Origin of the sequence: Exiguobacterium sp. SL-9 (assembly GCF_004336985.1) — a bacterium.
GTDB lineage: Bacteria > Bacillota > Bacilli > Exiguobacteriales > Exiguobacteriaceae > Exiguobacterium.
This window is the reverse complement of the sequence record NZ_SJUO01000002.1, coordinates 57672-113544: the sequence shown is the minus strand read 5'-3', so window position 1 is coordinate 113544 and position 55873 is coordinate 57672. Positions and strand designations below refer to the sequence as shown.

Here is a 55873-nt window from a genome sequence, read left to right as displayed (position 1 = left end):
TTCGTGATTTGGGCGTTCGCACCGACTGCATCGCCTTTATGTTTCAAATCATCCGAGATGAGTGACGAGAAGATGACGATTGGTAGATCGGCGAATTGATCCATCTCACGGAGCCGTCTCGTCAAATGCAAGCCGTCCATTTGCGGCATCTCGATGTCGGTGATGAGCAGGTCGCAATGGACGTCGCTCTGTTCGAAAGCATCGAGCGCTTCTTTCCCGTTGTTGAAGATGGTCGTGTTGAAGTAGCCTGCTTCGTCGAGCGTGTCGATGATGAGTGTCCGCAACATCTCTGAGTCTTCCGCAATCCATACGTGTTTGTTCGACCGTTCCCGGGCACCGAGCCGTTTGACCGATTCACGGGCCATGATGTCTTTACGGGAAAGCTCGAGAGCGATTCGCTCGTAGTCGAGAAGGATAATCATCTGGTCTCCTGTTTTGACGACCCCGTTCGTAATGCCTTGCATGCCACGCGCGAGATCGGACGGCGTGTCGATCTGTTCCCATGAGATTCGTTTGATTTCTGTCACTTGGTCGACGCGGAGTACTGATTTCTCTCCGTTGAATTCACAGACGATCAAGCGGTCATTGTCTCCAACTTCACGCGGATGATTGATGACCATCGGTAAATCGATGACGGTCATGACTTCACCGCGAAGTTCAATGAGCCCCATAATGGCTTCCGGGGTGCCCGGTAGCGGGGTGAGCGGAAGCATCGTGATAATCTCCCGTACTTTCATGACGTTGATCCCGAAAATGAATGGGCCTGATTGGAAAATGACGATTTCTAACTCGTTCGTACCTGCCTCAAGTAAAATATTATGATCCATGCTCACTGGTGGTCCCTCCTAGTTCACGTACTCTCTTCCTTACTATCGGTCGAATGGAAGAATATCTTCAGCTGAAAGTGGCAAAGTTGAGGCGGAATTGACAAAAAATTGACGAGTAACCGTTTACATTACACAAACTGAATCTTTATAGTTGTTCAACCGATTTGATTTTGCATACAATGGGGGTGGCAACGAGATATCAAAGCTTACTCAGGAGGCAGATAGAGATTATGAGTATGAACACGTATCCATATTTAATCAATGGACAATGGCAGGAATCGACATCGAACGAAACAATCGAACTCGTTTCACCTTATACAGATGAAATCGTCGGGCACGTCCAGGCGATGTCTCGCGACGAAGTCGATGAGGCAATTCACGGCGCGAAAAGCGCACAACAGGAATGGGCTGCGCTTCCGGTCAACAAGCGTGCCGAACTGTTGTACGCTTGGGCAGACAAACTCGAAGAGCGCGTTGATGAGATCGGTCAAATCATCATGCGTGAAGTCGGGAAAAACTTGAGCGACGCGAAAAAAGAAGTCGTCCGGACAGCGGAAATCATTCGCTATACGGCAGAAGAAGGACTTCGCTTCACGGGCGGTTTCATGCAAGGCGACTCATTCCCTGGCGGCTCGAAGAACAAGATGGCGATCATCAAGAAAGAAGCGCTCGGTGTCGTCCTCGCGATTTCACCGTTCAACTACCCGGTCAACTTGGCGGCAGCCAAAATCGCTCCGGCGCTCATTACCGGGAACGCGGTCGTGTTTAAACCGGCGACCCAAGGCGCCATCAGTGGTGTGAAAATGGTGGAGGCGCTTCAAGACGCTGGTCTTCCGAGCGGTCTCTTGAACCTCGTCACTGGTCGCGGATCGGTCATCGGCGACTATTTGACATCACACCCTGGCATCGACATGATTACATTCACCGGCGGTACTGGTACGGGACAACACTTGTCACAACAGGCATCGATGGTTCCAGTCGTGCTCGAACTTGGCGGGAAAGACCCGGCGCTCGTACTCGAAGACGCGGACCTTACACTCGCGGCCGATCAAATCATCAGCGGGGCGTTCTCGTATTCGGGACAACGCTGTACGGCCATCAAGCGTGTGTTCGTGCTCGAGCATCAAGCAGACGAACTCGTTGGTATGTTGAAAGAACGTGTCGAGAAGCTTACGGTCGGTTCACCGGTCGATAATAGCTTCATCGTCCCACTCATCGACAAAAAATCAGCGGACTATGTCCAAGGCTTGATCGATGACGCCGTCAACAAACAAGCGACGGTCGTCCATGGAAACAAACGCGACGGCAACCTCCTTCATCCGACGCTCCTCGACCATGTCACGCGTGAGATGCGCGTCGCTTGGGAAGAGCCGTTCGGACCGGTCTTGCCAGTCATCCGCGTCAAGTCACTCGACGAAATGATTGAACTTACGAACGAATCGGAGTTCGGTCTGCAAGCGAGCGTATTCACGCAAAACGTAAACAGCGCCTTCACGGTCGCCGACAAGCTCGAAGTCGGTACGGTTCAAGTGAACGGTCGTACGGAACGTGGCCCTGATCACTTCCCGTTCATCGGTGTGAAGCAGTCAGGCCTCGGTGTTCAAGGGATTGGACGCAGCCTCGAGACGATGACACGTGACAAAGTCACCGTCATCAACTTATAAGTGCTTGGAGAGGAGAAATCCTCTCCTTTTTTTGTGTGATTGAAATCCTTTCGAATCGACAGGTATAATGAGTGAAGATAGGTGGAAGGGGTTGTGGGGACGTGGCGAACTGGATTTCAAGCCAACTGGCAAGACTCGATATACCGACGCCGTTCGAGGTCGGCAACGTGAATGTCTATGTCGTTGAGCATATGAACCGTTTTTTCATGGTCGATTGCGGACCGGATACGGAAGAAGCGTGGGTTTCTTTGACGACGCAATTGGCCGAGCTCGAACTGACGCTCGCGGACATTGACTTTTTATTTCTGACACATCACCATGCCGACCACGCGGGGCAGGCGTGGCGTTTGCGTGACGCTGCGATTCCCGTATACGGACATGAGAAGCTCGTTCGCTATTTGGAACAGACGCCGAACTTCATCAAACGGGGCAACCAGTTCTTACATGACTTGGCGCACTGGTTCGGCACGCCGGAAACGATTGTGAACAAATTACCCGATTATCGGGAGGCACTGCGTTGGATCGGCCCAACGACTGTCACGATGACGTTCGCTGACGGGCAGGACGTTACGAGTGACGGGGCGTGGAAGACGATTCATTTGCCTGGCCATGCGAGTGACCAGCTCGGACTGCTCGGCCCTGGCGGTGTGTTGATTGCAGGCGACCATTTGATCGATACGGTCGAACCGAACCCGCTCATTGAACAACCGTACGAGGAGGAAGGCTTCGCCTCGCCAGTCGTCCTGTATCTCGACTCGCTCCGGAAACTGAGAGATGTCGACTTGAAACTCGTCGTAAGTGGGCACGGAGAACCTATTCAAAAACCGCGACCGTTGATTGAGACGCGCATTGCCCAGCGTTATGAACGGAGTGAGTTGCTTCTCGTCGATTGGGTCGACGGGTTGAGTGTGTTCGATTGGTCGATGCGTCTGTATGGACGGAAGATGCGTCGAGCGATGCCGCTCGTCTTCAGTGAAGTGTTCGCACGCTTGACGTTGCTCGAGGAGCGTGGCCGTGTCGTCAAACGATTGACGGACGGGAAATGGATTTATATGAGAGCGGAGGAATTTGTGGAATGAGACATGTTGTGATTACGGGTGCGTCGAGCGGCTTAGGGGCTGCGCTGGCGCATTCTTTTTATGAATCGGGTGCCCGCTTGACGTTGATTGCACGGAACGAGGAGCGGTTACGTGAACTAGGGTTAAAGTTATCGGCCGATTGGCTCGTCGCCGACGTCTGTACCGAATATGACACGCTCGTGGCGCAAGTCGAACGTACATATGGAGCAATCGACATCTGGGTGAACAATGCCGGAATCGGCGAGTTCGACCGGGTCGTCGACCAAACGACCGACGTCATCGAGGAGACGATGCGTTTGAACGCGACCGCCCCGATGCTGATGGCCCGTGATTGTGCACGAACGATGCGACGTGGCAGTACGATTATCAACGTCTGTTCACAAGCAGCAAAAGTACCGACCCCGAAGTCGGCCGTTTATGCCGGATCGAAGGCGGCGTTACTCCAGTTCTCGAACGCTTTACGATTAGAACTGAAACCGGATGGGGTACACGTGTTGACCGTCAATCCGGGACCAATCGCGACCCCGTTCTTTCTTCGGGCTGATAAGAGTGGACGTTACGAGGCGAGCGTAAAGGCGATTATGCTTGACCCCGATCGCCTCGCGAAACGTGTCGTTGCGGCGTGTGAGTCGTCGAAACGCGAAGTGAACGCCCCGTGGTGGATGGAAATCGGAGCGAAACTGTACGCAATGTGCCCGGTTATGTTCGAACGGGTCGCAAAACGGGGATTTGACAAAAAGTAAAAGAGAGAAGAGGGGGAAAGACGATGCACCGTTTAAAACAATTGGGCCTGCTCGTTTCGCTCGTGTTTCTCGCTGCCTGCGGAACGACGCGAGCTGAGATCGCACCGACATTTGAAGAGGCAGCCGAAGAAGCGAAGCAATCGACGGTCAACTTTTATATGTGGGGAGGCGATGACGGCATCAATCGCTACATCGATGAGTATGTCGCGCCTCGTCTGAAAGAAACGTATGACCTTGACTTGAACCGCGTCCCGATGGACACGGCCGAGTTTGTGCGTCAATTGTCACTCGATAAACGTGCGAACCGTGAGGAAGGGACAATCGATCTGATGTGGATCAATGGGGACAATTTCCGTAACGCCGCCGAGGCAGAGTTGCTCCAAGGCGACCTGCTCGACAAAATCCCAAACGCCGCGCTGTTGAACGAGGAAGCCCAGGCCACTGATGCGGGCACCCCGACGAACGGGCTCGAGGTCGCCTGGGGGAATGTGCAGTTCGTCTTGCACTATGATGCGGACAAAGTGAATAATCCGCCGACGACGTTTGACGAATTACATCGATGGACCGAAGAAAATCCGGGTCGTTTCACGTATCCTGAAGTAACAGACTTCACGGGCAACGCGTTCGTGCGCCATCTGCTCTATGCCGAATATGCGGACACGGTCCGTGACGGTGAGATCCCAGACGCGTTTTGGGAAGAACTTTCGACCTGGTCACCCAACCTTTGGAAACAAGGGACGACGTATCCGAAGTCCCTCGCCCAACTCGACCAGCTGTACGCTTCGGGTGAGGTCTGGATGACGATGGGCTTCAATGAACGCCGAGCCGAGGCCGAGCGCAACGCCGGAGTATTTCCGGACGGGACGCGTGCGCTTACGCTCGAACACTCGATCGCATCGACGCATTTTCTCGCCGTGCCGTTCAATGCGAAAAATCCGAACGGGGCGATTGTCGTCATCAATGAGCTACTGTCACCGGAAGCCCAGCTCGCCAAACAAGACGCGACGTATTGGGGGGACGGGACGTCGCTCGATTTGACGAAACTCGATGCGACCGACCGTGACGCATTCTTGAAACTCGATGAAGGGGTGACCTATCCTGATCCGCAGCGTCTCGCTGAACGTTCGATCCCCGACTATGGGCCGGCCGTGATCGATCTGATTCGTGAGGAGTGGGACCGTGTCGCGAAGTAGTCTATGGCTGAGTCTGGTCGTTTTGGCACTACCGTTCACAGGTGTCACCTTTCTGATTTACGAGACCGTCGGCTTCAACTGGTCTGAGTTGAATGACGAGGCGTGGCGTGCGAGCCTGGCGGTGACGTTGTACGTGACACTCACGTCGACGCTCCTCTCACTCATGATCGGGACATGGCTCGCCCGGACCATCTATATGAAGCGTTCGTCGTGGCTCGCTTCGCTTCTCAAATGGCCGATGTTTGTCCCGCACGTCGCTGCGGCCTATTTGTTTTATTTGTTGTTCTCGGGTGGCTTTCCGGTATATGGCCTATTTGAGGCGAACGAACGGAATCATCTCGTCGTCATCTTGACATACGTCTGGAAAGAAGTTCCATTCGTCTTTTTGATGGTGGTCGGCACATACGGTCAACTGAATCACGGGTACTTAGATATGGCCAAGACACTCCAGCTCAAGCCGCTCGAACAATTCAGAGTGGCCGAATGGCCATTCCTCGTCAAACCGCTCCTCGACTCGTTCTGGGTGCTCGTGGCGTTCATCTCGTTCGCCTATGAAGTGCCGGCCCTGTTAGGGGTCACCTTCCCGGAGCTGCTCGGGGTACTCGCTTATGAACGATTGACGACCGGTCTGTTTCTCAATGCGTTCGAGTCGTATGCGGTCGCACTCATTTGGACGTTGTTCATCTTTACCGGCGTCGTCGCATCCTACGCCTTGACGGCTAAACAGCGACGGCGAATTGAGCGGGGGATGCGACGATGAGTCGTATTCTCGTCGCTTTTTTGATTGTATTTCCATTTATTGGATTGTTTTTGACATTCCCCACGTCGTTTTCTTGGGACGAAGCGATTTTGAATACGATCGCGTATGTAATCAGTATTGCGCTTGTCAACGTCTGGCTCGGGGTGGGAACGGCCTGGTGGCTCCTGTTTACTGAGTCGAGGTGGAAGTCATGGGTCGAGTGGTTGACATTCCTCCCATTGTTCATCCCGGTTTTGGCGAGCATGTTCGGTATGTATATCGCCCTTGCCCAAGTCGGGCTCATCGGAACGTATACAGGGGTCGGGCTCGTCCTGCTCGTCACGACGTTACCGTATTCGATTCGACTGGCATATAACGCGATGTACGTGATTGGGAGGCCGCTCCTCGAACAGGCATTGACGTTTGCGCCGCTCGCTCGAATCGGGTTCGTGCTGTTGCCGCTCTTGAAAGAGTCGGTCCGGACGATTGTCTTATTCTCCACGGTCATCGTCTTGAGCCAGTTCGTGCTCGTCCAATTGATTGGAGCCGGACTCATTCCGACGGTCACGACACGGCTCTATCAGGCCTACGCAGGCAATGACGTCTCACAGGCGTTACAGAATACGTGGGTGCTCGTCTCGTTGCCGGTCCTATTTTATATCGGACTCGGCGGGATATTTAGCATCTGGATTAGATTGGTGAAGGGGCGTTTGCAATGAGCTTAGTATTGTCAGGAATACGAAAACGTTTTAAAGACCGCGATGTATTAAGCGGGATCGATCTTACCATTCCGAATGGGGAAATCCATGCTCTTGTCGGAGTGAGTGGCTCCGGGAAGTCGACTCTGCTCCGCATCATCGCCGGGCTCGAGACGCTAGATGCCGGGACAGTGACGTGGGAGGAGCTGCCCCTTCATGGGGTTCCGCCTCACTTGCGCCGGATTACGATGTTGTCTCAATCTCCGCTCTTGTTCCCTCATCTAACAGTTGGGGAGAACGTGACGCTTGCAACTCCGAACCGGTCACGAGAAGAAGCGGAAGTGTGGCTCACAAGAGTCAAGCTTCCCGGCCGATACGACGCTGAGGTTCACGAACTGTCCGGAGGAGAACAACAACGCGTGAGCTTTGCCCGAGCGCTCGCGGCTGCGCCGCGGCTCATTCTGCTCGATGAGCCGTTCACCAACCTCGACCCGGGCCTCAAGTCCGAGTTGCAGCGACTGATTCGTGACCTCGTCCGTGAACTCGAGTTGACGGCGCTTCTCGTCACCCACGATCGAGAAGAAGCGATGCTCGTCGCCGACCGCGTGACGTTGCTCGAGACGGGTCACGTTCGCGTGACCGGTACCCCGGTATTATTGTCCGAGACGGAATCGACGTTCGGTGACTTCGTCGAATTGGGTGGTGCATTCTACCCGTCGACCGAGATTGACGTGTCGACAGAGCCGACGTCTGATTCGCTTGTGCTCGTCCGCCCGTTTATTCGCTTCGGACACCATTTTGGCGAGTATCGTCGCTCTACCGGAGAATACGTCATCTTGCCGCGGAACGAATCGTTTGAAGTGGGTAAGACGTATTATTTGCGACAGAAACAAGGAGGAATTTGATGTTAGACACTTACGGTAGCCGCATCGTCCGCCCCGTCATCGAGCGTTTGGCCGATCGGCTTTTGAAATGGAAATTCACCCCGAATGAGGTGACGGTGCTTGGGGGCATCATCGGTGTCTCGGTCGGTCTGTTCATTTATAATGATATGTTATGGACGGCCGTGTTGCTGTTATGGATTTCGGGTCTCTTCGACGTCCTAGATGGGACGATGGCCCGCCGTTCTCAAAAGACCGGGTTCGGCACGGTGCTCGACCTCGTCTTCGACCGCATCGTCGAGATTGCTGTCGTCATCGCGCTCGCTTTACGACATCCGGAACATATGCCGATTTTTCTTCTTTTGCTTGGCTCGTTCGTCGTGGCGATGACGTTGTTCCTCGCGGTCGGGGCGAGTAGCTCACGTCGTTCAGAGAAATCATTTTATTATCAGCCTGGCATCTTGGAACGGACCGAATGCTTCATCTTGTTCACACTCATGATTCTTTTCCCGACGTGGATCGGCGTCATCGCGACGAGTTTCCTCATCCTTGAAGTGTTCACGATCCTCCAACGATTGATGGAAGCAAGGCGGATATTACGATGAAACCGCGTCTCGTCCTAGTCGGGCTGGGTCATGGTCAGTTCGAAATTCTCGAGCATCTCGATCGGCTTCGTGAATGCTATGAAGTGTCTTATATCGGCGGTCGTGAGGCGATTTATACGGGTGCGTTCCCCCAAGTGATCGCCGGCGAGATGGCGTCGGCGACGACGCGGTTGCGTCGTGACATCGCTCCCGTCGCCGAACGGCTCATCGCACTGGACCCAGACGCACGACTCGTCGAGACCGATCACGGCAACATCGCATATGACATCCTCGTGCTCGCGACCGGGGCGAAAAGTCGTGGGATTGGGACAGGGCTCAAACCGATGACGAGAAATATGTTGGACGAGATTGTCCAGAGTGATGCAATCACGATCGTCGGCGGGGGCAAAGCCGGTGTCGAGCTTGCCTTCGCATGCATCAGACGGAAGCGACACGTGACGCTTTATGCCCGTGATATCTTACCTGATCTGCCTCATCACGTCGGTCGACAGACGGCGCGGCGTCTCGTACAAAGTGGTGTGACGCTCATGCTGTCGTCGTTCCAACCAGGGACGAAGGCAGAAGGACTCGTCTTGGATGCTACCGGTGTCGGACCCGATGACTGGTGGGCGGCGGCTGGACTTGCGGACCATGATGCGTTCATCGAGACGACAGCTGATTTACGACACCGCGTCTATCGCGAGATTTACATCACCGGGGACATGGCGGCCCGATTGAACGGCGGTGTCGATGCCGTCCGTTCGGGGCGGCACGTCGCCCGTCAACTGCTCGGTACATCACGCCCGTTCAAGTCACGGACGTCGCTCAACATCTTGTTGACGACCCCAGGACGAGCGCTCTTGACATTCGGGAAGCTGACATGGCACGGGCGTCTGCCGTATTGGCTAAAGCGTAAAATCGACCGCCGTCACGTCGAACGATTCAACTAAAAAAAGACGACCACGACGGTCGTCTTTTTGTTTAAGCGTTCAATGTATCGAGGAACGAGCGGATTTGCATCTCCGTCTTGGCATTTGCCGAGTGGAGGTGTTCTTGTTTCACGCCTTCTTGATAGAACAGAAGTGAGGGGATGCCTCGTACTTCTTGCGTGTCCGACAGTTCAGGCAACTCGTCGCGGTCGACAACGTACCAGTTGAACTGTGGGTAATCTTTGACAAGTTCGTCGACGTACATATCGAGACGACGGCAGTCCGGACACCATGATGTCGTGAAGACGACCATGCCTTTATCTTGGATGGCGTCTTGGAATTGTTGATCAGATTGAATCGGTTTCATAAAATCTCTCCCTTCATATGTATTGTCTGTGTATTCGCGATGAGCGTCAACCGATTGGCATTCTCGGTCGCACGTCAATATGTGATACACTTATAAAAATAGAACCGCAAGGGATAGGTGATGGTTATGGCGTTACGTCATGCACTACTCGGGTTATTGACCCATCAACCCGCTACCGGCTATGCCTTGAACGCGACGTTCAAAGCACAAATGATTCATTTTTGGCACGCCCATCATACACAGATTTATCGCGAACTGTTAAAGATGGAAGACGAGTCACTCGTCTCCTCTGAACACGTCGCTCAACATGACTTACCCGATAAAAAGATTTATTCGATTACCGAGGCGGGGCGTCAAGAGCTGATTGACTGGCTCCGGCAACCGACCTCGTACCAACCGAAGATGAAAGATGAGAACTTGCTACGGGTCAGCCTCCTGCAATTACTCCCGCTCGACGAGGCGATCCGTTACGTCGAGGAGACGAAAGCGCATCATGAACAAGTCGCTCATCAGATTCGGGCGTTTCAAGCAGTGCACCAGTCTGAGGCGGACACGCTCGGTTATTTATTGACGAGCGAGTACGCCATCCGAATGATGGAAAATTACGCCGGATGGGCCGATTGGGCCATCGAGCAGATGAAACAGCGAGACAAACATGCGACCTGACGTTCAGGTCGCATGTTTTGTGTACGGATGGATCGGTAGCCGCGCTAGCAGGTCGTCGAGTTTGTGCGAATCGACCCCGTAATCGTTTGCGGCGATCAAGTCGTTCAATTGATCGACTGAAGACGCGCCCGGTAGGACGACGGCACACGTCCGCTTCGAGGCAGCGAGAGCGTACGCTTGAATCGGGTCTGGAATGGTCGGTAACAAGGCGCGCAACTCCGCTTCAGTCCAAGATTCAAAGCCTTTCTCCGCCAAACGGTCAGACCATTCGTCTGTAAGTAAGCCTTTGGCGAGCGGACCGCGCCCGACGATCGGGATGTCGAGCTCGAGCGTTTCGATGCGACGGTCGAGCAACGAGTATGGCGTCATCAAAACGTCAAGTTCACCGTGCTCGAGCCAATAGCGGATCACATTCGGTCGAATCGAGGATAACCCGATTTGGCGGATGATGCCAGCTTGTTTTTGCCGACGCATGAAATCGATTGTCGCGTCCAGATCGTCGTCCATCGTGCCACCATGAACGTAATATAAGTCCAAGTGATCCGTCTGTAAGCGTTCGAGAGAATCGTGTAGTGCTTGTTCTAAATAGGATGGGGCTGGATTCCAACGCATTCCGTCTCCTGTCCATTCATTCCCGCCTTTACTCGTCAAAAATAAGTCGTCCCGGCGTCCGGCGAACGTCGAACCGACAAGACGTTCCACTTCAAAGTGATCGTATACGTCGGCCGTATCGAAATGCCGAATTCCAGCGTCGTAGGCGGCCTCTAGAATCCGACGACCTACTGCCTCGCCATGTTTCAAAATTGACATTGTTCCTAGTCCTAACTCTGTCATTGATAATTCCTCCTTGTTCCGTCTGACGATATGAATCATAATTACAGTATATAGGAAAAGGTGAGGGGTACATACAATGGAAGAGAAAACGATTGAACGGGAAGTCATTTACGAAGGAAAGATTTTTAACGTGGAGAAACACGTCGTGTCACTACCGAATGGAGGGACGTCGGTCCGCGAACTCGTCTATCACAACGGGGCCGTGGCCGTACTCGTAGTGGATGAAAACGACCGGATCGTTCTCGTCGAACAGTATCGGAAAGCGTTCGAATCGATGTCGCTTGAAATCCCGGCCGGAAAACTCGAAGTTGGGGAGGAGCCGCTCGCGAGCGCAAAGCGAGAACTTGAAGAAGAGACCGGCTATACGGCCGAGACACTCGAAAAAATCTTCTCATTTTATGGGGCACCTGGTTTTTGTAGCGAACGGGTCGACGTCTTCGTCGCGCATGGCTTGACGGCCGGGGCGATGAACCTGGACGAAGACGAGTTTCTACAAGTCCAACGTTTCACGTTTGAGGAAGCGGTGGCGTTACTTGCGAACGGGCGGATCACCGACGCGAAGACGATTATGGCGATTCAATGGTGGCAATTATCTAAATTGAAATGATTCTAAACTGGAGTGACATATGTTACACTTACATAGGAATCATTTTAATTTGAAAAACCGAACAAACTTCGGTATGCTTTGAATAGTGAATTATGCAAAGAGGGGGCGCCTTATGGAAACGCGAATTGAACGGATCAAACAGCAATTGAGCGCCAAAGGATATAAATTGACACCGCAACGAGAATCAACCGTCCGGATTCTACTTGAGAATGAGACGGATCATTTGAGTGCGGAGAACGTGTTCATGCTCGTCAAAGGCATCGCTCCGGAAATCGGGCTCGCGACGGTTTATCGGACACTCGAACTATTGACCGAGCTCGGTGTCGTCGACAAAGTCAACTTCGGTGACGGCGTCGCCCGCTTCGACCTCAGACCAGAAGGCGCGAACCATTCGCACCACCATCTCGTTTGTGTCGAGTGCGGTTCGGTCGAAGAAATCATGGAAGACTTGCTCGTCGACGTCGAGAAAAAAGTCGAAAGCAAATACGAATTTTTAATCAAAGACCATCGCTTGACGTTTCACGGCATCTGTAAAGTGTGCCAAGCCAAAGGCGTCACGCTCGAGGGTCATAAAGCAGTCATCAACGGATAAAGCAAGACAGGCAGCCTCTTAATAGGGGCTGCCTGTTTGTGTATCGTCAAGTAACAAGACAAGACGGCGGCGATGCCATTCTCATTGTTCGAAGTCGAGTATTCGTCGTGTTGAATGGATCAAATATGGATATGAACGGTAAGCTTGGCATGAGAAAATGAGCGTAAAAACCTCACCAAAATCTATCACAAAAAAGCTTAAAAAAAATGAGGTCAGACGTCTTCACAACGGTTTACATAAGTGATATGATGAAAGCGTATTCAGGTGTAACGAGGAAGGAGGGGGATGTCATGCGTTCGCAAGTCGAGTCATTTTTGCAGTACATGACGGTTGAAAAACGAATGTCCACGAACACGAGACAAGCCTATGCGAGCGATTTGACCCAGTACTTATCGACACTGACCCAACTCGGGGTGACAGAATGGAATGAAGTCACGCGGGCACACATCGTCAAACATATGGAAGAGTTATCGCAAGCCGGTCGGGCTGCTTCATCACTCCGACGGGCCGTCAGTTCAATTCGAACGTTTCATCATCATTTGAAGATGACAGGCGGGGCAACGACTGACCCGGCGCTCTATTTGGAGACGCCGAAAGCGGAACGGCATTTGCCGGACACGTGGTCACAAGACGAAGTCGAGCGGTTGCTCGACAGCGTGCCGACGTCAGACCCGCTTGCGCTCCGCGATCGGGCCATGCTCGAACTGCTTTACGGTACAGGCATGCGCGTCAGTGAACTTCTTGGGCTCGATTTGGATGATTTACAGTTCGAATTGGGGTATCTACAGTGTGAAGGCAAAGGCGAGAGTGCCCGGATCATCCCGGTGTCATCGGTCGCCCAAAGTTTTGTCGAACGCTATATCCAGCAGGCGCGTAACGGGCTCGGTGGTCGGGAGACCGAGGCGTTGTTCTTGAACGGGCGTGGTGGTCGGCTCAGTCGTCAAGGATTCTGGAAGATGATCAAACGACGGGCCAAAGAGGCCGGCATCCAAAAAGAGATCACGCCACACGTGCTCCGTCATTCGTTTGCGACACACTTGCTCGAGAACGGTGCCGACCTTCGGGCCATTCAACAGATGCTCGGACATGCAGACCTCTCCACGACTCAAATCTACACACATGTCAATAAGGCACGACTCCACGATGTCTATCGAAAACATCACCCGCGTGCGTAACGACACTAAAGGAGGAACTTTTTGTGAAGAAATTTAAACGTATTTTCTTGGTCGTCATGGACTCGGTCGGAATTGGGGAATCCCCAGATGCCGACCAGTTCGGTGACGTTGGTTCAGACACGCTCGGGCACATCGCCCGTGAACACGGTGGCTTGAACATGCCGCACATGGGCCGCCTCGGTCTGGCGAACATCAAGCCGATTGAAGGCATCGAAGCGTCGACGACACCGAGCGCCTACGGACGCATGGAAGAAATCTCAGCTGGGAAAGACACGATGACCGGTCATTGGGAGATCATGGGTCTTCATATCGATACGCCGTTCCGCGTGTTTGAGGAGTTCCCGGATGACTTGATCAATCGTCTCAAAGAGTTCAGCGGACGAGACATCATCGGTAACAAGCCGGCTTCGGGCACAGAAATTTTGGACGAGCTCGGTGAAGAGCACGTCAAGACAGGTGCCTTGATCGTCTACACATCGGCTGACTCGGTGCTTCAAATCGCGGCGCACGAAGAAATCGTCCCGCTCGACGAGTTGTATCGCATCTGCGAATATGCCCGTGAAATCACGCGCGAAGATCCGTACATGCTCGGTCGCATCATCGCCCGCCCGTTCCTCGGAACACCTGGCGCTTGGGTCCGCACATCGAACCGCCACGACTACGCGCTCAAGCCGTTTGGTCAGACGGTCATGAACACGCTTGAAACAGCTGGGAAAGATGTCATCGCCCTCGGGAAAATCAGCGACATTTATGACGGCGAAGGCGTCACAAAAGCGATTCGGACGAAGTCGAACATGGACGGGATGGACAAGCTTGTCGAATCGCTCGATGAAGACTTCGAAGGACTTTGCTTCTTGAACCTCGTTGACTTTGACGCACTCTTCGGTCACCGCCGTGACCCAGAAGGCTATGCGATCGCGCTTGAAGAGTACGACGCCCGTCTACCGGAAGTGATGGAGAAATTGCGTGAAGATGACTTGCTTATCATCACGGCCGACCACGGGAACGACCCGACGGCACCAGGGACGGACCATACGCGTGAATACGTGCCGCTCATCGTCCATCATCACGGCTCGACAGCGGTCGACCTCGGGATTCGAGGAACGTTCGCCGATATCGGCGCCACAGTGGCGGATAACTTCGGCGTCGACGCACCAGCACATGGAAACAGTTTCTTAAACGAAATTTAAGGAGGTACTACTCATGGTAAATTGGAACGAAACAAAGGCATTTTTACAGGAACGCATGAACGGAACACCAGAAATCGGACTGATCCTCGGCTCAGGACTCGGCGTCCTCGCTGACGAGATCGAGAACGCGGTCAAAATCCCTTACGAGGACATCCCGCACTTCCCGGTATCGACCGTCGAAGGACACGCTGGACAACTCGTCTTCGGTGACCTCGAAGGAAAACGCGTCGTCGCAATGCAAGGACGATTCCACTTCTATGAAGGCTACTCGATGGAACAAGTCACGTTCCCGGTACGCGTCCTCAAATTGATCGGTGTCGAGACGCTCATCGTCACGAACGCGGCTGGTGCTTGCAACGAGTCGTTCAACCCGGGTGACTTGATGATCATCACGGATCACATTAACTTCTTCGGCACGAGCCCGCTCATCGGCAAGAACGCGAGCGACTTCGGGACGCGTTTCCCAGATATGTCAGAAGCGTATGATAAAGAGCTCGTCACATTGACAGAAGGTGTCGCTGCAAAACTCGGCCTCTCGATTCAAAAAGGCGTCTATTTCGGGAACACAGGTCCGACATATGAGACACCGGCTGAAGTCAAGATGGCACGTCTTCTCGGCGGCGATGTCGTCGGCATGTCGACAGTGCCTGAAGTCATCGTGGCCCGTCATTCGGATATGCGTGTGCTCGGCATCTCGTGCGTGTCGAACATGGCAGCCGGGATTTTAGATCAACCACTCAACCACGAAGAAGTGATCGAGACGACAGAACGCGTCCGTCAAGACTTCCTTTCACTCGTACGCGGCACGATTCAAAGCATGTAACCATTACCCAACTAGGAGGACGAAACTTATGCGCATGGTCGATTTGATTTTGAAAAAACGTAACGGTGGCGAATTGAACGAAGAGGAGATTCGCTTCGTCGTCGAAGGCTTCACGAACGAGACGATTCCTGATTATCAAATGTCGGCACTCTCGATGGCGATTTTCTTTAACGGCATGACTGAGAAAGAGACGGCGGCCTTGACGATGGAGATGGTCAAGTCTGGTGACGTCATCGATTTGTCGAACATCCAAGGTAAAAAAGTTGATAAACACTCGACCGGAGGTGTCGGTGACAAAATTAGCTTAATCGTCGCTCCACTTGTCGCGTCAATCGGCATCCCAGTCGCGAAGATGAGCGGTCGCGGTCTCGGCCATACAGGCGGGACGATCGATAAGCTTGAATCGTTCCCTGGCTTCAACGTCGAGTTGACGGAAGAACAGTTCACGAAGCAAGTAAACGATATCAAGATGTCAATCATCGGTCAGACAGGTAACTTGACGCCTGCCGACAAACGTCTTTACGCACTCCGTGACGTAACGGCGACGGTCGATTCGATCCCGCTTATCGCGAGCTCGATCATGTCGAAGAAAATCGCGGCCGGTGCCGATAGCATCGTCCTTGATGTCAAGACAGGTTCAGGCGCGTTCATGAAGTCGTTCGACGACGCGAAAGCGCTCGCCGAAGAGATGGTCGCCATCGGGAAGAACGTCGGTCGTAAAACGGTCGCCGTCATCACAGACATGGACCAACCGCTCGGTTTCGAGATCGGGAACGCCAACGAAGTAAAAGAAGCGATCGAAGTGTTGTCGGGCAAAGACGTGAACGACTTGAAGACGATTGCCCTCACGATCGCCGGCCACATGGCGGTGCTCGGCGAGTTCTATTCGACGTTCGAGGAGGCGTACGCTGACCTTGAGAAACGGATGGCGGACGGTCATGCCCTCGAGGTGTTCCGTCAGTTCGTAGCGGCGCAAGGTGGCGATGCGTCACTCGTCGATGACTTGTCAAAACTTCCACAAGCGAAGTATGAGACGACGTTCGTCGCGAAACAAGCGGGTTATGTCGAGTCAATTATTGCCGACGAAGTTGGCGTAGCGGCGATGCTCCTCGGAGCAGGTCGTGCGACAAAAGATGATCAGCTTGACTTCGCAGCCGGTATCACGCTCGAGAAGAAGGTCGGCGACAAGGTCGAGGCCGGTGACGTGATTGCCGTGCTCCGTTCGAACAAAGAAGACATGGTGTCCGCGCTCGAGCGGATGGACCATGCGTATACGATCGGTGCGACAGAGCCGACGGCGCGTCCACTCGTGCATGCGGTCATCCAGTAAGTAGCAAGTCAGAACGTCTGTTTCCACAAAATAGTGGAGACAGACGGTTTTTTTTGATAGAATGGGCAATGTGTGAGTGAGAATGACTATATGAACATAAAGGGGTAACTTTTCATGAAAAAAGGATCTATGAAATTAGAGAACGGTGAAATGATTGAATTCGATTTGTTCCACGATGCGGCACCAATCACGGTCGACAACTTTGAGGAACTCGCCAACAGCGGCTTCTATAACGGTTTGACATTCCACCGGGTCATCCCAGGCTTCGTCAGCCAAGGCGGCTGCCCAGATGGAACAGGCATGGGCGGTTCAGGTAAGACGATCCCATGTGAGACGTCGACATCGTTCCCGTACAAGCATGAAGCAGGTTCACTTTCGATGGCGCACGCTGGACGCAACACAGGCTCGTCACAGTTCTTCATCGTCCATGAGCCACAACCGCACCTCGATGGTGTCCACACGGTCTTCGGAAAAGTGACATCTGGCCTTGAGCACGCGGTCAAACTTCGTCAAGGTACGAAGATGGCCGAAGTTAAAGTTTGGGACGAGAATTGATTTCTGCCTAAACGTTATGGCACAATGAGCCATGTCTCTCACGTGTTCACTTAGTGAAACATGAATGACTAAAGGTGGTGAAACCAGCAATGCTGGTGAAATACAAACAATCGTACGAAAAGACGGCGATGGGCTTGCTCGCGTTCTCATGTAGCGACAAATCTCCGCTCGCCTTGCTCGAACTCGTTCGGTCCTACGAAGAAGACCCTGCCAAATTCCTTTATCTTTGGAGAGTCGGGGAAGACTTCGTCGGGATCATCGGAATGGAGCAACAAGAGACGACGATGTTCATCCATCATATCGCGCTGTCTCCGTCATTCCGCGGCGAGAAGCGTTCTTACGAATTACTCGATGAGACCCGCAACTTATTGCCGCTCGACTTGACGCTCGTCGGTCAAGGCAAAACCGGGGACCTGCTCGATAAATGGAACCAAGTCGTCATTTAAAAAAAGCTAGGCTCAGCGCCTAGCTTTTTTGCGTGCCTCGAGCGCCCGGAGCCGCTCGGTGACGACCGGTGTTCGGTCTCGATACATATGTTTATGGACGAGCTCGTCAAACGTGAGCGTAGTCGGTTCGAAGGTCGGTTTCAAGCGCTCGATGCGTTGTCGTGTCGTGTCGTCGAGCGGGAGCACCTCCGGGAGCGGCCAACGTTCCAAGTCACGAGCGAACGCTCCGACATCGATTCCGACTGTTTCAAGGTCGGTCACAGCCAGACTGAGCTTTTGTCGCAACGCCATGATGCTTTTTTTCGCCCCGGACGTATTGCCACGGCGGGCATGATAGTGGGCGACGGCATATTGAATCAAGACGGCGTAGCCCAAATTGCTTCGGCCCCCGTCTTGCCATGCTTCCTCTAGCACTTCATGGCATTCAAAATAATCGGCATGGCATTCAAACAATAACGTATACTGGATAAAAGGCGTCGACATCAAATATCTCCTTTCGTGGTCACGGTACTACAAAACATGTTATACTAAAGCGCAAAAATGTAAATGGCAGGTGTCTCTATGGAAGCGTACAACGTCAAAATCGATACGTTCGAAGGCCCGCTCGACTTGTTGCTCCACTTGATCGGAAAGATGGAGCTCGACATTGCGGACATCTCTGTCTCCGAGGTCACGGACCAGTATGTCGCCTTTATCCGGACGATGCAAAAATTTGAGCTCGATGTGGCCAGTGAATATTTGGTCATGGCGGCGACGTTGCTCCAATTGAAGAGCAAGCAGCTGTTGCCACCGGTTCCGGTCGAAGAGGATGACATTCCCGACTTTGGGGAAGAACCGACCCGGGAAGGGTTGATTCGGCAGTTGATTGAATATAAGGCATATAAAGAGGCTGTCGTGTTCATGCGCGAGCAAGAAGAGTCTCGACTCGAGCTATATAGCCGTCCTGGTGAGGATTTGACCCGGTATATGTCCGATCTCGTCCAGCCGTATGACGGACCGCTCAATTTCGCGGACTTGTTGCACGCCTATTCGAAGATGGTCGAACGCAAGCGGTGGAAAGAACGCCGCAAAAAGACAATCAAACGCGAAGAGCGGACGCTAGAAGAGCAGATGACGCGGTTGCACGAACACGTTTCAGCGGAAGGGACGACCTCGTTCTTCTCATTTTTCGAGGAGCGCCCGGACGTGTCGGACCTCGTCGTGACGTTCATGGCACTGCTCGAGCTGATTAAGTTGCGCGTCGTCACGACTAAACAAGAAGAACGGGACATTCAAATCTCGTTCGTCGAATCGTCAAAGGAAAGGAATGAAGCCGTTGTTGTCTTATGAAACGATTATTGAGAGTCTATTGTTCGTCGTCGGCGAAGAAGGGATGGAAGTGCGGGCCCTCGCGGACACGCTCGACATTTCTGAAGCCGCCGCTCGCGAACAGTTGAGCAAGCTAGAAGTATCGTTCAAAGACTCCGGTCGTCCGTTCCAATTGATTGAATCGGCGGGCGTGTATAAGCTCGTGACGATTCCTGAGGTATCGGAGTACATCCAACGCTACGTCGGGACGATGGCCGAACAAGCGTTGTCACGAGCCGCGATGGAGACGCTTGTCATCATCGCCTATAAGCAACCGGTCACCCGGGCCGATATCGAGGAGGTTCGGGGCGTCAAAGTCGAACGCGTCATCCATACGCTGTTATCAAAAGGGTTGATTGAGTCAGCCGGCCGAGCCAAGACGATTGGCCGGGCCAAGTTGTACCGGACGACCGAGCATTTCCTAGACCATTTTGGATTCAATTCACTCGATGAATTGCCCCCATTAACGTTTGAAGACGAGCTATCGGACGAAGGCGATCTGTTCTTCGGCCAGCCGTCTGCGATTACGCAAGATAGATTGGAGAATGAATAAATGGAACGTTTACAAAAAGTGATTGCCCAAGCAGGTGTCGCCTCACGGCGTAAAGCTGAAGAAATGATTTTAGACGGTCGAGTACGCGTCAACGGGAAAGTCGTTCGCGAACTCGGGACGAAAGTCGGACCAAAGTCTGAAGTCGAAGTCGACGGTGTAAAAATTGAACAAGAAGAGCACGTCTATTATGTGCTCTATAAACCGAGCGGTTACGTCTCGACGGTCGAAGACGATAAAGGACGGAAAGTCATCACTGACCTCGTCCCTCCTGGATCACGTGTCTTCCCGGTCGGACGTCTCGACTATAATACGACGGGACTCATCATCTTGACGAACGATGGAGAGTTCTCGAACATGATGACCCATCCGAAGTTCAAAATCCCGAAACGCTATGTGGCGAAAGTGAAGAACATTCCTTCGTACATCGCGATTAAACAACTGGAGTCGGGCGTCGAGCTCGATGACGGATATAAGACGGGTAGTGCCCAAGTGAAGATGAAGACGGTCGACCATAAGAAAAACTCGGCCATTCTAGAAATCGTCATCTCGGAAGGCCATAACCGTCAAATCCGCCGCATGCTCGAAGCGGTCGGTTCGGAAGTCATCAAATTGAAGCGCGAACAGTTCGGTTTCTTGACGCTCGACGGTCTCACGACGGGCGAATGGCGTGAACTGTCACGCAAAGAAGTATCCAAGTTGCGTGAACTTGCCAACCCGACCGTACCACCTGTACAACGAGGCAAGAAAAAGAAAAAATAACAACTAAAAAATCGTCCTGAGATAGGATGATTTTTTAGTTTGTGGAGATTGTGTGACAAAAAGATGAAAAAAGTCTGTTAATGTGCGTTTTTGGTGTTTTTTCAGTACAATAACAACTGAAGGATGGTGTGAACTCATGACGAAAGAAACAAAGTCGGGTGATCGCATGAATCAGGCGATGGCCCATAAGAAAAAACGGTCATTTTGGCGACTCATGATCATGACGATGGTCCTGTTCGCAGGAGCGGTCGTCATCATGCAATTGTTTGAACAGGCCGGCAACGACGGACGTGTTGAGGCCGGCGACGATGCGCCGAACTTCAAGCTCGTCAGTTTAGACGGGACGACGATGGTCGAGCGTGACACGTATGAAGGAGAAGGGCTTCTTCTCAACTTCTGGGGCACGTTCTGTGAACCGTGTGAGAAAGAGATGCCGGTCGTCCAGGACAACTATGCGGCCCTTCAAGACATGGGTGTCGATTTTTGGGCGGTCAACGTCGGTGAAACGCCGCTTCGAGTCGATAACTTCGTGAATGACCTCGGCGTCAAGCTCGATTATCCGATTTTGATGGACACGCGCAGCGAAGTCGAGAAGGCGTACGGGATTTATAACTTGCCGGTCACGTTCGTCATCGATGCCGACGGAAAAGTGATTGAAAAGTACGAAGGTGAACTCACGAAAGAGAAACTGATGGAGTTGGCCGAGAAGTCATTGTAAGCGAACGGGGGGGCGCACATATGCTAGATATGAAATACGACGGCGCCGATTTACGATCGAAGCGTCGTCCACGGTCATGGATTGACCGGGTGTGGAGCTTTTTCGCATCAGTCAAGGTCGGTCTTTGGCTCATCGGACTCATCATCGTCGGGTCGGCGATCGGAACGATTTTCCCGCAAGAGATGTATATTCCGCAACAATTGCCGGCAAGCCAGTATTACACGGACGAGTATGGGACACCGGGGACGATTTATTACACGTTGGGCTTTCATAACCTCTATACATCGTGGTGGTATATCACGTTGATCGTCATGCTGACGTTATCGCTCATCGTCGTATCGATCGATCGGTTTTTCCCGTTGTATAAAGCATTAAAATACCAGCCGGTCCGACGTACCGATCGCTTCATGCGCGGCCAACGCCTGATTGGAGAAGGTAAAGGCTCGGACGAACAAATTGATGCGTTCGGCGACGCTTTAAAAGCGAAGCGCTATCAAGTGAAGCGTGACGGGGATGCCTTGCTCGCCGAGAAATACCGCTTCGGTCGTTGGGGCCCATACGTCAACCATATCGGGCTCGTCATCTTCTTCATCGGGGCGATGCTTCGCGTCTTCCCGGCATTCCATACGGATACGCTCGAATGGGTGCGTGAAGGCGATACGGTTCCGCTTGAGGCGACGGATGACGAATATTATTTACGTAATGACCAATTCATCTTAGAGATGTATGATCCGGAAAACAACGCCGAAGATGCGAAGTTTGCCGAGGCGATCGAGAAAGCGGGCGCAGTCCCGAAAAACTATGAGACAGAATTGACACTGTTCAAGAAGACCGGGACGAACGAGGACGGATCGCCGCAACTCGAGGAAGTCGATACCGGTTCGACGAAAGTAAATCACCCGTTCAAATTTGAAAAATATGAGGTATATCAAGAACAGTATTCGAGTCGACCGGAGTTCTTGTCGATGTCATTCAACGTCGCCGATAAAGAGACAGGTGATGTGTATGGACCGTTTACGGTCGATTTGACGAATCCGGAGACGACGTATGATCTTGATGGCGTCACAGTCAAACTGAACGACTTGTATCCGGACTTTGAGGTCAAGGACGGTCAGCCGAACACGAAATCGCCACGGGCGCTCAACCCTGCCTTCTTTATGGCAATCGACACACCGGACGGTACGACTGAATCGAACTTGATTGGCATTCGATTGAACGTCGCCGACGAGGATAACCGCTACGTGATTCAATTCGCCGGGACGGAAATGGCGAGTACGAGCGGTCTGCGCGTCAAGAGTGACTCGACGTATCCGGTGCTGATCGTCGGTGGAATCATCTTTATGGTCGGGATTGTGATGGGCATGTATTGGCCGCATCGTCGCATCTGGATTCGTCGTCACGGCGAGACGGATGTGCTCGTTGCCGGTTTCACGAACAAGAACCCATCTTCGCTTAACCGCGAAATCACACCGCTCTTAGAGAAACATGGCCTGCCGATCTGGGAAGATCAGGCACGGTTTGAAAAAAAGACAGACGACAACTCAACCAATGAAAGAGGGGAATCATAATGGAGTGGATTCAATGGAGCAGTCGTTTGCTCTTCATCGCGTTCATCCTGTACGCTGTCGCAACCGTGTTGTTCACGATTGCGGTCAGCGGGATGCGCAAAGACCGCAACGTCAACCGCGTCGCCTACGGCAAGTATGCGTTCATTTTGGCGGTCATCGGTTTTGTCGCCCAAACGGGATATTTTATTTTACGTTGGGTCGGGGTCGGCTATGCGCCGGTATCGAACCTGTACGAATACACGACGTTCTTTGGCATGATGATGGTGCTTGGCTTCCTCGTCGTGTACGGGATTTATAAAAATGATGTGCTCGGGTTGTTCGCCATGCCGGTGGCGCTTCTCGTCATCGCCTTCGCCTCGATGTTCTCGAGCGAAGTGGCGCCGCTCATCCCGGCCTTGAACAGCGTCTGGTTGAAGATTCACGTCACGACCGCAGCGCTCGGGCAAGGCATTCTGGCGATCAGCTTCGCATCGGGTCTCATCTTCTTGTTGAATGAGACGTCGATGCGGGAACAATCGAAGTCGCGGACGTGGCTTGAAGTCACGATGTTCGTCCTTATGTGTACGCTCGGTTTCATTCTCGTCTCGATGCTCTTCAAGGCGATCGGTGCCGGTGGTGTCGTCGAGTTCACGAACGACCGCGGAACGCAAGAGTCGTATGAATACTTCATGCCGATGTTGTTCGTGCCGGAAGGGGCACAGCTTCTCTCTGGTGCGAGCGGGTTATCGCTCGAGTTGCCGACGTTCATCAATACGTTGAAATTGAACACGCTCGTTTGGTCGGTCATCGCCGGCGTCGTGATTTATGTCTTGCTCCGTTTCGTCATCTTACGGAAACGGGTCGCCGAGGCGCTTCAACCGCTCGCGAAAAAAGTCGATCTTGATCTAGCCGACGAAATCAGCTACCGTTCAATCGCGATCGGCTTGCCAGTGTTTATTCTCGGAGGTCTCATCTTCGCGATGATTTGGGCACAAATCGCTTGGAACCGTTTCTGGGGATGGGACCCGAAAGAAGTGTGGGCGCTCATCACAATGCTCATCTATATCTACTACTTGCATATGCGCATCCAGCGCGGTTGGACGGGGACGAAAGCCGCTTGGTTATGTGTCGGCGGCTTTGCCGTCATCATGTTCAACCTGGTGTTCGTCAACCTCGTCATCGCCGGTTTGCATTCGTATGCGTAAACAAAGAAGTCACTTCGGTGGCTTCTTTTTTCATGCCGCTGTCAACTGACCGTTGTGAAGCCAAATAATAGAGTGGTATAGTTATGAAAGAGAGCGGAATGTTCACAATTGTGCAACATTCGCTACATCTTGTAATGGTTCGATTAGGAGGTTTAGTGGATGGCTAATAAAACAAAAATTTTAGTGGTCGACGACGAGGAAAGAATTCGCCGCCTATTAAAAATGTATTTGGAGCGGGAACAGTATGTGATTGTCGAAGCGACGAACGGGGAAGAGGCGCTTCAACTTGCCCTCGAGCACGACTTTGATGTCATCCTGCTTGATTTGATGATGCCGAAAATGGACGGGGTTGCCGTATGTACCGAACTTCGAAAATCAAAGGCAACGCCTGTCATCATGTTGACGGCAAAAGGTGAAGAAGTCGATCGTGTCCAAGGATTCGAGGTCGGAGCGGACGATTATATCGTCAAACCGTTCAGTCCGCGTGAGGTCGTCTTGCGCGTCAAAGCGCTCCTCCGCCGTTCGGGCTCGACGAAATATTTGCGGACGGCCGAAAAATCAAAAGATTTGATTGTCTTCCCACATTTGACAATCGACAATGACGCTCACCGCGTCACGGTCGACGGAGAAGAGATCGCGCTCACGCCGAAAGAGTATGAACTATTGTTCTTCTTGGCCAAACAAGTCGACAAAGTGTTCTCACGGGAACAGTTGTTGAAAGAAGTATGGAACTACGAATTTTTTGGAGACCTTCGAACGGTCGACACACACGTGAAACGACTCCGGGAGAAGTTGAACCGGGTCTCTCCAGAAGCCGCGCATATGATTACGACGGTATGGGGTGTCGGTTATAAGTTCGAAGTCGTCAGTGAGTGATGATTCGCCGAAATAGCATCGTCACAAAACTATGGTTGACGATCCTCGTATTGGTCAGTCTCATCTTGTTCATCGTCTCTGTATTGATGCTCGAGTTTTTCAACTCGTTCCATATCGACCAAGAGCGTGGTCACTTGGCCAAGCTCGGCGGACAGGTCCAGTCGGTGTTGCTTCAAGAAGGGGACGCGTCACGGACAGTCGACCAAATCATTGAAGTGTACGGTGCGAACTATATATTAGAGAACGGGACGGTCCGCTCGAACTTCGGGACGGAAGTCGATGGGCTCATGACCGAACTCGGCCGTCAAGATTGGGAAACGTATCAGGCGGTCGGAGAGACGGCGATTGGAAACTTTTCGTCATTCGACGATCAGGCGGCACTTGCATACCGGACGAAGTTCTCACTCGAGACGGGCGAATACACGCTTTACTTGATCGAACCGCTCGACGCAATCTCGAGCGCGAATGAAGGGGCTCGGACGATCATCTTTTGGACAGTAGCCTCGGCCATCATCGTCACGACCGTGTTTGCCTTCTTCCTATCGACCCGGATCACGGCACCGCTCCGTGAGATGCGTGACGCGGTCAACAAGACGGGCGAAGGTCAGTTTGACCTGCGACTCGTGCAGAAGTCGAACGATGAGATCGGGGAGTTGGCCGGATCGTTCAACGCGATGAGCAGCCAACTGTCGACGTACGTGAACGCGCTCGATCGGGAACGGCTCCAACTCGCCTCGATTTTGCGGTCGATGGCCGATGGGGTCATCACGCTCGATCGCCATGCGAACGTCATCGTGACGAATCCACAAGCCCAGCCCCTTCTCATTAACGAACAGCCGCATGAAGTCGTCCTGTCTCTTTATGAGGACGTCGTCGCCGGTGCTCCGGAGAAGACGATCGAAGTGAAGCAAGACGATCACTATTATACGTTGACGGTGACACCGCTTCTCGGTGAAGACGATTTCGAAGGTGCGGTCGTCGTCATCCGTGACACGACCGAGAGCCATCGTCTTGACAAGATGCGAACCGATTTCGTCGCCAACGTCAGCCATGAGTTGCGGACGCCGCTCGTGACGCTGCAAGGTTATTCCGAGGCGATTATCGACGGCATGACTGAAAGTGACGACGCGACGAAAGAGTTCGCTTCGATCATTTACGATGAGTCGCTCCGGTTGGCCCGTCTTGTCAACGACTTGCTCGACCTGGCACGGATTGAATCAGGAAAAGAGACGATGCAATTTACGACGTTCGACCTCGGTGAATTTCTTCCGCGCGTCATGCGCAAATTTAACCAGATGGCGAACGAGAAAGGCATCACGCTCGCGACAGAGGCTCCGCGTCATGCCATCGAGGCCGACGGTGATCGTTTGGAGCAAGTATTTACGAACTTGATTGGCAACGCCATCGCCCACACCGAGTCGGGAACGATTCGGCTTGAGGCGAGTGAAGATGTGAGCGGATTCGTGATTCGCTTGACCGACACGGGGAGTGGTATTCCGAAAGAAGATTTACCGTTCGTGTTCGAACGGTTTTACAAAGCGGATAAAGCGCGGACGAGCGGCGGCAAGACGGGTACCGGTATCGGTCTCGCTATCGTCAAGAACGTCATCGACGCCCATCACGGCACGGTCGACGTCTCGAGCGCGCTCGGGGAAGGAACGACGTTCACGATTCGCCTTCCGTATACACAACCGCACGCATAACGACAATGGTGACTCCTGTGGGTCACCATTTGTGGCATAGAGGAGGAAATGACATGAAACTGTACACTCGAGGCGGAGACAAAGGCGAGACGTCGCTCATCGGCGGGCGTGTCCTGAAAATCCACCCACATATCCAAGCGATGGGGCTGTTAGATGAGTTGAACAGTCAAATCGGTCTTGCGCTCGCCTATCAGACGGATGAGACGCTCCGGACCCAGCTGACGAAGATTCAACATGATCTGTTCGACCTTGGGTCTGAACTCATGTATACCGAGACGCCACCGCAACAAGTCGATTTGAACATCGTCACCGAGCTCGAGACGTGGATCGACGAACTTGAACCGAAATGTCCAGAGCTCGTCCGCTTCATCTTGCCGGGCGGCAGTGTCAGTGCGGCGAGCCTTCACGTGGCAAGGACCGTCTGTCGTCGTGTCGAACGGGAACTCGTCAATGTGGACGCCGCCGTCCGTCAGCTCCCGTACTATAATCGATTGAGCGACTACTTATTCACCGCGGCCCGTTACGCGAACGTCGTGGCCGGGGTGCCCGATCAAGAGTACGCCCGCGGTGCGGATGTATTCAAAACGAAAAAGAAAAAGAAAAAGGAGTAGATCAGCTTATGAAAGGAATCGAACAATTCCAACAACGATTGCATTATTCGGTCTACCCGACCCAAAAATTCAAGACGACGACATGTCTCGTCTCATTCGCGGCCCCGCTATCGGCTGATACGATTGCTGACCGCGCCTTATTGCCGTATGTGATGGAGAAAGCGACCGAAGCTTATCCGTCAATTGAGCTGTTTCACACACCGTTAGAACAACTGTATGACGCGAGCCTATACGCAGGGGCATCGAAAGTCGGCAAAGAGCACGTCATCCAGTTTCAACTTGAAGTTGTGAGCGATGCGCTCGTCGGCGAATCGGTACTCGCTGAAGCGATCAAGCTGCTCGAAGAGGTGCTGCTTCGTCCGAACGCCTATGACGGGGCATTTCAACCGCTCATCGTCGAACAGGAGGCACGTCTGCAACGCCAACGGATTGAATCGGTATATGATGACAAAATGCGTTTCGCCCAGCAACGGCTTCAAGAATTGCTCGGCGGCGAACTCGCCATCCCATCGCTCGGCACGCTCGATCAATTGAAGCATGTGACGCCAAAGACGCTCTTTGACGCATACGAGTCGATGATTCGTCACGACCGTGTCGATGTCTACGTCGTCGGCGACGTGACGCGTGAGCAAGTGACGGAAGCGTTCGCTCCGCTCGAAGGGCTCGGGAAACGGCTCGTGCGTGAGTACCCTCAGCCTCACGTCCGTGAGTTCCAACGCCTCGAGGAACATCAAGACATCAATCAGAGCAAATTGCACCTCGCCTATCAAGTCGACGTCGACCCGCGAAGTGAGGACGCTGTACGGATGCAAGTCGTCAACGGTCTGTTTGGTGGCTTCCCGCACTCGAAATTGTTTATGAACGTCCGCGAAAAAGAGAGCCTGGCCTATTATGCCGCCTCGCAGTACAGCTCGCTCAGCCGGATGCTATTCGTCTACGCCGGAATCGATGCCTCGAACCAGGCGAAGACCGAGGCGATTATCGCCGATCAGCTCGCTGACCTCCAGGCTGGTACGTTCGAGGATGAAACACTTGAACAGACGAAAGCAATGCTATACCATCAACGCCGTCAACTCGGAGATAACCCGCGTCAATTGATTGCCTGGATGAGCGGCTCGGACATTCGTCCGTTCTCGCTTGAGGAAGAGATGGCGATTATCGAACAGACGTCACGGGAAGACGTGGCCGCGCTCGCCAACCGCCTGGACTTACAGGCTGTCTACTGCTTAAAGGGGGGAACCGTATGAAACTCGATTTTCCAAACGTAGGAGAAACACTCCATCACACCGTCCTTGAAAACGGATTGACGGTCTATTTATTGAAGAAAACCGGATACGAGAAGACGTACGCCACGTTCACGACGAAATACGGATCGATCGACCGGCGTTTTAAAACAGAAGATTGGGTCGACGTACCAGACGGGATTGCCCATTTCCTCGAGCATAAGATGTTTGAGAAAGAAGACGGCGACGTGTTTCAACAGTTTGGACGCCTCGGCGCGTCGGCGAACGCGTTCACGTCGTTCACTCGGACGGCTTACTTGTTTGGAGCGACGTCGAACGTCAGCGAGAACTTGAAGACGTTAATCGATTTCGTTCAAGCACCGTACTTCACGGAAGCATCGGTCGAGAAAGAAAAAGGCATTATCGGACAAGAGATTCAAATGTATCAAGATAATCCGGGCTGGCGTCTCTACTTCGGTTTGATTGAGGCGATGTACGCCGAGCATCCGGTCAAAATCGATATCGCCGGTACAATCGAATCAATCAGTGCCATCACGGCCGATGATTTGTATCGTTGCCATCATGCGTTCTATCATCCGAGTAACATGGTGCTGTTCGTCGTCGGCAATATTGAACCGGACGTCGTGCTAGCCGAGATTACTGCGAATCAGGCAGCGAAGTCGTTTGAAGCGCCGCTGTTGACGGCGCGTGAAGCAATCGAGGAACCCGATGCGGTCCATATGTCGGAACGGGTCATCGAGATGGACGTCTCGGTCCCGAAAGTGATGATCGGCTATAAAGATACACCGAGTGCCGGTAAGGCCGGCATGAAGCAAGAACTCGTCGTCGAGCTCCTCATGCACGCCTTGTTCGATACGACAGCACCACTCTATGCGGAACTGTACGCCGAAGGATTGATTGATGACGCGTTCTCGTTTGACTACACGTCGGAAGAGACGTTTGCCTTCGCCGTCCTCTCGATGGAGACGCCGCATGTCGATGCGTTCGTCAAACGCATCACGTCCGCCCTTGATCGTCCGCTCGAGCTCGAGGGTGATACGCTCGACCGCAAGAAGCGCATGATGAAAGGGCAGTTCTTAAAGGCGCTCAACTCACCAGAGTTCATCGCCAACCAATTCTCACGCTATGCGCTCAGCGGTGGCAATATGTTCGACATCCCGGACTTGCTCGATGCGATCACACTCGACGACTTGTATGCGACATACGACCGTCTGTTCCAAGCCGATAAACGGACGGTCTGCATCGTCAAGAAACCGTGACGACGCTCATCACCGGGGCGAGCGGGGCGATCGGACGTGCCGTCGCGCTGTCGTTTCGAGACGACACGCTCATCTTGCAGGCCCACACTCAGGCGGAGGCGCTTCGTGCGTTCGTATCAAACGAACAGCTGAAGGCCGACGTCGTCACGTGTGACCTCGACGATGAGGCCGGACTCGAAGCCTGGCTCGAGACGCTCGGACCGATCGACCGCATCATCCACGTCGCCGGCAATCATGCCCATGGTCTGCTCGTCGATCAGTTGCTCCTCGAGCTCGACCGTCTGTATCGCATCCACGTCCGCTCGATGGTCCGGCTCGTTCAACATGTCGTCGAGCAGAAACCGTATGACCGTCCGCTCGATATCGTCATCGTCTCGAGCGTGTGGGGCGAGGTCGGTGCTGCCGGGGAAGTATTGTATTCGACGGTCAAAGCCGCTCAGCTCGGATTCGTCAAAGCGTTCGCGCGTGAGGCCGGTCCGTTTCACGTCCGTATCAACGCGGTCACGCCGGGGTGGATTGACACCCCGATGAATGATACGGTAGAAGAGACGAAACAATCGGTCCGTGATGAGATTCCGCTCGGGCGGTTGGGAGGCCCTGGGGAAGTGGCAGAGACGATTCGTTTCCTCTGCTCCCCGGCTGCTTCTTACATAACTGGCACCGCGCTTCGCATCGATGGCGGTTGGGTTTGAAACTTTGTTGCCTCGACTGAAACGAGTTCTTTTCAATTCTTCTAAAATAATTTAGAATGAACAAGGTAGCGAGCACACATCAGAAAGGGTGGACGAGATGGATCATAAGTTCGAAGAATGGTATCTCGAATATGAACTTTGCCAAAATCGGCCTGGTATCCTGGGGGATATCGCCTCACTGATGGGGATGCTTCAAATCTCAATCGTGACGATCAACGGCGTCGATCTTCAGCGCCGCGGCATGCTGTTAAAGGCACCGGCGGCCGATCACGTTCATCGTCTGGAACATATTTTACGTAAGATGGAAGCCATCGTCGTCATCAAGCTTCGACGCCCGAAACTTCGGGACCGGATCGCGATTCGACACGGGCGCTACATCGAGCATGACAACGACGACAAGAAGACGTTTCGTTTCGTGCGCGAGGACTTGGGTGTCCTCGTCGATTTTGTCGCAGAACTGATGAAAGAAGAACGACACTTGCTGATTGGCGTGCGCGGCAACCCTCGTGTCGGAAAAACCGAGTCGATTGTAGCGGCGAGTGTCTGTGCGAACAAGCGCTGGCTGTTCTTATCCTCGACGCTCATGAAACAGACGGTGCGGACGTCACTATTCGAAGAAGAACGCGAAGGGGACCATGTCTATATCATCGACGGTGCCGTCTCGACGCGGACGATGGATGAGCGCCATCGGCAATTGATTCGTGAAGTGATGCGACTTCCGTCTGTCAAAGTCATCGAGCACCCTGATCTTTACGTTCGCAACACCGACTGTGTGTTCGAGGACTTTGATTACATCATCGAACTGCGGAATTCACAAGATGAGGAGATTATCATTCCTCAAGAGACACATCGTGAGGCAGAATGGTTTGAATAACTACTTGAATGGAAGGTGTGGACCCCTGTGACAGAACTAGGGACTTTTTTGAAACAAAGGCGTGAGGCGAGCGGTTTGACGCTCGACCAAATCCAGCAGACGACGAAGATTCAAAAACGCTATATCATCGCGATCGAGGAAGGTGATTACAAAAATCTCCCTGGCTCGTTCTATGCACGGGCGTTCATCAAAACGTACGCAGAATCGTTAGGTCTTGATGTCGATGAACTGTACGAGACGTATGCGAAAGACTTGCCGAAAATCGAGCCGCAGCCGACCGTTCAATTGTCGCGAAAACAAACCTACTCGAAAGCCTCGGAAACGTCGAGCCGTGTCTCGCGTTGGGTACCGAAAGTCATGCTTGTGCTCGTCGCTTTCCTCTTGATGACGGCCGTCTATTACGTCGTCCGGAACCTTGATTTTGGGGATCAAAACGCGTCGCCGGCCGAGCCATCGAACTCGGGTGTGACGATTGATCAAAACAAGGACGTCCCGAAAGAGGAGCCTGTCGAAGAAGAGCCTGTCGAGGAAGAACCAGCTGAAGAAGAGACAGCTGAAGAGACGGGGCCGATCGCGGTCGCGACGACGAGCGGAGCAGATCTCACATATGAGATTGCAACAGCTGATAAATTGACGACGGAGATTCATGTAAAAGAGTCGCCGGCAACGTATGTCGGCGTCCGAGATACTTCCCTTGAGGGCCCGTTCCTCGCGCCGGAATATCCGAACCAATCGAAGCAGAATCCGATTGTCATCGAGGACGCAGAGACGGATACGCTCCGCATCCGCATCGGTTTGATTGGTGGGGTCGAGAAAATTGTTGTCAATGGCCGCGAGCTGGAACTTGCTGACTCGCCGGTCACACAAAATATATTTGTAAAGAGAGTCGACGCAGAATAAGTTGACTCTCCTTCTAGAGGAGGAGTTCTCGATGAACCTACCTAACCGCTTGACGATGTTGCGGGTGTTACTGATTCCCGTGTTCGTCGTCTTGCTCGCCGTAGATTTTGATTGGGGAGACATCGCTTTCCTCGGGGCGGACGTTCCGCTCCATCAATTCATCGCCGGCGTCGTATTCACGATCGCCGCTATCACTGACTGGCTGGATGGACATCTCGCCCGTAAGCACAACTTGGTCACCAACTTCGGGAAGTTCATGGATCCGCTCGCTGACAAACTACTTGTCACGGCAGCGCTCGTCCTGCTCGTCGAGATGGATCTCGTCGCGGCGTGGGTCGTCGTTGTCATCCTATCGCGTGAATTTGCTGTGACGGGACTTCGTCTCGTGGCGGCCGATGAAGGAATCGTCGTCGCGGCTGGGAAGTCGGGCAAAGCGAAGACATGGGTCCAACTCTTTGCCATCATCTTCTTGTTATTCGGCAACCCGATTTTCAGCTATATCGGTATCCCGTTCGGCGAATGGGCGATGTGGCTCGCGCTCGTCTTGACGATTTACTCAGGGGCCGAATATTTCGCACAAAACTACAAGATCATTGTAAAGTCGATGTAACCGTCGGCACAGACGAGTTGTTCAGCTTGGCCGAACAGCTCGTTTTTTATTGGGGAGGAATTTGGATGAAACGGACCGAAATCATTGCGGTAGGCTCTGAACTGCTCTTAGGGGAAATCACGAACACGAACGCCCGTTATTTGTCAGAACAGCTGTCGAAATACGGTTTGTCCGTCCTGTATCATGTAGTCGTCGGGGATAACGGGGAGCGATTGAGAGCGACGTTCGAACAAGCACAGGCGCGGAGCGAGCTCGTCATCGTCACGGGCGGGCTCGGCCCGACGGCAGACGATATCACGAAGACGACGCTCGCCGATGTCCTTGGACGCCCGCTCGTGCGCGATCAAGCGGCGCTCGAGACGATCACTCGCTTCGTCGCATCGCGAGGCAGGACGATGAACGAAGGCGACGCGCGGCAAGCCGATGTCTTGACCGGGGCGGAGGTGCTCGATAACCCGGTCGGTCTCGCGCCCGGGATGTGGATCGAGGATGAACCGACATGGCTGTTGTTACCGGGTGTCCCGTGGGAGATGAAGGCGATCGTCGACGCTACGTTCCCTGAAAAATTCGGTGGAATGACCATCGTCTCTGAATCACTGCGCTTTTATGAAATCGGCGAGTCGGCGCTCGACGCGGCGGTCTCCGATTTGATGAGCGGATCGAACCCGACGGTCGCTCCGTACGCCGAGTCGGGCGAGGCACGACTGCGCATCAGCGCCCGGGCGGATACGGAAGCCGTGGCACGACAGATGATCCATCGGGTCAAACAGGATATTTTGGCACGAGTTGGCCGTTATTACTTCGGATCGGACGACGATACGCTCGCCGCACGTCTGATTCACGAACTGCAAGCGCAGAAGGCGACGTTGTCGATTGCCGAGTCGCTCACCGGTGGTCAAGCCCAAGCGATGGTGACGGCCGTGCCGGGGGCGTCCTCGGTGTTCAAGGGCGGTGTCGTCACCTATTCTGACGAGCTAAAAAATAGGTTTTTAGGGGTATCCCTTGATACAATTGAGTCACACTCGGTCGTCTCAAAAGAAGTCGCCTTTGAAATGATCCTCGGTCTGACCCGTCAGACCGGAACGGATTATGGGCTGGCGTTTACCGGCGAGGCCGGGCCGACGTCAAGTTCGGGTCAGCCGGTCGGGAAAGTGTTCATCGGCATCCGATCGCCGGCGGGGATTGACGTGATCGAACGCGATTACCCACATCAAGAGCGGCATGTCATTCAAGCACGTGCTACGAAAGACGGCATATGGGCGCTCCTGCAACAAATGAAAAAAGGCGAATAAACGTTCGCAAAAAACTTGTGTATCGTCTTCGCTTCGCTTATAATGAAAGTATCAATCAAAGGAGGCTCATTAATCTATGAGTGATCGTAAACAAGCGTTAGAAATGGCATTACGCCAAATTGAGAAACAATTCGGTAAAGGCTCAATCATGCGCCTCGGTGAAAATACAGATCAGCAAGTTTCGGTGACCCCGTCCGGCTCAATCGCCCTCGACATCGCGCTCGGTGCCGGTGGATATCCACGTGGTCGTGTCATCGAAGTGTACGGACCTGAATCGTCAGGTAAGACGACGGTGGCGCTTCACGCCATCGCTGAAGTCCAAAAACGTGGCGGTCAAGCTGCCTTCGTCGACGCCGAGCACGCGCTCGACCCGAAATACGCACAAAACTTGGGCGTCAATATCGATGAGTTGCTCTTATCACAACCAGATACAGGGGAACAAGCCCTTGAGATCGCAGAAGCACTCGTCCGCTCTGGTGCGGTCGATATTCTCGTCGTCGACTCGGTTGCGGCACTCGTTCCGAAAGCCGAGATTGAAGGGGAGATGGGCGACTCGCACGTCGGTCTTCAAGCCCGCCTGATGAGCCAAGCGCTCCGTAAATTGTCTGGTGCGACGAACAAGTCGAAGACAATCGTTATCTTCATCAACCAAATCCGTGAGAAAATCGGAATCATGTTCGGGAACCCGGAAACGACTCCTGGTGGTCGTGCCCTCAAGTTCTATTCTTCGGTTCGTCTCGAAGTCCGTCGTGCGGAAACGCTCAAACAAGGACAAGACATGGTTGGAAACCGGACGAAAATCAAAGTCGTCAAAAACAAGATTGCGCCACCGTTCAAGACAGCGGAAGTCGATATCATGTACGGCGAAGGGATCTCACGTGAAGGGGAGCTCATCGACATCGGGGCCGACCTCGACATCGTTCAAAAGAGTGGTGCGTGGTACTCGTACAACGAAGAACGTCTCGGTCAAGGCCGCGAGAACGCGAAGCAGTACATGAAAGAGAACCCGTCGGTAGCCGCTTCGGTCGAAGAACGGATCCGCGACCATTACGGCCTCAACGGTGAAAAGACAATCACGGTCGAAGCTGACAATGATGACGTCCTCTCGCTTTTAGACGAAGAGTAAGTAACATTTCTCGCCTGACACGGTTCAGGCGAGATTTTTTTAGTATAATTTTTTTCGTGAATTGGTAGTTCTATCCTGTCCGTGCATTGCATTCTAACAGGTAAATAAGTACAATGAAGCTATACGCGGGCTCGCTCGCGTTTACATTCATGAAAAAATAAAATAACCTTGCGAAAGGGAGGTGAACATGATGGAATGGCTATTAGAGCTTATTCTGATCCTCCTTTTGCCGATAGCTTTTGTTGCAGGTTTTTTTGTGCGTAAATCGATCGCCGAAGCGAAGATTCAAGGTGCCGAGACGGAAGCGACCAAGATTGTAGAGCAAGCGCGACAACAATCGGAAGCGATGCAAAAAGAAGCACGGCTTGAAGTAAAAGAAGAGATGATTCAACTTCGCAATGAGACCGAACAAGAATTGCGCGAACGACGTGAAGAGCAGAAAGTGAAAGAAAATCGTTTCGTCCAAAAAGAAGAGCTTCTCGACCGGAAAGCAGACATGCTCGAACGGAAAGAAGATGCTTTGGATGAACGTGAGGCTGCCCTCGCGAAACGGAAGCGTGAAGCGGAAACGCTCGAAAGCAAAGTGGAGGAATTATATGAGGAGGCGCGCCAAGAACTTGTACGTGTGGCAGCCTTGTCGAAAGAAGAAGCACGGACCATCATCATGGACGAAGCGAAGCAGGAAGCGCTTCACGATGCTGCTCTCCTTCAAAAAGAAATCGAGCAAAAAGCAAAATTAGAAGCTGATAAAAAAGCGAAACACCTCTTGTCTCTCACGATGCAACGGTACGCGGCCGAACACGTCGCCGAGACGACTGTATCTGTCGTCAATTTACCGAGTGATGAGATGAAAGGTCGTATTATCGGACGTGAAGGACGTAACATCCGCACGCTCGAGACACTTACTGGAATCGATTTGATCATCGATGACACGCCGGAAGCGGTCATCCTATCTGGATTCGACCCGGTCCGTCGTGAAATCGCCAAGATGACGCTCGAGAAACTCGTTCAAGACGGTCGGATTCATCCGGCCCGAATCGAAGAGATGGTCGAAAAATCGCGTCGTGAAGTCGATGAGCGCATCCGTGAATACGGGGAAGAAGCGACATTCTCAGCCGGCATCCACGGTGTCCATCCGGACCTCGTCAAGACGCTCGGTCGCATGCGCTACCGGACGAGTTACGGTCAAAACGTGCTCGCCCATTCGGTCGAAGTGGCCCATCTCGCCGGCATGATGGCCGCCGAGCTCGGGGAAGACGTCACGCTCGCCAAGCGAGCGGGTCTCCTCCACGATATCGGGAAAGCCATCGACCATGAAGTCGAAGGTAGCCACGTCGAGATCGGTGTCGAGCTTGCCACGAAGTACAAAGAGCATCCGGTCGTCATCAACTCGATTGCCTCTCACCACGGGGACGTCGAAGCGACGTCGACGATCGCGGTTCTCGTCGCAGCGGCTGACGCCTTGTCAGCAGCGCGTCCGGGAGCCCGTCAAGAGACGCTCGAAAGCTATATTCGACGCCTTGAGCGCCTCGAAGCGATTTGTGAGTCGTTCGAAGGAGTCGAGAAATCATATGCCATCCAAGCGGGACGTGAAGTCCGGATTATCGTCCGCCCAGACGTCGTCGATGACGTCGTGGCGAACAAGATGGCCCGTGACATCTGTAAACGGATCGAAGATGAGCTTGATTATCCAGGCCAAATTAAAGTGACGGTCATTCGCGAAACGCGTGCTGTCGATTATGCGAAGTAACAAGAGCGGAGACATTCTCCGCTTTTTCTATTGTGGGAGGACAAAACTATGAAAATCTTATTTATCGGCGATGTGGTCGGGAAGCCAGGTCGCGACATCTTGAGCGCCCAAATCGGACGGCTGAAGAGCAAATACAGCCCGACGTTCATGCTCGTCAACGGTGAAAACGCAGCCAACGGGCGCGGTATCACAAAAAAAATCTATCAACAATTTCTTGAGCTTGGATTCCATGGCGTGACAATGGGGAATCATACTTGGGATAACCGTGACATCTTTGATTGGATCGATGATGCCGACCGCATCGTCCGCCCGGCCAACTACCCTGCCGGCACGCCGGGTGTCGGGATGATGGTGTTGAAACAAGGCGGCAAGAAGCTCGCGGTCATCAATGTGATGGGGACTGTGTTCCTGCCGTCGCTCGACTGTCCGTTCCGCACGGTCGATGCACTCGTCGAAGACATTCGCGGCGAGGTCGACGCGATTTTTGTCGACATGCACGCCGAGGCGACGAGCGAGAAGATTGCGATGGGGTATCATCTCGACGGACGCGTCCAGGCTGTCGTCGGAACCCATACGCACGTCCAGACGGCGGACAACCGAATTCTGAATAACGGCACGGCTTACATCACCGACGTCGGGATGACGGGTCCGCTTGACGGTGTGCTCGGCATGGATGCCGAGGTCGTTTTGAGAAAATTCATGACACAACTCCCGGTCCGGTTTGAAGTTGCCGAGGGACGGGAACAATTAAATGGAGTTTTAATCACAATCGATGACCAATCGAAACGAGCCACAAAAATCGAACGCATACACCTAGATGATCAAACCGTATGGTTTGATTGAACAACCTACCCGAGGGGGAAACAAGAATGGACGTACTCAAAGTTTCGGCAAAATCGAATCCTAACTCCGTGGCGGGTGCACTCGCTGGCGTACTTCGTGAAAAAGGAACGTGTGAGATTCAAGCAATCGGCGCCGGTGCGCTCAATCAATCCATCAAGGCGGTCGCGATTGCGCGTGGTTTCGTCGCGCCGAGCGGGCTGGATTTGATTTGCATTCCGGCGTTCACTGATATTATGATTGACGGAGAAGAACGAACGGCAATCAAGCTCATCATCGAACCACGATGAGCTTGCGCTCGGGACATAGGTCCTATTCTTGTAAGAGAAGCCATCGGCGCGGATGGCTTCTCTTTTTTGTCTGAAAATATGACGTTCTATCTTCTCAGGTTCGTCATTTTATGACAAGATGAAAGAGAACGTGAAGTTCGATCAAGAGATGAAGAGGGGGACGTTTTCAATGGAACAGCTCGTGTCTATGACAGAGAAGGAAGCAACGACACCTGTGATGAAAGCGATTCAAAAACATACGGCCGGATTCGGGGCGGAGTTGGTTGAAGTGCCAATTCCAACACCAGGCGCTGGACAAGTGTTAATCAAAGTGAAGGCGACATCGATTTGCGGGACCGATGTCCACATTTATGAGTGGGACGACTGGGCGAAGAGCCGGGTCAAACCGCCATACGTGTTCGGTCACGAGTTCGCGGGGGAAGTCGTGGCGCTCGGGGAAGGGACGAAACGCATCCAAGTCGGACAAACGGTATCGGCCGAGACGCATATCGTCTGTCATCAGTGCAAGCAGTGTCTACGCGGACAGTATCATATCTGCAAGAACACAAAAATCATCGGCGTCGACACGCAAGGCTGTTTCGCCGAGTACGTCGTCATGCCGGAGGAGAACTTGTGGGTCAACCCTGAGTCGATGCCATCGAAGCTCGCCTCGATTCAAGAACCGCTCGGTAACGCCGTCCATACGGTGCTCGCGAGTGACGTGTCGGCCAAGTCAGTCGCCATCGTCGGTTGTGGACCGATCGGTCTCATGGCCGTCGGTGTCGCCAAGGCGGCCGGTGCGAGTCGTGTCTATGCGATCGACGTCAACCCGTATCGGTTGAAGCTCGCTGCGGAGATGGGGGCGGACGTCGTCATCAATAGCATGGACGAAAATCCGCTCGCGTTGATTATGGATCAGACGGACGGGGACGGCATCGACGTCGTCTGTGAGATGAGCGGGCATCCGGTCGCCATCGACCAGGCGTTCAAGATGGTCACGGCTGGCGGGGACGTCAATGTGTTGTCACTCCCGGCCAAACCAGTCGCCATCGACTTGACGCGCGACGTCGTCTTCAAAGGGGTACGCGTCCAAGGCATCACCGGTCGTAAGATGTATGAGACATGGGGCCAAGTGTCGACGTTACTCGCGACAGGTCAGCTGAACGTTGAACCGATTATCACGCACGTGTTCAAGCTCGAGGAGTTCGAGCAAGGTTTTGAGCTCATGCGGGCCGGGAAATGTGGAAAGGTCGTCTTAATACCATAAACAGGGGGAATCAATATGGCATTTGAACATATTACAGAAGCAATCAATGAAATGAAACAAGCGGGCACGTTCCGCTCACTCGTACCGCTCGAGTCGGCGCAAGCGAACGAGGTCACGATCGACGGCAAGTCGCTCGTCCAGCTCTCATCGAACAACTATCTCGGACTTGCCAACCATCCGCGCTTGAAACAAGCGGCGATTGAAGCGGTCGAACAGTACGGGGCCGGCACAGGCTCGGTCCGAACGATCGCCGGGACGTTCGAGATGCATGAGGCGTTCGAACGCGAGCTCGCCGAATTCAAACATACGGAAGCGGCGCTCGTGTTCCAATCGGGCTTCGCGACAAACCTCGGCGTCTTGTCGGCCCTCCTTGGCCCAGAAGACGTCGTCATCAGTGACGCACTCAACCACGCCTCGATCATCGACGGCATCCGGTTGACGAAAGCGGCCCGCCGCATCTATAAGCACGTCGACCTCGCCGATTTAGAGGCGGCGTTGAAAGAGACGCAAGACTACCGGACGCGCCTGATCGTCACGGACGGCGTCTTCTCGATGGACGGCAATATCGCGCCGCTCCCAGAAATCGTCGAGCTCGCCGAGAAGTATGACGCGGCCGTCATGGTCGATGATGCGCACGCCTCGGGCGTGCTCGGGCAGAACGGTCGCGGCACGGTCAACCACTTCGGGCTCGACGGACGGGTCGCGCTTCAAGTCGGGACGCTCTCGAAAGCAATCGGTGTCCTCGGCGGCTACGTCGCCTGCTCGAACGATATCCGTGACTTCTTGATTCAAAAAGGACGTCCGTTCTTGTTCTCGACGTCACATCCGCCAGCGGTCGTCGCGGCGAATCGTGAGGCGATCCGTGTCATGAAGGAAGAAGAAGAATTGTTCGATAAACTTTGGGCGAACACCGAGTTCTTCAAGACAGGACTGCGTGACCTCGGCTTCGATATCGGGCATGCGACGACGCCGATCACGCCGGTCATGCTCGGGGAAGAGACGCTAGCGCACACATTCTCGGATAAGTTGAAAGACCATGGCGTGTTCGCACAGAGCATCGCTTTCCCGACGGTCGAGAAAGGCAAGGCCCGGATTCGGACGATCGTGACGGCGGAACATACCCGTGACGACCTCGAACGTGCGCTCGCTGCCTTCAAGGCGGTCGCGGAAGAACTGAACGTCACGCTTCACGCGTGAGTTTGAAACTGCAGACAAAAGCGTCTGCAGTTTTTTTGTTGAAACAGGTGTTTGATTGTTCTCAATCTATCAGTCAATCGTGTCAGCCGAATCGACCGAGGAGTGGCGATGACAGTTTTGAACAAGGTAGACCGTTTAGGCTTGAAAAATTTGGTAGACATTTAAAAGGAGAGACTCTAAAATTTGAAAAGGGATAATTTAAAAGTTATTTTTATTTCAAATACCGAATAAAAATTTAAACGTTTGGAGAAATGTAAGGATGATTGATTATATTTTAATCGCAAGCATGAGTATATTTGTTTCGACATTGGGCATTTATCTATTAATTAAACCGGGAAAAGCAATCTCGGATCATTCTGGGAACACAGATAGCATCATCGCTACGATTGTGATTCATGTTGTACTTGTATTCATGACGACAAAACATCTCGGCGCAATCTTGCTACTCGCCGGCATCGGGCTAGGCGTTGTCATGTACGTCGGATTATATGACACATTGCTCCCACACATACAAGCGATGAGGATGCGATGATGGGCCAACTTTCAAATTTAGTAGTTGGATCGTTCATGACAGCAGAAGAGTTTTCTGTCCTGACGATTTCTCCAGCTTTTATCATTCAGGTTATTTTTGCAATTGGAACTTTGCTCGTTGTGTTTTATCTCGATGTGGAGTCATGGAAAGAGTTTTTTACGTTTTTAGTGATGACGATTGTCGCTTCGTTCTTTGTTTCGCTCTATGCCATGGCGTGGTACGTACGCATCAAATATGATACATCACCAGATTTCACGGCATCGTTTGGTATCGATTCATTTCCTGGATGGGGAGCATTCCTCAGACAAATGGTGCATGGTTCAAACGTCACACAGAATGCGTTGCTTCATGCTATTTTTTTGTTCTGGATGCGTAAAGACAATGCCTGGTATATGTGGTTGCTAAAAGGACCCTCGCTCTTTTTCGTAAGCCTCTTCTTTATCAAATACATTCCGGTCGTCTTCCAATGGCTCTTCACGTAAAAAAGCAAGGCACTTGGCCTTGCTCAAATCTTTAACATCCCGCGGAATCCACGGGCCGCGTAATACGAATCGGCGCCGTTGTGATAAACAAAGGTTTGGTTATAGCGGCGGTCGCAGAACAATGCGCCGCCTTTTTGACGAATCGTCTCTGGCGTTATAATCCAGCTCGACGTCTTTAAGTCGAACGTGCCGAGCGTCTGTAAATGACGATACGTCGTTTCGTCGAGTAGCTCGATGCCGATCTCTTCAGCCAACGCGACGGCACTCCCGTCCGGCTTATTCTTCTTTCGCGCTGCTAACGCCTGTTCATCGTAACAAAGGCTCCGTCGTCCGCTCGGGCTTTCTGGTGAGCAGTCGCAAAAAGCGAGGTCACCGTCTGGAAATTGAATCACATCAGGTTCGCCACCGGTTCGCTCCATCTCGGCAAGCACAGAGAGTTTCCGCTCGTCAGCTTGGAGACGCGTCATTACGTCAGGCCAAGCGGTATCGGCATGTCGTTCCGGATGGGCGATAAAGCGCGCTTCAAGAGTGTTCAATAATTCGGTTGTTTCTTCGTGTGAAAGGATGGACATCATTTATCACTCCATTCCAAGGTTTCTTTCAGTATACGACATCACTTGTGATCGATTCAGCATACCGTTCATGGAAAGGGGAATACATTTTGAATTTCGATGCATTAGATGTTCAGCATCTACACGCGCAAACGTTTCAAACGATTGATTTGTTTCAACTCAGTACAATCTGGTCACAAACCTTGGTTCATGATGCTTACCGAGTGATAGACTTTTCAGAGCTGGACTTACATGTAACGAAGCCAGAATTGCTTCAGCTTCGATGGATCGATTTGACATTACCGTTCGGCATCTATTCGAATGAACAGCTAGTGTTTTGGTATGACCCGTATCATCGTAAATTATATACAGAAAAAGTTGTGTCCGTTGAGCTAGTGGGACATGATGTTTCTTTTCTCGATTTTATATTGACGCATAGCCAGCCGTTTCATGATCCGGATTCGTATTCTCTGAAAATGGAAGATGCCTATGGTTTGTCATTAGACAGTGAATGGAGAGAGTTCAGTTTACCGAAAGTGAAGCGCCCTGCGGCATTCATTGCGGACTTATTAATCACACTCGGTGTTACGTCATTCCAAGTCGTCCTACCCAAGAATAAATTTTTATCAGATCTTGAGTCATGGGCGAAGCGGATGAGAAGCGGTTATACAGTTGAATCTAGAGGGAAATGGGTGTGGTCGAAGACGTATAAGGTGAGCTATGATGTCTCTAAACAACCGCAACAAGTGATTTATCAACTTGTGTCAATTCTGGAACACTATGAAGAGTGGGAAGGTGTTCGATTCCTAATCCCGAACGAGACCGGAACCGTCTCATTGTTCTTCGGAGGTGATTTGACAGAAGGATATGGGTTCGGAATATTTCAATATGAACATCCTGGAGAGGTGATTTCCAATGAGATTTGAAGATTTGTTCCTGTATGACGGGATGATGCGCGTGTTTGCTTTTGATTATGACATCGGACTCAAAACTCTGACGTTTCAGCTGCAACTTCTCGACCACCGCAAGAAACAGAACACCTCGTTCCGCAAGTGGATCGAGGCGAATGGGATTCATCCGCAAAGCGAAATGGTGAACGTGAAGCTTTGCTTCGAAGACGTCATCTACATAGAAATCATCGATGAATCGTATGCCGATGGGGTGGTGATGACGCCTCACGACCAATGGGAAGGAAATCAAATCGTTCGTTACACAAGGTCAGGCTATCTCGAGCAACTCCAAAAAACACGTTTCCAATTGTGGGAAGACATCAAACCGGACGTCGTTACATTTTGCCACTATCGGATTTATGGTTTGGATACGGTCCTCGAGATCATCACGATGTCGAATCCGACTGTCGAGGCGGCGATCGGGTTGAAATGCATCCGTCGCGGGAGCCCGACCATCTATTTTGGCGGGAATCATTACTACGAGCAATCGTAAGAAGTACGTATCATAGCAAACAAACGCCTTCTCACATCGAGAAGGCGCCTTCTAATTATGCAGATTGAATCAAATTTTCTGTCTGATCGATTTGTCGACCGAGCCAGACGAGCGGAACGGTCAAACCTGCGCCGATCAAATAGACGACCGTAATCGGCAATCCGTCCGCGAGCATTCCGAACGTCAGGCTGCCGATACTGAAGGCGAAGGTGTAGGCCGTCTGTTGGACGCTATATACGTAAGGAAGTTGCGAGGGTGGTGTCGTTCCTTGGAGCACCGTGTTCGTCTGGATGATGCGGAGCTGGGTGGCGTATCCCTGAACCGCGAGCGCGATGAGCGCGAACGCGATATGAGATGTCATGCCGAACAATAGGGCCGCACCGACAGACAAGATGGAGCTGACGGCGAACGAGCTGTTGCGCTTTGCGCGATACAGGTAAGCGCTGGCCAGAATCATGCTGACCAAGAAGCTCGCGTTCATTGTGCCCCACCAGCCGGTATCGATGTGGAGGTGGCGTTCCAGATAGACGAGCAGGAGCGCCGAGATCCAGAGCGTACTGACAAACGACTCGAACGTGACGAACACCGTGATTAACCTGGCGAAAGGAGCCGTGCGCACGAAGGCGAGGCTGTCCTTAAGCGATATGTCTGATTCGCCATCTTCTACCGTCACGTCGCGCTCGAGGGAACGGACGAATTGATACGTGACGAGCGTCGAGAGCATGAATAACATCAACGTTACGGTCAAGGCAATCGCGCTTGAGAAAGAAGCGACGACTATCGTGCCGAGCGGCCACATCGCCAACTGGATGAACTGGTTCGACCCTTGGACGAGACTGTTCGCTTGTTGGCGATTCGTCGTCAACCGTGGGATGAACGACGCCTGGACCGGTCGGGCGAATCCGTCCAAGAAGGCGATGAGCACGACGAGTCCGAGGACGAGAATCGACTCCGACCAGATGACGCCCCCGAGCAAGACTGTTTTCAACAGTTGTGTGACAAGCAACGTCTGACCAAGCGTGAACCGAGCTAGGACGCGGGCGAAGAACAAACCGCTCACGGTCATGCCGATCGTTACGGCAATCGGGAAACTGGCCGCTGCGAGGGCAGAACCGGTCTGTTGATAGAACAAAGCGATCAAGGCGACGATATAGAGCACGTCGCCGATATTGGCCAGCCATTGACTGACCAACAGCAGATAAAACGACTTCATCATGACTCTCCTCCAGAACTATTCAATTTTGGGTGGATGACATGATGTCGAATTACATACTTTCACCGCTTTCAAATTATTTACAAATAGTTTACGATAAAATGATGAAGAGCACAATAATTGGAAAGTAAACGGGGGAAACGACATGTTACGCTATGACATCAACGACCAGCTTCAACTACGAATGTTCACCATCAATGACGCGGAGGCGTTGTTCCAGTTGACGATGGCGTCGAAGCCGTATTTGCGGGAGTGGCTCGGTTGGCTCGATTACACTGAGACGGTCGACGATTCGCGAAAAAATATCGAAGGGCGGATTAAAGGGTTGATGGAGACCGGCGGCTATCCGAAATCGTTCGCGATTGTGTATCAGGGCGAGCTCGCTGGGACGATTGGTTTCAACGACATCGACCGGGGCATCAAGTGCGGCACGGTCGGCTATTGGCTCGGCCAAGACTTTCAAGGCAAGGGCATCATGAGCCAAGCACTCGAGACGGTCATCGACTACGGGTTCCGTGACTTGAAACTTGATAAAATCGAGATTCGGGTCGCGACTGGAAATGTGAAGAGTCGGGCCTTGCCGGAACGGTTCGGTTTTCTCGAAGAAGGGGTGCTCCGGAACGCGGAGTGGCTCTATGACCGTTATGTCGACCATGTCGTGTACGGCTTGTTGCGAGATGAGTGGGCCCACTGACTAAAGCGTTCTGAAATGATGACCAAGCAGTTGGTCGACCATATAGAAGACGAGGGCACTCGATACTCCGAGTAACGATGCGAAATTAAAGAAGCCTGTCTCGAAGATGGATAGGTCGAATAACAGTCCATATGGAATCACGAACAACCAACCAGCTATAAGGTGAAACACCAAAGACGTCATCCGTTTTGAACGGAATGGCGTCTTTTGGCTGTTATACTCAGAAATTAGAGACATGAACGTCCCGTAGGTGAACACTATCGGAATGGCATAAAGCAAATAGATCGCCACACTTGGCCCATACGACAACTCGAGGGCATCGGGAAATAGGAATGGCAACACGAAAGGGATGATGAATAAACTGATGAGGGCGGACTGGATTTTCTGATAAAACATGGGACACCCACCTTTCTGATCATCAAGTAGAAAAGCCGTCACCTTCAAAGATGACGACTGGTTACGGGGTAACTCCCCCTGATTCATAGAGCGTCGCGCCGAACTCCGCATACGCCTGCTCATAGCGCCGGAGCGATGACTCTTTATGCATACACGTCACGTTCATCCGCTCGAGTGACGTCATGTCGGTCGCATACGTCTTCAAGACGTGGGCGTTCCGGAGCATCGACGGTGTGACCGAGCGGGTGAGACCGCTCCGTTCGTTCAATTGGCGCATCATCTTCGTGATCATGACAATCGTCAATTGTTTCGGCTGGTTTTTCGCATACACCCAGCGGAACGTCATCCGCGAGAAGTCGAACGAGACGAAGACGGGATCGTCCGAATACCAACGCGGACGGACGGGCGTCGGGATGTCGGCCAAATAGTTCATGAGAAGCGTCTGGTCTTCTTGACTGAGCTTTAATGAGAAGCGGTTGCCGAGCCGGTCATAGACGTCGAACTCTTGGCTCGCGAGATGCAGGTCATTCATCCGGAGACGGATGATGTGGTGGACCCGGAGTCCATATTTATAGAAAAGCGTCACGATCAGTTCGTTCCGGTTGACGAGGTATGGGTGCGCCTGGAGTTGATTCTCACTCAAACCGCTTGTCGAACGGATCGTCCGGACGAGCTTATTGAACTCAGCAGGCAAGGCGATCTGGTCGACGGTAAGCGTGTGGGCCGGTTGCGCATAGGCGAGCATCTTCTTCCGGAGCGGGTTCATAAAGACGGTCAGGCTATTGATGACGGTGACGATCCGGGCGACCGTCGCCTGTTGGTATTGCTTCTCCTCGATGAGGAAGTCGTTGACGAACGTCTTCCACGATTCGAGCGGGACGGCGAGCCACGCCTCCGGGGCATCGAGCTCGACGTTATGGTCATGAAAGTACTTGTGCACATCGATCAAATCGTACCGATAGCGTTTCAGCGTCGACGGTTGGCGGCCGCTCGCGCCGAGATGGAACAAGTACGCCTCGATATATTCAGGCAATGGATACTCTTTTCTACGTTTCGTCATGGACGTTCCTCCTTCTCTCCATATCGTACCACAAACGGACGTTCTCCATTCGTCGTTTCGTGGTAAGATGGAGGATGAGACTTATAGGAATGAGGGATTTTTATGCAACGAGAGAAAGTCATTATCGTCGGATGTCAATTACCGACCGTCGACGATTGGACATATGAACAATCGATGGGGGAACTCGTCGAATTGGTCGATACGGCACGAGGTGAGGTCGTCGCCCGTCTCGATCAGAAACGGCAACAAGTCGACCGCCGCACGTTCATCGGAAAAGGGAAGGTCGAGGAGCTCGCGGTGCTCATCGAACATTTCGAGCCGGATATCGTCATCTTCAACGCCGAGCTGTCGCCAGCCCAGTCGAAGAACATTCGCATCTCGCTGAACGATCCGGACGAGATGAAACTGATTGACCGGACGCAATTGATTCTAGATATCTTTGCCGGCCGGGCCCAATCGAAAGAAGGGAAGCTCCAAGTCGAGCTCGCCCAGATGAACTACCTGCTCCCGCGATTAATCGGGCAAGGCACGCAACTATCACGTCTCGGTGGCGGAATCGGGACACGAGGACCGGGTGAGACGAAACTTGAGTCCGACCGCCGACACATCAAGCGCCGCATCGACGAAATCACGAAACAGCTCGAAGGGACGGTCGCCCACCGTGACCGTTACCGTGAACGCCGGAAAGAGAACCGCGTGTTCCAAGTTGCCCTTGTCGGGTACACGAACGCCGGGAAGTCGACGATTTTTAACCGCTTGACGGACGCCGATACGTACGAACAGGACGAACTGTTCGCGACGCTTGATCCGCTCACCCGTGAACTCGAACTGCCGCGTGGCGGCAAGGTACTCATCACCGATACGGTCGGTTTCATCCGGGACTTGCCGACGAAACTCGTCGCTGCGTTCCGCTCGACACTTGAAGAAGTCGTCGGGGCCGACCTCGTGCTTCATATCATCGATGCGTCGAACCCGCACTACTTGAACCAAATCGACACGACCAACTCAGTCTTGACGGAGCTTGGGGCGAGTGAGGTGCCGCAACTCGAGGTATACAATAAGAAAGACCGTTTGACGGAAGACTTCATCGGTGGACCGCTTCTTATGTCGGCGCTCGACCCGGCTGACGTCGATGGGCTCATCGGCTCAATCGAGGATAAAATCTGCGACATCTTGACGCGGGTCCACGTCGTCTTGCCAGTTCGTTCGTTCGAGCATTACCATCCGGCGAAAGAGTCGATGTACCGGCTCGAGGAGAATTTCCTCGATGACGGTTCGGTCGAACTCGTTGGTTATATGAGAGAAGACACGCGTCTATATGCGACGCTGAAACAATTTGAGGTGTGAAACAATGATGTGGCAAGAAAAGATTGCGTATTATGATGAATTGGCCCCGTTCGTAAAACAAGCGGAAGAACGGGTAAAACCCTATTTTGAAGAGATCGAGGAGACGGCGGAATTCAATCAGTTCCGCGTCCTCGAATCGTTCAAGAAGCACAAAGTGTCGGACTTTCATTTCAATCCGACGACGGGGTACGGCTATGACGATATCGGGCGCGACACGCTCGAATCGATTTATGCCGACGTGTTCGGCACCGACCTCGCACTCTGTCGCCCGCAAATCATCTCCGGGACGCACGCCATCGGGATCGCCTTGTTCGGTGTGTTGTTGCCTGGGGATGAACTGCTCTACATTACCGGCAAGCCGTACGATACACTTGAAGAAATCGTCGGGATTCGCGGAGACGGCCGTGGCTCGCTCAAAGAACTCGGAGTCGGCTACGACACGATCGAGTTGAAAGAGGACCGAATCGACGTCGAAACCGTCATCGGACGGATTCGCCCCGAGACGAAGCTCGTCGGCATCCAGCGCTCGAAAGGTTACGCCAACCGTCGCAGCATCCCGGTCCAAGAGATTGGAGAGGCGATTACGAAAATCAAAGCGGCGCATCCGCACGTCTTCATCTTCGTCGACAACTGCTATGGCGAATTCGTCGAGACGATTGAACCGACCCATGTCGGGGCCGACCTCATGGCCGGCTCGCTCATCAAGAACCCGGGTGGTGGTTTGGCGAAGACGGGCGGCTATATCGCTGGAACGAAAGAACTCGTCGAACGTTGCTCGTTCCGGATGACGACGCCAGGCATCGGAAGCGAGGCCGGTCCGTCGCTCTATTCGCTCCAAGAAATGTATCAAGGCTTTTATATGGCGCCGCACACGGTCGCCCAAGCGTTGAAGGGGGCACACTTGACGGCGAGCCTACTCGGATTGCTCGGTTTTGAGACCGACCCGCATTACACGACACCCCGTACCGACTTGATTCAGTCGGTGACGTTCCGCGATCGCGACAAGATGATCGCGTTTTGCCAAAGTATCCAAATGGCGTCACCGGTCAATGCCCATGCGTTGCCGGTACCAGCCTATATGCCTGGCTACGAGGATGACGTCATTATGGCGGCTGGGACGTTTATTCAAGGGTCATCAATCGAACTGTCGGCCGATGGTCCGCTCCGTGCCCCTTACACGGCGTACGTTCAAGGCGGCTTGACATACGCCCACGTTAAGGTCGCGCTCATGCTCGCCTTGAGCCAATTGCGGACGAAAGATCTCGTCACATTTGACCGTGACAAAATCTCACAAAAGTTGTAACCGAAATGTCATGTTAACTTTCTTAACATCTATTGACAGGTAAGTTGTCATGTATTATTCTCACAGTGTGAGACAGAAAAGGAGGGGTATGAGATGGCCGATCAATTTCGTCGCTCCAACCCGTTGTTTCCGATTGGAATCGTTCAAGATTTGACACAGCTGACAGGTAGACAGATTCGGTACTATGAAGAACAGGGTCTGGTTTCGCCTAGTCGGACGGAATCGAAACGACGGCTCTATTCCTTTAATGATGTCGAACGTCTACTCGCGATCAAGGATTTCATCGACCAAGGGTTCAACTTAGCGGCAATTCGTCATATGCTCGACAACGAGGCTGCCAAAGAAGCGGAACAAACCGCAAAAGCTCCGATCAATGAAGCGCCGAAGATCTCTGAAAAAGAGTTACATCAATTATTGAAAACACAGCTTCAAGAAGCTGGCCGTTTCAATAAGACGTCGCTCATTCAAGGTGAGTTGTCACGTTTTTATCGATGACGCCAGTACATTAACCATTACACAATGTGAGAGGGGACATTTTACCATGGCCAGAAAAACGTTCACGAAAGAAGACATCAAACGGATCGCACAAGAAGAGGACGTACGCTTTATTCGTCTTCAATTCACGGACATCCTCGGTACGATTAAAAACGTCGAGGTGCCAATCAGCCAATTGGACAAAGCACTTGATAACAAGATGATGTTCGACGGCTCTTCAATCGAAGGTTTCGTACGCATCGAGGAATCAGACATGTACCTCTATCCAGACCTCAACACATGGGTTGTCTTCCCGTGGACAGATGGCAGCGGAAAAGTCGCTCGCTTGATTTGTGATATTTATAATCCAGACGGTACACCGTTCAGCGGGGACCCGCGCGGTAGCTTGAAGCGTAACCTTGAGCACATGCAAAAGCTTGGCTTCACAGCGTTCAACGTCGGACCAGAGCCTGAGTTCTTCCTCTTTAAGAAAGACTTGAACGGGCAACCAACACTCGAACTCAACGACCAAGGCGGATACTTCGACTTGGCACCGGTCGATCTCGGCGAGAACTGCCGTAAAGAGATCGTCATCGAGCTCGAAAACATGGGCTTCGAAATCGAAGCGTCACACCACGAAGTCGCTCCAGGACAGCACGAAATCGACTTCAAATACGCGGATGCAGTCACAACGGCTGACAACATCCAAACGTTCAAACTCGTCGTCAAGACAATCGCGGCGAAATATGGCCTTCATGCGACGTTCATGCCGAAACCGCTCTTCGGTGTCAACGGTTCTGGGATGCATGCCAACATGTCGCTCTTCAAAGGCGACACGAACGTCTTCTACGACCCGAACGGCGAAATGGAATTGTCAGATACAGCCCGCGCCTTCACGGCAGGGATTCTCGAGCACGCTCGTGCGTTCACGGCCGTCTGTAACCCGACGGTCAACTCATACAAGCGCCTCGTACCTGGTTACGAAGCACCTTGCTATGTAGCATGGAGCGCGCGCAACCGTTCACCACTCGTTCGTGTACCTGCGGCCCGTGGCCTCTCGACGCGTATCGAAGTACGTTCGGTTGACCCAGCGGCGAACCCGTACCTCGCCTTGTCGACTCTCTTGGCATCTGGCCTTGACGGAATCGAGAAAGACATGACGGCTCCGAAGCCGATCGACAGCAACATCTACGTGATGGACAAGCCAGAGCGTGTTGCGAACGGGATTGACGATCTTCCGGCTACACTCTTCGACGCACTCGAAGTCCTTCGTGCCGACAAAGTCGTGATGGATGCTCTCGGTGACCACATCGGTGAACACTTCCTCGAGTTGAAAGAAATCGAGTGGGATATGTTCCGTACGCAAGTAACAGAGTGGGAACGCGATCAGTACATGACGCTCTACTAAGTCTCCTAAAAAGGGATATTCCCATTAAAAACTAGAGCTCTGAATGAGTCTTCGCAAGGAGTGCTCATTCAGAGCTCTTTTTGTGTCATTCATTCTCATTAATCAATATAATGAGAAGCGGTTACTCGAAATATAAGCGTAATCGAAGCGGATCGAGGGGGCTTAACAATGGCAACGCCGTTAAAAGACGTGTATGATGAGAAGTTTTTATTAGAATTTGGGCGACGGATTCAATCCGTTTACCCGTCATTTGACATACAGGCATTTGTCGCATCGATTGTAGATGAGTCATGGGAAGCGTTAGCGCTCAAAGGACGGATGCGCCGGATTTCGACAAAGCTCGGCCAGTTTTTACCTGAAGATTACGAGTCCGCTTTGGACGTATTGGTTAAAATTGCAGACGATTGTGTCGGCTTTCCATACTTATTCTTTCCCGATTTCGTCGCAGTCCATGGACAGGCTGAAGAACATTGGGAACGTTCGATGTCAGCGCTCGAACTCTTCACCCAGAAATCGTCTTCTGAATTCGCGATCCGATCTTTTCTGCTTCGTGATTCGACGCGAGTGATGGATCGCATGATGGCATGGGCCGAGCATCCGGATGAGCATGTACGAAGGTTGGCAAGTGAAGGCTGTCGCCCGCGTCTTCCGTGGGCGGAATCGTTACCGATGTTCAAAGAAGACCCGGCTCCAGTGTTGGCAGTTTTAGAGTTATTAAAACGAGACCCCTCATTATATGTAAGAAAAAGTGTCGCCAACAACCTCAACGATATCTCGAAAGATCACCCTGAAGCCGTGCTCGAAGTCTCGCGTCGATGGCAAGGCGAACATCCTCATACCGACTGGGTCATCAGACATGCGTGCCGAACGTTAATTAAATCTGCACACCCGGACGCGTTAACATTGTTTGGTTATACGCAAGAAACAGATTTAACCGTCAACGCATCGATTACGATACATCCGAATGTGATCAGCATAGGTGAGGCGTGCGAGATTCAGTATGAGATGTCGATTCGTCCAGGAGATGCCGCCTATATTCGTGTCGAATACGCCATCGATTTCATAAAAGCGAACGGGAAAGCGAGTCGTAAAGCCTTCCTGTTAGCGAATAAAATCGTCGCCGGGGGTGCGCGACTTGCAGCGAATAGAGTTCATAACTGGTCTGATTTGACGACCCGTAGGCATTATCCGGGTGAGCATCGAATCGTCTTGTTGGTAAATGGTCGCGAAGTCGCTGAGAATCACATCATGTTGCATCAACGTAATGATTGATTCATACTTTGCGATACAATATGATGCCAGCACCCAAATCTGTGTGGACAGGAGAGATGATCACGATGGAAAAAGGGACATTATTTTTTCTTTGTGGGAAGATGGGGGCAGGGAAATCAACGACATCCAAGCGAATCGAGCTCGAAAAGCATGCGGTACGGTTGTCTGAAGATGAGTGGTTACAGGCACTTTATCCTAATCAGATTCATACGTTCGAAGATTACAGACGACACGCTGAACTTCTCAAACCAATCGTAGAAACAACTGTCAAGCGCATGCTTGAAGTAGGGGTGGATGTCGTGATGGACTTCCCGGCCAACACAATCGGTCTACGTCAATGGTTTCTTGCCATGGCGACTGAGGTTGGTGCAGACCATCAATTGATTTATCTGAACCTTAGCGACAAGCAGTGTATGAGACAAATTGCTAACAGGCGGACAGAAATGCCTGAGCGAGCAGTATTTGACACAAAAGAAGTGTTCGATTATGTCACTTCATTTTTTGAAGCACCTTCTGAGTCGGAAGGAATCCGAATTGTCGAGTATGATTAATCCGTTAATATCTTCAGACGCTTAAAAAAGGGCAGCCCAGTCTACTAGACGGGTTGCCCTTTTAGGTGTATAGCATAACTATCTGTTTAAAACGCACGCTTCAGGAACGTAGACGCGTAGTCGAGCGCGGTATGTAGCGTCGTCGCGAAGACGAGTCCGAAGAAGCATGCCACTCCGTTCAGGTCGAGCCAAGAGCTGACAGCTTCCTCATACGGTGTGAGCGTGAGAACAAGCGTGAGCGGGAAGCCGAGATAGATGACCCGGATGAGATCGCTCAACAGCGGCAGATGTGAAAACAGCGATCGGTGAGGCATGAGCTTCACGTAAGGGAGCCAAAAGCCCCGGAGCGGCCCCCATCGGTAGTAGGCGTCAGACTTCAAATCGAGGTCCGGGGAGAGCCAGAACGTCCCGATGAGAGCGCCGAGCAGGAAAACCGTCGGCACATCGATGTCAATAAAAGGCGTGGCAATCGCAAGAGCACCGATTGCCACGAGATTTGTACGGGTATGTGTCTTGCCACTCGCCATTAGTGAATCGTGCGGTATACACCGATGACCTTCCCTAAAATTGACACGTTATCGAAATACATCGCTTCAAGCTCGTCGTTCTCCGGTTGGAGGCGAACTTTCGAAGCCTCTTTATAAATCCGTTTCACGGTCGCTTCGCCTTCATCGGTCATAGCGACGACAATCTCTCCATTGTCGGCCGTGTTCTGTTGACGAACGAGGACGCGGTCCCCATCCAAAATTCCTGCGTTAATCATTGAGTCTCCGGAGACCGAAAGCATGTAGACGTTGTCGGATCCGACGACGTGAGCCGGGAGCGGGAAGTGTTCTTCCACGTTCTCGATCGCTGTGATCGGCGTACCGGCTGTGACTTTCCCGATGACCGGCACATACATGACGGCATCATGGTCTTCGACGACTGACATCTCTTCATCCAAAATCTCGATGGCACGTGGCTTCGTTTTGTCACGTCGAATCAATCCACGTTTTTCAAGACGGTCCAAGTGGCCGTGGACGGTCGAGCTCGATGCGAGCCCGACAGCTTCGCCGATTTCGCGGACTGAAGGGGGATACCCTTTTGCTCGGACCTCAGCTTTTATAAAATCAAGAATCTGTTGTTGTCTTGCTGACATTTTTTTCAATGGATTTCACCTCGATTATGTCGAATAACCTGCGAACGCATCCTATTCTTTATGGATTTAGTTTAACACAAGAACACATGAGCGCACAAACATTCGTTCGTTTTTTTCTACTTGACCGAACAGAAGTTCTTGTTTTATGATGAGAACAGATAAACGAACAAACGTTCCCGAGAACGTGCATTCTTATTCCCAGGAGGTAATCATCATGAGAGATACTATTAATGGAATCATTTTAGTCGGCATGTTGGCACTTGGTATGTTCGCATTTTTTGCAGTCGGTGAGCTGCGTAACAATGAGGTCGCCGTGACCGAACAAAAAGTCGAACACAGCATTGAAGAAGAAGTCGCCTTGACCGAGGCGGAGACGCTCGAAGCGCACATTCTCGCTGAACGAGACGAGGAAGAGAACGACGAGACGACGTGGTTCGCCGCCGAATAATCTTTTCTGATTGCGAACAGCCCCTAAACCTGTGTATCGTAGAGGGCGAATGGAGAGAAAGGAAGTGACGCGATGAGGGTCGTCATTTATTGTCGCGTATCGACGAACAAGTCCACCCAAGAGACATCGCTCAGTCGTCAGGCGGACGAATTGACGCAGATGGCGAAACGTCTTGACGCCGAAATCGTTGATGTGATCAGCGAGCAAGAGAGCGGGTATGAGGTCAATCGGACTGGATTACTTGATTTGTTGGAGCACGTTTCGACGTCCCACCTCGATGCTGTGCTCGTTAGCGATGACAGTCGTCTGGGGCGGGGAAACGCGAAAATTGCCATCTTGCATACACTCATGAAGCATAACGTCCGCTTGTTGACGATGCAGTCGTCCGATGAATACGTCGTCTCTGATGCCGAGAAAATGGTGCTCGAAATCGTGAGTGTCGTCGAAGAGTATCAACGTAAGATTCATAACGCTAAAATATCGCGTGGAATGCGCCGGGCGGTCGCAAATGGCTTCAATCCGCATCGAAATATTCAGCACCACGACCAAGGTGGTCGGAGCCGAATCGAGGTCCCGATTGAGGAAATCGTCCAACTGCGCGAGCGTGGGCTCACGTTCGCTGAAATTGCGGCCACGCTTCGGGGTTTTGGTTATGAGGTATCGAAAGCGACCGTGAATCGACGCTATTTGGAGCATGTATCGGTACCAGAAACTTGATTCCTGCTCGCTGATTTTGTACAGTAGAAGAACAAATTCAGTAGAGAGGGGGCGAGCCTGATGCTAGCACCTGAACAGTTGGAGCGAATCAATTTCCTCGCCAACAAAGCGAAAACAGATGGTCTATCAACTCAAGAGATGGACGAGCAACAAGTACTACGTCAACAATATTTGCAAGCGTTCCGCCAATCATTCAAATCACAGATGATGGGAATGAAGGTCGTCGATCCGGACGGGAACGACGTGACGCCAGAAAAACTAAAAGACGAGCAGAAACGTCACC

General features: G+C 52.5%; 64 protein-coding genes (2 of these 64 only partly in view). 54 read left to right on the top strand and 10 right to left on the bottom strand.

Annotation, left to right across the window (positions count from 1 at the left end; translation table 11 throughout):
• Positions 1-827, bottom strand: partial view of a chemotaxis protein CheV gene (locus tag EVJ34_RS05070; protein WP_131485286.1) — the 5' portion only. 49 nt of this gene lie to the left of the window's left edge; only the first 827 of its 876 coding nucleotides appear in the window; it begins with the start codon at positions 825-827; its stop codon lies beyond the left edge, outside the window.
• Positions 828-1054: 227 nt separating this feature from the next.
• On the opposite strand from EVJ34_RS05070, the gene EVJ34_RS05065 reads away from it, so the two are divergent.
• The 9 genes from EVJ34_RS05065 to EVJ34_RS05025 all read left to right on the top strand — a co-directional run bounded on the left by EVJ34_RS05065 (position 1055) and on the right by EVJ34_RS05025 (position 9358).
• A complete protein-coding gene (locus EVJ34_RS05065) occupies positions 1055-2491 on the top strand; it encodes an NADP-dependent glyceraldehyde-3-phosphate dehydrogenase (RefSeq protein WP_131436694.1) in 1437 nt (478 codons plus the stop codon).
• A 101-nt stretch (positions 2492-2592) separates the two neighbouring features.
• Positions 2593-3570 (top strand): MBL fold metallo-hydrolase, encoded by a 978-nt coding sequence (locus EVJ34_RS05060; RefSeq protein WP_131484882.1) that lies wholly within the window; start codon positions 2593-2595, stop codon positions 3568-3570.
• Positions 3567-4313 carry an SDR family NAD(P)-dependent oxidoreductase gene (locus EVJ34_RS05055; protein ID WP_131436511.1) on the top strand — a complete coding sequence of 249 codons (747 nt, stop codon included), beginning with the start codon at positions 3567-3569 and terminating at the stop codon, positions 4311-4313. The genes EVJ34_RS05060 and EVJ34_RS05055 overlap by 4 nt, the downstream gene beginning before the upstream one ends.
• Positions 4314-4336: 23 nt before the next feature.
• Positions 4337-5506 (top strand): ABC transporter substrate-binding protein, encoded by a 1170-nt coding sequence (locus EVJ34_RS05050; protein ID WP_131484881.1) that lies wholly within the window; start codon positions 4337-4339, stop codon positions 5504-5506.
• The gene (locus EVJ34_RS05045; protein ID WP_131484880.1) at positions 5493-6266 is read left to right on the top strand and encodes an ABC transporter permease family protein; all 774 of its coding nucleotides are present in this window, start codon (positions 5493-5495) and stop codon (positions 6264-6266) included. Before EVJ34_RS05050 ends, EVJ34_RS05045 begins: the two co-directional genes overlap by 14 nt.
• Positions 6263-6964: an ABC transporter permease subunit gene (locus tag EVJ34_RS05040; RefSeq protein WP_131484879.1), complete on the top strand. Its 702-nt coding sequence runs from the start codon at positions 6263-6265 to the stop codon at positions 6962-6964. Before EVJ34_RS05045 ends, EVJ34_RS05040 begins: the two co-directional genes overlap by 4 nt.
• Entirely contained in the window at positions 6961-7848 is an 888-nt protein-coding gene (locus EVJ34_RS05035) for an ABC transporter ATP-binding protein (protein ID WP_131484878.1), read from the top strand. The genes EVJ34_RS05040 and EVJ34_RS05035 overlap by 4 nt, the downstream gene beginning before the upstream one ends.
• Positions 7848-8429, top strand: coding sequence for a CDP-alcohol phosphatidyltransferase family protein (locus EVJ34_RS05030; protein WP_131436501.1), 582 nt, complete (start codon positions 7848-7850; stop codon positions 8427-8429). The genes EVJ34_RS05035 and EVJ34_RS05030 overlap by 1 nt, the downstream gene beginning before the upstream one ends.
• The gene (locus EVJ34_RS05025) at positions 8426-9358 is read left to right on the top strand and encodes an NAD(P)/FAD-dependent oxidoreductase (protein ID WP_131484877.1); all 933 of its coding nucleotides are present in this window, start codon (positions 8426-8428) and stop codon (positions 9356-9358) included. The genes EVJ34_RS05030 and EVJ34_RS05025 overlap by 4 nt, the downstream gene beginning before the upstream one ends.
• A gap of 31 nt (positions 9359-9389) precedes the next feature.
• Here the strand turns inward: EVJ34_RS05025 and EVJ34_RS05020 are convergent, their stop codons facing one another.
• A complete protein-coding gene (locus EVJ34_RS05020; RefSeq protein WP_255417497.1) occupies positions 9390-9794 on the bottom strand; it encodes a thioredoxin family protein in 405 nt (134 codons plus the stop codon).
• A gap of 36 nt (positions 9795-9830) precedes the next feature.
• Here EVJ34_RS05020 and EVJ34_RS05015 point away from each other — a divergent pair, with 36 nt between their 5' ends.
• Entirely contained in the window at positions 9831-10370 is a 540-nt protein-coding gene (locus tag EVJ34_RS05015; protein ID WP_131436495.1) for a PadR family transcriptional regulator, read from the top strand.
• A 3-nt stretch (positions 10371-10373) separates the two neighbouring features.
• Here EVJ34_RS05015 and EVJ34_RS05010 read toward each other — a convergent pair whose 3' ends face one another.
• Entirely contained in the window at positions 10374-11204 is an 831-nt protein-coding gene (locus tag EVJ34_RS05010; protein ID WP_131484875.1) for an aldo/keto reductase, read from the bottom strand.
• 76 nt (positions 11205-11280) lie between these two features.
• On the opposite strand from EVJ34_RS05010, the gene EVJ34_RS05005 reads away from it, so the two are divergent.
• The 8 genes from EVJ34_RS05005 to EVJ34_RS04970 all read left to right on the top strand — a co-directional run bounded on the left by EVJ34_RS05005 (position 11281) and on the right by EVJ34_RS04970 (position 17922).
• On the top strand, positions 11281-11811 hold the full coding sequence (locus tag EVJ34_RS05005) for an NUDIX domain-containing protein (RefSeq protein ID WP_131436491.1): 531 nt from the start codon (positions 11281-11283) through the stop codon (positions 11809-11811).
• A gap of 112 nt (positions 11812-11923) precedes the next feature.
• A complete protein-coding gene (gene fur / locus EVJ34_RS05000) occupies positions 11924-12403 on the top strand; it encodes a ferric iron uptake transcriptional regulator (RefSeq protein WP_024371580.1) in 480 nt (159 codons plus the stop codon).
• Positions 12404-12693: 290 nt separating this feature from the next.
• On the top strand, positions 12694-13578 hold the full coding sequence (gene xerD, locus EVJ34_RS04995) for a site-specific tyrosine recombinase XerD (protein WP_021067635.1): 885 nt from the start codon (positions 12694-12696) through the stop codon (positions 13576-13578).
• Between the two features lie 23 nt (positions 13579-13601).
• A complete protein-coding gene (gene deoB / locus EVJ34_RS04990; RefSeq protein ID WP_131436481.1) occupies positions 13602-14768 on the top strand; it encodes a phosphopentomutase in 1167 nt (388 codons plus the stop codon).
• A 13-nt stretch (positions 14769-14781) separates the two neighbouring features.
• Positions 14782-15591 carry a purine-nucleoside phosphorylase gene (locus EVJ34_RS04985; protein WP_021067633.1) on the top strand — a complete coding sequence of 270 codons (810 nt, stop codon included), beginning with the start codon at positions 14782-14784 and terminating at the stop codon, positions 15589-15591.
• Positions 15592-15619: 28 nt separating this feature from the next.
• Positions 15620-16921 carry a pyrimidine-nucleoside phosphorylase gene (locus tag EVJ34_RS04980; protein ID WP_131484874.1) on the top strand — a complete coding sequence of 434 codons (1302 nt, stop codon included), beginning with the start codon at positions 15620-15622 and terminating at the stop codon, positions 16919-16921.
• 114 nt (positions 16922-17035) lie between these two features.
• Positions 17036-17476: a peptidylprolyl isomerase gene (locus tag EVJ34_RS04975; protein WP_029334855.1), complete on the top strand. Its 441-nt coding sequence runs from the start codon at positions 17036-17038 to the stop codon at positions 17474-17476.
• Between the two features lie 89 nt (positions 17477-17565).
• Positions 17566-17922 carry a GNAT family N-acetyltransferase gene (locus tag EVJ34_RS04970; protein ID WP_034777852.1) on the top strand — a complete coding sequence of 119 codons (357 nt, stop codon included), beginning with the start codon at positions 17566-17568 and terminating at the stop codon, positions 17920-17922.
• Positions 17923-17934: 12 nt separating this feature from the next.
• Here EVJ34_RS04970 and EVJ34_RS04965 read toward each other — a convergent pair whose 3' ends face one another.
• Positions 17935-18405: a DUF309 domain-containing protein gene (locus tag EVJ34_RS04965; protein WP_131484873.1), complete on the bottom strand. Its 471-nt coding sequence runs from the start codon at positions 18403-18405 to the stop codon at positions 17935-17937.
• A 78-nt stretch (positions 18406-18483) separates the two neighbouring features.
• On the opposite strand from EVJ34_RS04965, the gene EVJ34_RS04960 reads away from it, so the two are divergent.
• The 24 genes from EVJ34_RS04960 to EVJ34_RS04845 all read left to right on the top strand — a co-directional run bounded on the left by EVJ34_RS04960 (position 18484) and on the right by EVJ34_RS04845 (position 41575).
• Positions 18484-19251 carry a segregation and condensation protein A gene (locus EVJ34_RS04960; RefSeq protein WP_131436473.1) on the top strand — a complete coding sequence of 256 codons (768 nt, stop codon included), beginning with the start codon at positions 18484-18486 and terminating at the stop codon, positions 19249-19251.
• Entirely contained in the window at positions 19229-19822 is a 594-nt protein-coding gene (gene scpB, locus EVJ34_RS04955) for an SMC-Scp complex subunit ScpB (protein ID WP_201739917.1), read from the top strand. Before EVJ34_RS04960 ends, scpB begins: the two co-directional genes overlap by 23 nt.
• On the top strand, positions 19823-20581 hold the full coding sequence (locus tag EVJ34_RS04950) for a pseudouridine synthase (RefSeq protein WP_029595326.1): 759 nt from the start codon (positions 19823-19825) through the stop codon (positions 20579-20581).
• 136 nt (positions 20582-20717) lie between these two features.
• The gene (locus EVJ34_RS04945) at positions 20718-21299 is read left to right on the top strand and encodes a redoxin domain-containing protein (RefSeq protein ID WP_131484872.1); all 582 of its coding nucleotides are present in this window, start codon (positions 20718-20720) and stop codon (positions 21297-21299) included.
• Positions 21300-21319: 20 nt separating this feature from the next.
• The gene (gene resB / locus EVJ34_RS04940) at positions 21320-22867 is read left to right on the top strand and encodes a cytochrome c biogenesis protein ResB (protein ID WP_236636646.1); all 1548 of its coding nucleotides are present in this window, start codon (positions 21320-21322) and stop codon (positions 22865-22867) included.
• A complete protein-coding gene (ccsB, locus tag EVJ34_RS04935) occupies positions 22867-24051 on the top strand; it encodes a c-type cytochrome biogenesis protein CcsB (RefSeq protein ID WP_131436469.1) in 1185 nt (394 codons plus the stop codon). Before resB ends, ccsB begins: the two co-directional genes overlap by 1 nt.
• 159 nt (positions 24052-24210) lie before the next feature.
• Positions 24211-24927 (top strand): response regulator transcription factor, encoded by a 717-nt coding sequence (locus tag EVJ34_RS04930; protein ID WP_131436467.1) that lies wholly within the window; start codon positions 24211-24213, stop codon positions 24925-24927.
• Positions 24927-26630 (top strand): sensor histidine kinase, encoded by a 1704-nt coding sequence (locus tag EVJ34_RS04925; RefSeq protein ID WP_131484871.1) that lies wholly within the window; start codon positions 24927-24929, stop codon positions 26628-26630. The genes EVJ34_RS04930 and EVJ34_RS04925 overlap by 1 nt, the downstream gene beginning before the upstream one ends.
• 53 nt (positions 26631-26683) lie before the next feature.
• Positions 26684-27241, top strand: a complete 558-nt coding sequence (locus tag EVJ34_RS04920) for a cob(I)yrinic acid a,c-diamide adenosyltransferase (RefSeq protein ID WP_131436463.1) — start codon at positions 26684-26686, stop codon at positions 27239-27241.
• 8 nt (positions 27242-27249) lie between these two features.
• The gene (yfmF, locus tag EVJ34_RS04915) at positions 27250-28488 is read left to right on the top strand and encodes an EF-P 5-aminopentanol modification-associated protein YfmF (protein WP_131484870.1); all 1239 of its coding nucleotides are present in this window, start codon (positions 27250-27252) and stop codon (positions 28486-28488) included.
• Positions 28485-29744 carry an EF-P 5-aminopentanol modification-associated protein YfmH gene (yfmH, locus tag EVJ34_RS04910; protein ID WP_131484869.1) on the top strand — a complete coding sequence of 420 codons (1260 nt, stop codon included), beginning with the start codon at positions 28485-28487 and terminating at the stop codon, positions 29742-29744. Before yfmF ends, yfmH begins: the two co-directional genes overlap by 4 nt.
• Positions 29741-30436, top strand: coding sequence for an elongation factor P 5-aminopentanone reductase (gene ymfI, locus EVJ34_RS04905; RefSeq protein WP_131484868.1), 696 nt, complete (start codon positions 29741-29743; stop codon positions 30434-30436). The genes yfmH and ymfI overlap by 4 nt, the downstream gene beginning before the upstream one ends.
• Before the next feature lie 97 nt (positions 30437-30533).
• Complete coding sequence (locus EVJ34_RS04900; protein ID WP_034777827.1) at positions 30534-31310, top strand: YmfK family protein; 777 nt, start codon at positions 30534-30536, stop codon at positions 31308-31310.
• Between the two features lie 27 nt (positions 31311-31337).
• On the top strand, positions 31338-32210 hold the full coding sequence (locus EVJ34_RS04895) for a helix-turn-helix domain-containing protein (protein ID WP_131436455.1): 873 nt from the start codon (positions 31338-31340) through the stop codon (positions 32208-32210).
• A gap of 31 nt (positions 32211-32241) precedes the next feature.
• On the top strand, positions 32242-32820 hold the full coding sequence (pgsA, locus tag EVJ34_RS04890) for a CDP-diacylglycerol--glycerol-3-phosphate 3-phosphatidyltransferase (protein ID WP_131436453.1): 579 nt from the start codon (positions 32242-32244) through the stop codon (positions 32818-32820).
• 65 nt (positions 32821-32885) lie between these two features.
• Entirely contained in the window at positions 32886-34112 is a 1227-nt protein-coding gene (locus tag EVJ34_RS04885; RefSeq protein ID WP_131484867.1) for a competence/damage-inducible protein A, read from the top strand.
• Positions 34113-34188: 76 nt separating this feature from the next.
• A complete protein-coding gene (recA, locus tag EVJ34_RS04880) occupies positions 34189-35238 on the top strand; it encodes a recombinase RecA (RefSeq protein WP_131436449.1) in 1050 nt (349 codons plus the stop codon).
• Between the two features lie 187 nt (positions 35239-35425).
• Positions 35426-36988 (top strand): ribonuclease Y, encoded by a 1563-nt coding sequence (rny, locus tag EVJ34_RS04875; protein ID WP_029595337.1) that lies wholly within the window; start codon positions 35426-35428, stop codon positions 36986-36988.
• 48 nt (positions 36989-37036) lie between these two features.
• A complete protein-coding gene (locus tag EVJ34_RS04870; RefSeq protein ID WP_131484866.1) occupies positions 37037-37831 on the top strand; it encodes a TIGR00282 family metallophosphoesterase in 795 nt (264 codons plus the stop codon).
• Between the two features lie 26 nt (positions 37832-37857).
• Positions 37858-38118, top strand: a complete 261-nt coding sequence (locus EVJ34_RS04865) for a stage V sporulation protein S (RefSeq protein WP_012726477.1) — start codon at positions 37858-37860, stop codon at positions 38116-38118.
• Positions 38119-38287: 169 nt separating this feature from the next.
• On the top strand, positions 38288-39364 hold the full coding sequence (gene tdh, locus EVJ34_RS04860) for an L-threonine 3-dehydrogenase (RefSeq protein ID WP_131436445.1): 1077 nt from the start codon (positions 38288-38290) through the stop codon (positions 39362-39364).
• 15 nt (positions 39365-39379) lie between these two features.
• Positions 39380-40561, top strand: a complete 1182-nt coding sequence (locus EVJ34_RS04855) for a glycine C-acetyltransferase (protein ID WP_131484865.1) — start codon at positions 39380-39382, stop codon at positions 40559-40561.
• 259 nt (positions 40562-40820) lie between these two features.
• A complete protein-coding gene (locus tag EVJ34_RS15685; protein ID WP_131484864.1) occupies positions 40821-41093 on the top strand; it encodes a hypothetical protein in 273 nt (90 codons plus the stop codon).
• A complete protein-coding gene (locus tag EVJ34_RS04845; RefSeq protein WP_131484863.1) occupies positions 41093-41575 on the top strand; it encodes a hypothetical protein in 483 nt (160 codons plus the stop codon). Before EVJ34_RS15685 ends, EVJ34_RS04845 begins: the two co-directional genes overlap by 1 nt.
• Positions 41576-41598: 23 nt before the next feature.
• Here EVJ34_RS04845 and EVJ34_RS04840 read toward each other — a convergent pair whose 3' ends face one another.
• A complete protein-coding gene (locus EVJ34_RS04840) occupies positions 41599-42147 on the bottom strand; it encodes a DUF4256 domain-containing protein (protein WP_131484862.1) in 549 nt (182 codons plus the stop codon).
• Positions 42148-42236: 89 nt separating this feature from the next.
• Here EVJ34_RS04840 and EVJ34_RS04835 point away from each other — a divergent pair, with 89 nt between their 5' ends.
• Positions 42237-43052 (top strand): hypothetical protein, encoded by an 816-nt coding sequence (locus EVJ34_RS04835; RefSeq protein ID WP_131484861.1) that lies wholly within the window; start codon positions 42237-42239, stop codon positions 43050-43052.
• Complete coding sequence (locus EVJ34_RS04830; protein ID WP_131484860.1) at positions 43042-43569, top strand: hypothetical protein; 528 nt, start codon at positions 43042-43044, stop codon at positions 43567-43569. The genes EVJ34_RS04835 and EVJ34_RS04830 overlap by 11 nt, the downstream gene beginning before the upstream one ends.
• Positions 43570-43624: 55 nt before the next feature.
• Here EVJ34_RS04830 and EVJ34_RS04825 read toward each other — a convergent pair whose 3' ends face one another.
• Entirely contained in the window at positions 43625-44785 is a 1161-nt protein-coding gene (locus EVJ34_RS04825; protein ID WP_131484859.1) for an MFS transporter, read from the bottom strand.
• A gap of 142 nt (positions 44786-44927) precedes the next feature.
• Here EVJ34_RS04825 and EVJ34_RS04820 point away from each other — a divergent pair, with 142 nt between their 5' ends.
• Positions 44928-45476, top strand: a complete 549-nt coding sequence (locus EVJ34_RS04820; protein WP_131484858.1) for a GNAT family N-acetyltransferase — start codon at positions 44928-44930, stop codon at positions 45474-45476.
• Here EVJ34_RS04820 and EVJ34_RS04815 read toward each other — a convergent pair whose 3' ends face one another.
• Complete coding sequence (locus EVJ34_RS04815; protein WP_131435277.1) at positions 45477-45872, bottom strand: hypothetical protein; 396 nt, start codon at positions 45870-45872, stop codon at positions 45477-45479. It lies immediately after the preceding gene.
• A gap of 61 nt (positions 45873-45933) precedes the next feature.
• Positions 45934-46932 carry a site-specific integrase gene (locus EVJ34_RS04810; protein ID WP_131484857.1) on the bottom strand — a complete coding sequence of 333 codons (999 nt, stop codon included), beginning with the start codon at positions 46930-46932 and terminating at the stop codon, positions 45934-45936.
• Positions 46933-47034: 102 nt separating this feature from the next.
• Between EVJ34_RS04810 and hflX the strand changes: the two genes are divergently transcribed.
• The 6 genes from hflX (at position 47035) to EVJ34_RS04780 (ending at position 53287) form a co-directional block, all read left to right on the top strand.
• Positions 47035-48279, top strand: coding sequence for a GTPase HflX (hflX, locus tag EVJ34_RS04805; RefSeq protein ID WP_131484856.1), 1245 nt, complete (start codon positions 47035-47037; stop codon positions 48277-48279).
• A 7-nt stretch (positions 48280-48286) separates the two neighbouring features.
• The gene (locus tag EVJ34_RS04800; RefSeq protein WP_131485283.1) at positions 48287-49582 is read left to right on the top strand and encodes a methionine gamma-lyase family protein; all 1296 of its coding nucleotides are present in this window, start codon (positions 48287-48289) and stop codon (positions 49580-49582) included.
• A 93-nt stretch (positions 49583-49675) separates the two neighbouring features.
• Positions 49676-50077 (top strand): MerR family transcriptional regulator, encoded by a 402-nt coding sequence (locus tag EVJ34_RS04795; protein WP_131435271.1) that lies wholly within the window; start codon positions 49676-49678, stop codon positions 50075-50077.
• 46 nt (positions 50078-50123) lie between these two features.
• Positions 50124-51464 (top strand): type I glutamate--ammonia ligase, encoded by a 1341-nt coding sequence (glnA, locus tag EVJ34_RS04790; RefSeq protein WP_131435269.1) that lies wholly within the window; start codon positions 50124-50126, stop codon positions 51462-51464.
• A 168-nt stretch (positions 51465-51632) separates the two neighbouring features.
• Positions 51633-52736 (top strand): DNA alkylation repair protein, encoded by a 1104-nt coding sequence (locus EVJ34_RS04785; RefSeq protein ID WP_131484855.1) that lies wholly within the window; start codon positions 51633-51635, stop codon positions 52734-52736.
• A 65-nt stretch (positions 52737-52801) separates the two neighbouring features.
• Positions 52802-53287, top strand: coding sequence for a P-loop nucleotide/nucleoside kinase family protein (locus tag EVJ34_RS04780; RefSeq protein WP_131484854.1), 486 nt, complete (start codon positions 52802-52804; stop codon positions 53285-53287).
• Between the two features lie 86 nt (positions 53288-53373).
• Here EVJ34_RS04780 and EVJ34_RS04775 read toward each other — a convergent pair whose 3' ends face one another.
• Together EVJ34_RS04775 and lexA are read right to left on the bottom strand one after the other, a co-directional pair.
• Positions 53374-53814 carry a metal-binding protein gene (locus EVJ34_RS04775; RefSeq protein WP_131484853.1) on the bottom strand — a complete coding sequence of 147 codons (441 nt, stop codon included), beginning with the start codon at positions 53812-53814 and terminating at the stop codon, positions 53374-53376.
• Complete coding sequence (gene lexA / locus EVJ34_RS04770; protein WP_021067589.1) at positions 53814-54434, bottom strand: transcriptional repressor LexA; 621 nt, start codon at positions 54432-54434, stop codon at positions 53814-53816. Before lexA ends, EVJ34_RS04775 begins: the two co-directional genes overlap by 1 nt.
• Positions 54435-54639: 205 nt before the next feature.
• On the opposite strand from lexA, the gene EVJ34_RS04765 reads away from it, so the two are divergent.
• The 3 genes from EVJ34_RS04765 to EVJ34_RS04755 all read left to right on the top strand — a co-directional run.
• Positions 54640-54873 (top strand): hypothetical protein, encoded by a 234-nt coding sequence (locus tag EVJ34_RS04765; protein WP_131435261.1) that lies wholly within the window; start codon positions 54640-54642, stop codon positions 54871-54873.
• 72 nt (positions 54874-54945) lie between these two features.
• Positions 54946-55590: a YneB family resolvase-like protein gene (locus tag EVJ34_RS04760; RefSeq protein ID WP_131435259.1), complete on the top strand. Its 645-nt coding sequence runs from the start codon at positions 54946-54948 to the stop codon at positions 55588-55590.
• Between the two features lie 60 nt (positions 55591-55650).
• Positions 55651-55873: the 5' portion of a DUF896 domain-containing protein gene (locus EVJ34_RS04755; RefSeq protein ID WP_131435257.1), read on the top strand. The gene runs 11 nt beyond the window's last position; the window shows 223 of its 234 coding nt (coding positions 1-223); its start codon is at positions 55651-55653; the stop codon falls past the right edge of the window.

What these genes read in the sequence shown, in the direction of transcription:
- EVJ34_RS04855 (WP_131484865.1), top strand. Translation starts at nt 39,380, where the DNA reads ATGGCATTTGAACATATTACAGAAGCAATCAATGAAATGAAACAAGCG.
- EVJ34_RS04830 (WP_131484860.1), top strand. Translation starts at nt 43,042, where the DNA reads ATGAGATTTGAAGATTTGTTCCTGTATGACGGGATGATGCGCGTGTTT.
- EVJ34_RS04865 (WP_012726477.1), top strand. Translation starts at nt 37,858, where the DNA reads ATGGACGTACTCAAAGTTTCGGCAAAATCGAATCCTAACTCCGTGGCG.
- EVJ34_RS04800 (WP_131485283.1), top strand. Translation starts at nt 48,287, where the DNA reads ATGTGGCAAGAAAAGATTGCGTATTATGATGAATTGGCCCCGTTCGTA.
- EVJ34_RS04885 (WP_131484867.1), top strand. Translation starts at nt 32,886, where the DNA reads ATGAAACGGACCGAAATCATTGCGGTAGGCTCTGAACTGCTCTTAGGG.
- EVJ34_RS04970 (WP_034777852.1), top strand. Translation starts at nt 17,566, where the DNA reads ATGCTGGTGAAATACAAACAATCGTACGAAAAGACGGCGATGGGCTTG.
- glnA (WP_131435269.1), top strand. Translation starts at nt 50,124, where the DNA reads ATGGCCAGAAAAACGTTCACGAAAGAAGACATCAAACGGATCGCACAA.
- EVJ34_RS04780 (WP_131484854.1), top strand. Translation starts at nt 52,802, where the DNA reads ATGGAAAAAGGGACATTATTTTTTCTTTGTGGGAAGATGGGGGCAGGG.
- EVJ34_RS05040 (WP_131484879.1), top strand. Translation starts at nt 6,263, where the DNA reads ATGAGTCGTATTCTCGTCGCTTTTTTGATTGTATTTCCATTTATTGGA.
- resB (WP_236636646.1), top strand. Translation starts at nt 21,320, where the DNA reads ATGCTAGATATGAAATACGACGGCGCCGATTTACGATCGAAGCGTCGT.
- EVJ34_RS04775 (WP_131484853.1), bottom strand. Translation starts at nt 53,814, where the DNA reads ATGGCGAGTGGCAAGACACATACCCGTACAAATCTCGTGGCAATCGGT.
- EVJ34_RS04980 (WP_131484874.1), top strand. Translation starts at nt 15,620, where the DNA reads ATGCGCATGGTCGATTTGATTTTGAAAAAACGTAACGGTGGCGAATTG.
- ccsB (WP_131436469.1), top strand. Translation starts at nt 22,867, where the DNA reads ATGGAGTGGATTCAATGGAGCAGTCGTTTGCTCTTCATCGCGTTCATC.
- EVJ34_RS04820 (WP_131484858.1), top strand. Translation starts at nt 44,928, where the DNA reads ATGTTACGCTATGACATCAACGACCAGCTTCAACTACGAATGTTCACC.
- EVJ34_RS04825 (WP_131484859.1), bottom strand. Translation starts at nt 44,785, where the DNA reads ATGATGAAGTCGTTTTATCTGCTGTTGGTCAGTCAATGGCTGGCCAAT.
- EVJ34_RS05050 (WP_131484881.1), top strand. Translation starts at nt 4,337, where the DNA reads ATGCACCGTTTAAAACAATTGGGCCTGCTCGTTTCGCTCGTGTTTCTC.
- EVJ34_RS04815 (WP_131435277.1), bottom strand. Translation starts at nt 45,872, where the DNA reads ATGTTTTATCAGAAAATCCAGTCCGCCCTCATCAGTTTATTCATCATC.
- EVJ34_RS05025 (WP_131484877.1), top strand. Translation starts at nt 8,426, where the DNA reads ATGAAACCGCGTCTCGTCCTAGTCGGGCTGGGTCATGGTCAGTTCGAA.
- EVJ34_RS05015 (WP_131436495.1), top strand. Translation starts at nt 9,831, where the DNA reads ATGGCGTTACGTCATGCACTACTCGGGTTATTGACCCATCAACCCGCT.
- EVJ34_RS04840 (WP_131484862.1), bottom strand. Translation starts at nt 42,147, where the DNA reads ATGTCCATCCTTTCACACGAAGAAACAACCGAATTATTGAACACTCTT.
- scpB (WP_201739917.1), top strand. Translation starts at nt 19,229, where the DNA reads ATGAAGCCGTTGTTGTCTTATGAAACGATTATTGAGAGTCTATTGTTC.
- EVJ34_RS05030 (WP_131436501.1), top strand. Translation starts at nt 7,848, where the DNA reads ATGTTAGACACTTACGGTAGCCGCATCGTCCGCCCCGTCATCGAGCGT.
- EVJ34_RS04870 (WP_131484866.1), top strand. Translation starts at nt 37,037, where the DNA reads ATGAAAATCTTATTTATCGGCGATGTGGTCGGGAAGCCAGGTCGCGAC.
- EVJ34_RS05010 (WP_131484875.1), bottom strand. Translation starts at nt 11,204, where the DNA reads ATGACAGAGTTAGGACTAGGAACAATGTCAATTTTGAAACATGGCGAG.
- EVJ34_RS04975 (WP_029334855.1), top strand. Translation starts at nt 17,036, where the DNA reads ATGAAAAAAGGATCTATGAAATTAGAGAACGGTGAAATGATTGAATTC.
- rny (WP_029595337.1), top strand. Translation starts at nt 35,426, where the DNA reads ATGATGGAATGGCTATTAGAGCTTATTCTGATCCTCCTTTTGCCGATA.
- EVJ34_RS04810 (WP_131484857.1), bottom strand. Translation starts at nt 46,932, where the DNA reads ATGACGAAACGTAGAAAAGAGTATCCATTGCCTGAATATATCGAGGCG.
- EVJ34_RS04945 (WP_131484872.1), top strand. Translation starts at nt 20,718, where the DNA reads ATGACGAAAGAAACAAAGTCGGGTGATCGCATGAATCAGGCGATGGCC.
- hflX (WP_131484856.1), top strand. Translation starts at nt 47,035, where the DNA reads ATGCAACGAGAGAAAGTCATTATCGTCGGATGTCAATTACCGACCGTC.
- EVJ34_RS04795 (WP_131435271.1), top strand. Translation starts at nt 49,676, where the DNA reads ATGGCCGATCAATTTCGTCGCTCCAACCCGTTGTTTCCGATTGGAATC.
- EVJ34_RS04785 (WP_131484855.1), top strand. Translation starts at nt 51,633, where the DNA reads ATGGCAACGCCGTTAAAAGACGTGTATGATGAGAAGTTTTTATTAGAA.
- EVJ34_RS04900 (WP_034777827.1), top strand. Translation starts at nt 30,534, where the DNA reads ATGGATCATAAGTTCGAAGAATGGTATCTCGAATATGAACTTTGCCAA.
- EVJ34_RS05035 (WP_131484878.1), top strand. Translation starts at nt 6,961, where the DNA reads ATGAGCTTAGTATTGTCAGGAATACGAAAACGTTTTAAAGACCGCGAT.
- xerD (WP_021067635.1), top strand. Translation starts at nt 12,694, where the DNA reads ATGCGTTCGCAAGTCGAGTCATTTTTGCAGTACATGACGGTTGAAAAA.
- yfmH (WP_131484869.1), top strand. Translation starts at nt 28,485, where the DNA reads ATGAAACTCGATTTTCCAAACGTAGGAGAAACACTCCATCACACCGTC.
- EVJ34_RS05055 (WP_131436511.1), top strand. Translation starts at nt 3,567, where the DNA reads ATGAGACATGTTGTGATTACGGGTGCGTCGAGCGGCTTAGGGGCTGCG.
- EVJ34_RS04985 (WP_021067633.1), top strand. Translation starts at nt 14,782, where the DNA reads ATGGTAAATTGGAACGAAACAAAGGCATTTTTACAGGAACGCATGAAC.
- EVJ34_RS04950 (WP_029595326.1), top strand. Translation starts at nt 19,823, where the DNA reads ATGGAACGTTTACAAAAAGTGATTGCCCAAGCAGGTGTCGCCTCACGG.
- EVJ34_RS15685 (WP_131484864.1), top strand. Translation starts at nt 40,821, where the DNA reads ATGATTGATTATATTTTAATCGCAAGCATGAGTATATTTGTTTCGACA.
- EVJ34_RS04920 (WP_131436463.1), top strand. Translation starts at nt 26,684, where the DNA reads ATGAAACTGTACACTCGAGGCGGAGACAAAGGCGAGACGTCGCTCATC.
- EVJ34_RS04760 (WP_131435259.1), top strand. Translation starts at nt 54,946, where the DNA reads ATGAGGGTCGTCATTTATTGTCGCGTATCGACGAACAAGTCCACCCAA.
- EVJ34_RS04930 (WP_131436467.1), top strand. Translation starts at nt 24,211, where the DNA reads ATGGCTAATAAAACAAAAATTTTAGTGGTCGACGACGAGGAAAGAATT.
- EVJ34_RS04845 (WP_131484863.1), top strand. Translation starts at nt 41,093, where the DNA reads ATGGGCCAACTTTCAAATTTAGTAGTTGGATCGTTCATGACAGCAGAA.
- EVJ34_RS05005 (WP_131436491.1), top strand. Translation starts at nt 11,281, where the DNA reads ATGGAAGAGAAAACGATTGAACGGGAAGTCATTTACGAAGGAAAGATT.
- EVJ34_RS04965 (WP_131484873.1), bottom strand. Translation starts at nt 18,405, where the DNA reads ATGTCGACGCCTTTTATCCAGTATACGTTATTGTTTGAATGCCATGCC.
- EVJ34_RS04765 (WP_131435261.1), top strand. Translation starts at nt 54,640, where the DNA reads ATGAGAGATACTATTAATGGAATCATTTTAGTCGGCATGTTGGCACTT.
- EVJ34_RS04925 (WP_131484871.1), top strand. Translation starts at nt 24,927, where the DNA reads ATGATTCGCCGAAATAGCATCGTCACAAAACTATGGTTGACGATCCTC.
- fur (WP_024371580.1), top strand. Translation starts at nt 11,924, where the DNA reads ATGGAAACGCGAATTGAACGGATCAAACAGCAATTGAGCGCCAAAGGA.
- EVJ34_RS04960 (WP_131436473.1), top strand. Translation starts at nt 18,484, where the DNA reads ATGGAAGCGTACAACGTCAAAATCGATACGTTCGAAGGCCCGCTCGAC.
- tdh (WP_131436445.1), top strand. Translation starts at nt 38,288, where the DNA reads ATGGAACAGCTCGTGTCTATGACAGAGAAGGAAGCAACGACACCTGTG.
- yfmF (WP_131484870.1), top strand. Translation starts at nt 27,250, where the DNA reads ATGAAAGGAATCGAACAATTCCAACAACGATTGCATTATTCGGTCTAC.
- recA (WP_131436449.1), top strand. Translation starts at nt 34,189, where the DNA reads ATGAGTGATCGTAAACAAGCGTTAGAAATGGCATTACGCCAAATTGAG.
- pgsA (WP_131436453.1), top strand. Translation starts at nt 32,242, where the DNA reads ATGAACCTACCTAACCGCTTGACGATGTTGCGGGTGTTACTGATTCCC.